This window comes from Xanthobacter autotrophicus ATCC 700552 (assembly GCF_043194565.1).
GTDB classification, from domain to species: domain Bacteria; phylum Pseudomonadota; class Alphaproteobacteria; order Rhizobiales; family Xanthobacteraceae; genus Xanthobacter; species Xanthobacter autotrophicus_F.
In genome coordinates this window covers 110640-167318 of the sequence record NZ_JBAFVS010000010.1, presented here as the reverse complement: position 1 = coordinate 167318, position 56679 = coordinate 110640, and the positions used below count along the sequence as shown (strand labels likewise).

Genomic DNA, 56679 nt, shown 5'->3' with positions numbered 1-56679 from the left:
ATCCCGGCCTATCGCAAGCTGGTGTCGAGCCGCGGCGACGAGCAGGAAGTGATGCTCGGCTATTCCGACAGCAACAAGGATGGCGGCTTCGTCACCTCCGGCTGGGAATTGTACAAGGCCGAGATCGGCCTCATCGAGGTGTTTCGCGCCCATAATGTGCGGCTGCGCCTGTTCCATGGCCGGGGCGGCTCGGTGGGCCGCGGCGGCGGGCCGAGCTATGACGCCATCCTGGCCCAGCCGGGCGGGGCGGTAAACGGGCAGATCCGCATCACCGAGCAGGGCGAGATCATCGCCTCCAAATATTCCAACCCGGACATGGGCCGGCGCAATTTGGAGATCCTGGTCTCGGCGACCCTGGAAGCCTCCCTGCTCCAGCCCCAATACAATGCGCCGCGCACCGAATTCCTCACCGCCATGGAGGAAATCTCGGAGACGGCCTTCGGCGCCTACCGCAACCTCGTCTACGAGACCGAGGGGTTCGAGGATTATTTCTGGTCCTCCACCGTCATCAGCGAGATCGCGACGCTGAACATCGGCTCGCGCCCGGCCTCGCGGGCGAAGACGCGCTCCATCGAGAAGCTGCGGGCCATTCCGTGGGTGTTCTCCTGGGCCCAGTGCCGGCTGATGCTGCCGGCCTGGTACGGCTTCGGCTCGGCGGTGGAAGCCTTCGCCGAGCGGCGGCCGGATTATGGCCTGTCGTTCCTGCAAGCCATGTATCGCGAATGGCCGTTCTTCCGCACCCAGCTCTCCAACATGGACATGGTGCTGTCGAAGTCGTCGCTGGCCATCGCCTCGCGCTATGCGGAACTGGTGCCGGACGTGGAGCTGCGCACCCAGATCTTCGGCCGCATCCGCGCCGAATACGAGCGGACCATCAAGTATGTGCTCGCCATCATGGGCCAGCAGAAGCTGCTGGAGGACAACCCGCTGCTCGACCGCTCCATCCGCAACCGCTTCCCCTATCTGGATCCGCTGAACCATCTGCAGATCGAGCTGCTGCGCCAGCACCGCGCCAATTCCGGCGACGACAAGGTGCTGCACGGCATCCAGCTGTCCATCAACGGCATCTCGGCGGGCCTGCGCAACTCGGGGTGAGGGGTCCTAAATTACGCCAGCGCCGCTCCCTCTCCCGCTTGCGGGGGAGGGCCGGGGAGGGGGCAGGCCGGTGCCGAGAAACACCGGCGGTGCCCGCTGAAAACCACCCCTGCCCCCACACTGCCCTCCCCCGCACGCGGGAGAGGGTTCCCATCGTGCCGGGTCGAAGCAGCAGACTTTCAGATCGAGAAGCCGCCTTTTTCTCGCTCGTCATGCCCGGGACAAGCCCGGCCATGACGTGGCGGGGGGATGGAGGAGCCTGTCCACGGGGGACTCTCCCCCGCGCCCCGTCAAGCCACCTTCCTGGCCGCGGCTTCGGCCAGGGCCTCCTCGGCCCATTCATTGAGGCTCTTGCCGGACAATTCGGCGGCGAGGGCGGCGTTGGCATGCACCTGCGGCGAGATGCGGAACATCACCTTGCCGGAATAGGGCTTTTGGGGCGACTTGCCGACCTTGGCGCAGGTGGCGACATAATCGTCCACCGCCTCGTGGAACGCCGCCTTCAGTCCCTCCACGGTGTCGCCATGGAAGCCGACCACATCGGTGATGCCGGCGATGCGGCCGACGAAGATCTCATCGTCGGGGTCAAACTCGACCCGCGCCTGATACCCCTTGTAGGACATGGTGCTCATGGGGCAATTCCTAGCGTTGAAAGGAACTTGCGCGCATCGCTCACCTGATACCGCTTGGCTTCCTTCTCCGGATGCGGGCGGTGGAAGGTGGCGATCTTCCCGTCCTTCTCGAACCGCACGCGTGAGCCCGCCCCTTCGACCAGCTTGCAGCCGACGGCGACCAGAAGGCCCTCGATGGCCGCCCACGGGATCGTCCCCGAGACCGGATCGGCGAACACGGCGGCAAGGGTCTTGCGATGCTTGCTGTTCATGCAAGCAGTATCGTGGGAGTACACCCGAATGCAAGCAAAAAACGCTAGCTATAGTCTTGCCCGCTGCATGAGGGGCATTTCGGAACGGCCACGCGGTTGAAGAGTCCGGCCCCGTTATGGCCGGCCTTGTGCCGGCCATCCATGCCGTGCCGCTTGCGCCACATGTCGAACATTCCTCCCTGCCGCCGGGCGAGGATGCCCGGCACGAGGCCGGGCATGACGTTGGGAGGGAAGCCGTCGTTGCGCGAACCGGCCTGCCGCTCCCTCACTCCCCCGGCTGAAGCGCCGGAGGAGTGGCGGTCGCGGTGCCGTGGCCCGCCCCTTGGCCCGCGTCGGGTGCCATCGTGCCGTGCCCGTGCTGGGTGAGGGGCCGGTTGCCGGCCAGTGCCCGCAGCATCACGTAGAACACCGGCGTCAGGAAGATGCCGAAGGCGGTCACGCCGATCATGCCGGCGAACACCGCCGTGCCCATGGCATTGCGCATTTCCGCCCCGGCGCCGATGGAAGTGACCAGCGGCACCACGCCCATGATGAAGGCGAGCGATGTCATCAGGATCGGCCGCAGCCGCAGCCGGCTCGCCTCCAGCGCCGCCGCGACCGGGGTGCGCCCGGCGAATTCCAGCTCGCGGGCGAACTCCACGATCAGGATGGCGTTCTTGGCCGAAAGCCCCACCAGCACCACGAGGCCGATCTGGGTGAAGACATTGTTGTCCCCTCCGGCAAGCCACACCCCGGTCATGGCCGCGAACAGGCCCGTGGGCACGATCATGATGATGGCGAGCGGCAGCATCAGGCTTTCATACTGGGCCGCCAGCACCAGGAAGACGAGGAAGATGGCCAGCGGGAACACCCACACCGCCGAATTGCCGGCGAGGATGTCCTGGTAGGTCAGCTCCGTCCATTCGAAGGAAAACCCCTTCGGCAACGTCTCGGCCGCGATGCGTTCCACGGCGGCCTGCGCCTCGCCGGAGGAGAAGCCGGGGGCGGCGCCGCCGTTCACGTCTGCCGAGAGGAAGCCGTTGTAGCGCATGGCCCGCTCCGGCCCCGCCGCGGAGCGCACCTTGAGCAGCGCCGAGAGCGGGATCATCTCGCCGGTGGCGGAGCGCACCTTCAGGGTGCCCACGTCCTCGGGCCTCGCGCGGAACGGGGCATCCGCCTGCACCCGCACCGTGTAGGTGCGCCCGAAGGTGTTGAAGTCGTTCACATAGGCCGAGCCGAGATAGATCTGCATGGTGTCGAACACATCGGTGACGGAGACATTCAGCTGACGCGCCTTCACCCGGTCGATGTCGGCGAACAGCTGCGGCACGTTCACCTGGTAGGAGGAGAACAGGCCGGCCAGCTCCGGCGCGGTGGCGGCTTTCGCGAGAAAGGCCTTGGTGGCCTGGTCGAGTGCCTCGTAGCCGCGGCCGGCGCGATCCTCGATCTGGAATTTGAACCCGCCGATGGTGCCGAGCCCCTGCACCGGGGGCGGCGGGAACATGGCGATCATCGCATCCGGGATGGCGGCAAATTTCTGGTTCAGCGCCAGGGCGATGGCGTTGCCGGACAGGGCCGGGGACCGGCGCGCCTCGAACTCGTGCAAGCCGACAAAAACAATGCCGGAGTTGGAGGAGTTGGTGAACCCGTTGATGGACAGGCCGGGGAAGGCGATGGCCGATTTCACGCCCTCTTCCTTCAGGGCGATGTCGCTCATATGGCGGATCACCTCTTCGGTCCGGTCGAGGGTGGCGCCGTCGGGAAGCTGGGCGAAACCAACGAGATACTGCTTGTCCTGCCCCGGCACGAAGCCGGGCGGCACGGCGCGGAACAGCACCACCGTCATGGCCACCAGCACGAGGTAGAGGCCGAGCATGATCGCCTTGTGGGCGATGGTGCGCTTCACCACGCTGCCATAGGCGCTGGAGCTGGTCACGAAGGCCTTGTTGAAGCCCTTGAAAAACCAGCCGAAGCAGAAGTCCATGAGGCGCGTGAGGCGATCCTTCGGCGCATCGTGCCCCTTCAGCAGCAGGGCCGAGAGGGCCGGGGACAGGGTGAGGGAATTGATGGCCGAAATCACCGTCGAGATGGCGATGGTGAGGGCGAATTGCTTGTAGAACTGGCCGGTGAGCCCGGAGATGAACGCCAGCGGCACGAACACCGCGATCAACACCAGGGCGATGGCGATGATGGGGCCGGACACTTCCTGCATGGCCTTGTAGGTGGCCTCCCGCGGGGAGAGCCCGCCCGCGATGTTGCGCTCCACATTCTCCACCACCACGATGGCGTCATCCACCACGATGCCGATGGCCAGCACCAGCCCGAACAGGGTCAAGGCATTGATGGAAAAGCCGAACAGGTGCATCACCGCGAACGTGCCGACGATGGAGACCGGCACCGCCAGAAGCGGGATGATGGAGGCCCGCCAGGTCTGCAGGAACACGATCACCACCAGCACCACCAGCAGCACCGCTTCCAGCAGCGTGTGCACCACCGCGTCGATGGAGGCGCGGACGAACTGGGTGGTGTCGTAGACGATGGAATAATCCACGCCCTCCGGCATGTTGGCCTTGATCTCCTCCATCACCCGGCGCACATCGTCGGCGATGCGGATGGCGTTGGAGCCGGGGGCCTGGAAGATGGGCACGGCCACCGCCTGGGTGTTGTTGAGCAAGGATCGCAGGGCATATTCGGAGGCGCCCAGCTCCACGCGCGCCACGTCCTTCAAGAGCACGATCTCGCCGTTGGTGCCGCTCTTCACCACGATGTTGCCGAACTCTTCCACGTTGGCGAGGCGGCCCTGGGCGTTGATGGAGAGCTGCAGGTCGAGCCCCGGCGCGCCGGGGGAGGCGCCCACCACGCCGGCGGCCGCCTGCACGTTCTGGGCGCGGATCTCGCGCACCACGTCGCTGGCGGACAGCCCGTGCTCGGCCACCTTCTGCGGATCGAGCCAGATGCGCATGGAATAATCGCCGGCACCGAACAGCTGAACCTGCCCGACGCCCTCGATGCGGGCGAGGCGGTCCTTCACGTTCAGCACCGCGTAATTGCGCAGATAGGTGGTGTCGTAGCGATTGTTGGGGGAAATCAGGTGTACCACCATGGTGAGGTCGGGCGAGGACTTCACGGTGGTGACGCCGAGGCGCCGCACTTCTTCCGGCAGGCGCGGTTCCGCCTGGGAGATGCGGTTCTGCACCAGCTGCTGCGCCTTGTCCGGATCGGTGCCGAGGCGGAAGGTGACGGTCAGCGTCATCAGGCCGTCGGTGGTGGCCTGGCTGGACATGTAGAGCATGTCCTGGACCCCGTTGATGGCCTCTTCCAGCGGCGTCGAGACGGTCTCGGCGATCACCTTGGGGTTGGCGCCGGCATAGGTGGCGCGCACCACCACCTGCGGCGGCACCACCTCGGGATATTCCGATATGGGCATGGCCCGCATGGCGATGAGGCCGGCGAGGAAGATGAGGACAGAGAGCACGCCCGCAAAAATGGGACGGTCGATGAAGAACTTGGACAGGTTCATGGGACCCTCCCGAAGATGCGGGTGGTTGAAGGGGTTTGGAACGCGGAACGCGACGGATCCTTCCCCAGTCCCGGCGTGGGAGGGGGCGGACGAAAAAAGTGGGTGAGGGGCGATGCCGCTTGCCAGGGGCGCGGCGCACGGCCCGCCCCTCACCCGCCCTCTCCCATGCGGGGGAGAGGGATCGAAACCGGTTCAGGTTGTGATCGTCGTCCCCGGGCCAGCCGGGGCGTGACAGCGTGAGGCGTCAGTTGGCGACGATGGCGGAGGCCGCTTCGCTCACCCGCATGGGCACGCTTTGAGGCGTCACGGGCGCGCCGGGGCGCACGCGGTGGAGGCCGTTGACGACGATGCGCTCGCCCGCCTTCAGCCCGCTGGTGACCACGCGCAGGCCGTCCACCGGGGCACCGAGCGTGATCTCGCGCCACACGGCCGTGTTGGCGGCATCCACCACGAAGACGAACTTCTTGTCCTGGTCGGTGCCCACCGCCCGCTCGCTGACGAGGAGGGCCGGCTCGCTGACGGGCTGGCCCATTTCGAGGCGGGCGAACTGGCCGGGCAAGAGCCGCCCGTCGGCGTTGGCGAAGCGGGCGCGCACCCGTACCGTGCCGGTGCGCACGTCCACCTGGTTGTCCACCAGCTGCATGCGCCCTTCCACCGGCGCGCCGCCGGCGGAGGTGGTCATGAGCACCGGGATGCGGTCGAGCCGGTCGGACACGTCGGCGCCGGCACCGAGCCCGGCGAGGGCGCGGGAAACCGTGGCCTCATCGGCATTGAAGCTCGCATAGATGGGGTCCACCGACACCAAGGTGGTGAGCACCGGCGCGCCGGGGCCGGCGGCGACGAGATTGCCCACCGTGATCTCCGACTTGCCCACCCGCCCGGACACCGGGGCGCGGACGCGGGTGTAGGAGAGACTGAGCTTGGCCGATGTCAGCTTGGCCTCGACGGCGCGCAACGCCGCCTCGGCGGCGCGCTGGCCGTTGACGCGCTCGTCCAGGTCGCGCTGGGAGACGGTGCGGGAAGTCCACAGGCGCTGGCCGCGCTCCAGCTCGTTGCGGGCGAGCTCCACGCGGGCCTGGGCGGCGGCCACCTGGGCCTCGGCCTCGGCCACTTCAGCCTCGAAGGGCTCGGGATCGATGGAGACGAGAAGCTCGCCCTCACGGACCAGGGCGCCCTCGCGGAAATGGATGGCCTTGATGGCGCCGGCGACGCGTGAGCGTACCTCCACCCGCTCCACCGCTTCGAGACGGCCGGAGAAGGTCTCGAACAGGCGCGCGTCGCGCGGCTCCACGGTGGCGACGGAAACCGGGACGGCGGCGGGCGCGGCCGCGGCCGCGGCCGGCTTTTCGGCATGGGCGCTGGTCTGGGGCAGGCCGTAGAGCGTGCCGAGGACCGCGGCGAGGGCGACGGTGCCGAGGAGGAGGCGGTTGCGCAGGCGGGCGGTGCGCGGAGCGGTGTTCGGGACGTTGGTCGGGATGTTCATGGGGGGCAGATCCCTGAGGCAGTTCTGGATGTCGGGTGGTCAGAGGACGGCCGGGGCCGGCTTGCGCCGACGCGGCCGTGACGATTCAAAGAAGCGGGCAAACAGGGTGCGCAGCGCGCCTGCCCAGAATTCGGGCTTTTCGGGCGGCGCCGAGATGCCCTCCGGCCAGTGGGTGGGGCCGGGCAGGATGTGAAGCTCGGTGGCGACGCCGGCCTTCTCCAGCGCGGCGGCGTAGCGCGCGCTCTCGTCGCGCATGGGACAGTCCTGGGCGCTCACCACCAACGCGGGGGGCAGGCCCTGAAGGCGGGAGGAGGCGAGGGGAGCCGCGTAGGGGTGGGCGGCCTTCTCGGGGGAGCCCAGATATTTCTGCCAGCCGTCCGCCCACTTGCTGCCGCAGGTGCCGGCCTCGGCGGCGCGCAGCGAGGCGGTGGCGAGGCTCGGATCGAGCATGGGCGAGACGAGGATCTGGCCGGCGAGGGGGGGCGCTTGCTGGTCACGGGCCATCATGGCGAGGCCGGCGGCCAGATTGCCACCCGATTCCTCCCCAGCCAAGTAAAGCGGGGCATTGCGGCCGGCGAACTCGGCCCGGCGGCTGTAGAGGGTGGCCAACGCGCCGGAGGCGGCGGTCAGGGCGAAGGGGAAGGGATGCGCGCAGGCCAGCGGATAGTCCACCGATACCACCACGGCGCCGGCTTCCGCGAGCAGGCCGGCAATATAGGCGCCGCATTCCAGCGTGCCGCCGGTGAAAGCGCCGCCGTGCAGGTGTAAAATGAGTGGGACCGCACCCTTGACGGGACGGACACCATACAGGCGGGCCGGCATGGGGCCGGCTTCCGTCTGAAGGTGGGTCTCTCGCCAGTCGGGGGCCATCGCGAACCGTCCTCGATGCCGGCGGCAGAGGCCGCCTTGTGCAGTGCGGGAACGATATTGATCCAGATATCGTCGATAAAGCCGCAAAAGATGGTATCATTATTCCCGTGCATGAATAATGACGTGGCATTTTTATCGCGAGAGGGCGGGACATGGACCAGCTTGCTGCGATGCGGGCGTTCGTGCGGGTGGTGGAGACCGGGAATTTCACCCGCGCCGCCGACCTCATGGACATGCCCAAGGCGACCTTGACCAAGCATGTGCAATCGCTGGAGCAGCATTTGCGCACGCGCCTGTTCAACCGCACCACGCGGCGGGTCACCGTAACCCCGGACGGGGCGGCCTATTACGAGCGGGCGCTGTTGATCCTCAACGACCTCGACGAGCTGGACGGGACGCTCTCCACGGCCCAGGCCCTGCCGCAGGGGCGGCTGCGCATCGACCTGTCGCCGTCGCTGGCCACCCGCCTGCTGATCCCGGCGCTGCCGGATTTCCTCGCCCGCTACCCCGATATCGCCCTCGATGTGGGCTGCACCGACCGGCCGGTGGACCTGCTGGGTGAAAATGTGGATTGCGTGATCCGCGTGGGCGAGATCCACGATCCCAATCTGGTCGCCCGCCGCATCGGCGAGCTGAGCTTCGAGGCGGTGGCGGCGCCAGCCTACATCGCCCGTTACGGGGTGCCCTCACATCCGAGGGATTTCGAGGCCGGCCACGTGGTGGTCCGCTATTTCAGCGCGCTGACGGGGCGCTATCACCCGTTCGAGTTCGTCCGCGGCTCTGAAATCGTGGAGGTGACGGGCGATTACCGCATGGCCTGCAACGACGGCAACGCCTATATCGCCGCCGGCCTTGCCGGGCTCGGCGTGATCCAGGCGCCGGTGTTCCAGGTGGACGAGCACCTGGCCTCCGGCGCGCTGGTGCGCGTGCTCACCGACTGGACCGCGGGCGCCATGCCCATCCATGTGGTCTATCCGCCCAGCCGCCACCTCTCCAACCGTTTGCGCGTGTTCGTGGATTGGGTGGCGGAGCTGTTTGCCCGCTCCGACCTCGCCCGGCGGGCGGCGGCGTGACCCGCGCCGGGCCGAAGGTGGAGCGGCGCGGCGCTCAATCGTCCGAATAGCGCTCCTCGGCCCAGGGATCGCCGCGCATGTGGTAGCCCCGCGCTTCCCAGAAGCCGGCGGTGTCGCGGGCGATGAACTCGATGCCCTTCAGCCACTTGGCGCTCTTCCAGAAATACAGGTGCGGCACCACCAGCCGCACCGGCCCGCCATGCTCGCGGGTCAGCGGCGCCCCCTCCCAGGAATGGGCGATCACCGCATCCTCGGCGGCGAAATCCTCCAGCAGCAGGTTGGTGGTGTAGCCATCGTAGGAATGCAGCATCACCGCCGCCGCGTGGGGGGCGGGCTTTACCCGCTCCAGCAGCTCGCGGGTGGAGACGCCCTCGAAGGCGTTGTCGTAGCGCGACCAGGTGGTGACGCAATGGATGTCGCTGATGTTGCGCGTCTGCGGCAGGGCGCGGAAGCCGTCCCAGTCCAGCGACAGGGCGGTCTCCACCGCGCCGGTGACGTCGAGGCGGAAGGCCTCCCGCGTCACCACCGGTGTCACGCCGAGGTCGAGCACCGGCCAGTCCTTCACCAGATGCTGGCCGGCGGGCAGGCGTTCGGTTTCCGGACGGGTGACGCGGCCGGTGAGGAAGCGCCCTTCCTGCGCCCAGCGCTGCTTGGTGGTGGTGAGCTTGGTGTCGGGCGGCAGTGCGTCTTCGCTCATGGGGGCAGCTCCAGGCGAAAGGGAAGGGCGAATGATCCGCCATGATGCCACGGCATGGCGGCCCGGCAAAAGCCGGTGATGCTTGCCCTCGCGGGCCCGTTATGGGAGAGCGACCCACAGGATGGACGGACGGGCAGGATGAGCGTGGCAGAGACACTTCCGGCAGGACAGGGTTTCGAGGATCTGGTCCCCGGCCTCATGGCGCGCCTTCCGGGCCTGCGCGGGACGCTCAAGGCCAACGCGCCGCTCGCCGAGTTCACCTGGTTCCGCGCCGGCGGCCCGGCGCAGGTGCTGTTTGTGCCGGCGGACGAGGACGACCTCGCCACCTTCCTTGCCGGCCTGCCGGCGGAGGTGCCGGTGACCGTCATCGGCCTCGGCTCCAACCTCATTGTGCGCGACGGCGGCGTGCCGGGGGTGGTGATCCGCCTTGCCCGCGGCTTCACCGATATCGCGGTGGAGGGCAACCGCATCACCGCCGGCGCCGGCGTGCCGGACGTGAAGGTGGCACGCGCGGCGGCCGATGCGGGCCTTGCCGGCTTCTCCTTCCTGCGCGGCATTCCCGGCGCCGTGGGCGGTGCCCTGCGCATGAATGGCGGCGCCTATGGCGGCGAGACCAAAGACGTGCTGGCGCGCGCGGACGCCGTCACCCGCGCCGGCGAGAAGGTGAGCTTCACCAATGCCGAGATGGGCTTCACCTATCGCCATTGCGGGGTGCCGGCGGATGTGGTCTTCACCCGCGCCGCGTTCGAGGGCCGCCCCGGCGATCCGGCGGTGATCGCCGCCGAGATGGCGAAGATCACCGAAAGCCGGGAGGCGACCCAGCCCATCAAGAGCCGCACCGGCGGCTCCACCTTCAAGAACCCGCCGGGCACCAGCGCCTGGAAGCTGGTGGACGCCGCCGGCTGCCGGGGCCTCACCATGGGGCGGGCGCAGGTCTCCGAGCTGCATACCAACTTCCTCATCAACCTGGGCGGCGCCACCGCCGCCGAGATCGAGGGGCTGGGCGAGGAGGTGCGCCGCCGGGTGAAGGCCCAGTGCGGCGTCGAGCTGGAATGGGAAATCAAGCGCATCGGCCTGCCTGCCGCGTCCTGAGCGGGCCATTAGCAAAGGCGCAAGGCAACCGCGCCATTTTGGGCGCCATCTTGGGGCGCCGGCCAAAGGCTGCCTCAAGGCACGTCGCATCGGGCGCGGGCGATCAGATCGGGAACAAGGTCATGGCGAAACACGTGGCGGTGCTCATGGGCGGCTGGTCGTCCGAGCGCGAAGTCTCCCTGCGCTCCGGCGCCGCCTGCGCCGGGGCGCTGGAGGCGGCGGGCTACCACGTCACCCGCGTCGACGTGGGCCGCGACGTGGCCGAGGTGCTGACCCACCTGAAGCCCGACGTGGCCTTCAACGTGCTGCACGGCCAGCCGGGGGAGGACGGCACCATCCAGGGCATCCTGGAAATCCTGCGCATTCCCTATTCCCATTCCGGCGTGCTGGCCTCGGCCCTCGCCATGGACAAGGCGCAGGCGCGAATCATGCTCGCCGCCGCCGGCGTCCCGGTGGCGAAGGGCGGCCTTGTTTCCCGCCTGGAGGCGGCAAAGGCGCACATCATGCCCACCCCCTACGTGCTGAAGCCCAACGCGGGAGGGTCCAGCGTCGGTGTTTTCATCGTGCGGGAGGACCAGGCCCATCCGCCGCAGGAATTGACCCGGGAGGACTGGTCGCACGGAGAAAATCTCCTGGCCGAAGAATTTATTCCGGGCCTTGAACTGACTTGCGCGGTGATGGGCGACAAGGTGCTCGACGTGATCGAGATCGAGTCCACACAGAAGTTTTACGATTACGAAAGCAAATATGCACCGGGCGGCTCGCAGCACATTCTTCCGGCCCGGATTTTACCCGAAATTTACCAACGGGTGCAGATGTTAAGCCTCACGGCGCACCGAGCTCTCGGATGCCGGGGGGTGTCGCGGAGCGACTTTCGATTCGACTCTTCGAGACAGGATGGCTCCGGCCTGATCTGCCTTGAGGTGAATACCCAGCCCGGGATGACGCAGACGTCTCTGGTGCCGGAACTGGCCGCCCACGCGGGCATCTCATTCGGTGAGCTTGTGACATGGATGGTGGAGGACGCTTCGCTGGAGCGCTAAGGCCCCGCCCCGAGGCGGGGAGACGACCGCCGCAGCGTCCCGCTCCCGTGCCGCCGCCGGGCCGGCACAAGCGTCTCGCCATCGATCCACGCCCCACGAGCCGCATGGCTCTTCTGCTGCGCCGCCTGACGGTGCGCCTCGCCGGTTCGCGGCTGGGCCGGCGCAGCGCCAGCCTGCTCACCATCGCGGTGGTGGGCGGCTTCACCGCCTACGGCGTCATGCTCGGCGGCCATGCGGAGACCGCCAGGGGCATCGTGGTCGATGTGGCGGACGCGGCCGGCAACGTGGCCGGCTTCAAGGTCAAGGAAGTCAACATTTCCGGCCATAACCACATGACCCCGGCGGAAATCCTGGAGACGGCGGGCATCAAGTCCTCCACCTCCATCCTGTTCCTCAACGCCGACGAGATGCGCGCCCGCCTTGAGGCGCTGCCGTGGATCGCGTCGGCCAGCGTGCGCAAATTCTATCCCGACCGCATCGACATCGCGGTGGCCGAGCGGCAGGCCTTCGCCCTGTGGCAGGTCAACGGCGAGCTGAAGGTCATCGCCCGCGACGGCATCCCCATCGCGCCCTATTCGGACGATCCACGCTACGTGCAGCTGCCCATCGTGGTGGGCGAGGGCGCGCAGAAGAAGGTGGGCGAGGTGGTGGACGCGCTGGCCCGGGTGCCGGCCCTGCGCGACCAGGTGCGCGCCGCCATCCGCGTCGCCGAGCGCCGGTGGACGCTGAAGATCCGCAACGGCATCGACGTGCGGCTGCCGGAAGAGGGCCTGGAGGAGGCACTGGTCGCGCTCATGGATCTCGACCGCGAGAAAAAACTGCTCAGCCGCGACATTTCCATCGTGGACCTGCGCCTGCCGGACCGCGTCGTGGTCCGGCTTTCGGATGCCGCTGCCGACGCCCGTGCGCAGATGCTCAAGGCGCGGGCCAAGGCTAAAAAGGGAGGCCCAGCATGAGGCACCGGCTCGCCCAGGGCTTCGCGCCGAAGATGCGCCCGATGCCGCCGAAGAAGAGCGGTATCGTCGGCGTGCTCGACATCGGAACCAGCAAGGTGGTGTGCGCCATCGCCCGCCTGAAGCCGCGCGGCGCATCGGATGTGCTCACGCGGCGCACCCACGCCATCGACGTGCTCGGCATCGGCCACACCCGCGCCCATGGCATCAAGGGCGGCGCGATCGTGGACATGGCGAAGGCGGAACTCGCCATCCGCCAGGCCGTGGACATGGCCGAGCGCGCCTCGGGGGTGCAGATCGCCTCCGTGGTGGTGGGCGTCTCCGGCGGGCGTCTTGCCTCCCAGCATTATGAGGCCGCCGTGCGCCTCACCGCCCCGGCGGTGGAGGAGTTCGACATCCGCCGCGTGCTGGAGGCCGCCTCCACCTACGGCGTGGGCGACGGGCAGGCGGTGATGCATGCGCTGCCGGTGGGCTATTCGCTGGACGGGCGGCGGGGCATCGGCGAGCCGTGCGGCATGCTGGGGCGCCAGCTCGGCGCCGACATGCACGTCATCACCGCCGATCTCACCGCCCTGAAGAACCTCGTGCTGTGCGTGGAGCGCTGCCATCTTTCCATCGAGGCCATGGTGGCGGCGCCCTATGCGGCGGCGCTCTCCTCGCTCACCGACGACGAGATGGAACTGGGCGTCACCCTCATCGACATGGGGGCGGGCACCACCACCTTCTCCATCGTGGCCGGCGGTCACTGCGTCTATGTGGATGGCGTGGCCCTGGGTGGCCAGCACATCACCAACGACGTGGCCCGCGGCCTGCCGGCGCGGCTTGCCGACGCCGAGCGCATGAAGGCCCTGCACGGGGCGGTGGTGGCGGTCTCGTCCGACGACCACGACATGCTCACCGTGCCGCCCTTGTCGGGTGATTCGCGCGACCAGCCGCACATGGTGCCGAAATCGCGCCTCGTCACCATCGTCCGGCCCCGGGCGGAAGAAATTGTTGAACTGGTGCGCGATCGCCTGAAGGCCTCCGGGCACGCCGGCGATGCCGGCCGGCGCATCGTGCTCACCGGCGGCGCGGCGCAGCTCCAGGGCCTGCCGGACCTCGTGGCGCGGCTCATCGGGCCGCAGGTGCGCATCGGCCGCCCGCTTGGGGTTTCCAGGCTTCCGGAAGCGGCGCGCGGGGCGGCATTCGCGGTGACTGCAGGGCTTCTTGTTTACCCTCAGGTGGCAGGATTGGAACACTTCGAGCCCCGCCGGAGGCAGGCGGTGGTGGGCGAAAGCCCGAATTATTTCGGCCGCGTGGGACGCTGGCTGAAGGACAGCTTTTAGACATGGTTAACGAAGCCTGGGCTAACAAAGTGGTCAGACAGGATTCGTGAGAGGCGGACAGGCCGATCGGGTTCGACGGAGCAAAAGCATGACGATCAATCTTCAGATGCCCGACATTCGTGAGCTTCGTCCCCGAATCACGGTGTTCGGTGTGGGCGGTGCTGGTGGCAACGCGGTGAACAACATGATCACCGCCGGCCTCCACGGGGTGGAATTCGTAGTGGCGAACACCGACGCCCAGGCGCTCTCGCTCACCAAGGCCGAGCGTGTGGTGCAGATGGGCGTGGCGGTGACCGAGGGTCTCGGCGCCGGCTCGCAGCCGGAAGTGGGCCGCGCCGCGGCCGAGGAAGTTATCGACGAGATCCGGGACCACCTGTCCGGCTCGCACATGGTGTTCATCACCGCCGGCATGGGCGGTGGCACCGGCACCGGGGCCGCTCCCGTGGTGGCGCGGGCCGCCCGTGAGCTCGGCATCCTCACCGTGGGCGTGGTGACCAAGCCCTTCCACTTCGAGGGCGCCCGGCGCATGCGCGTCGCCGAGCACGGCATCAGCGAACTGCAGAAGAGCGTCGACACCCTCATCGTCATCCCCAACCAGAACCTGTTCCGGGTGGCGAACGAGAAGACCACCTTCGCCGACGCCTTCGCCATGGCCGACCAGGTGCTCTATTCGGGCGTTGCCTGCATCACCGACCTGATGGTGAAGGAAGGCCTCATCAACCTCGACTTCGCCGACGTGCGCGCCGTGATGCGCGACATGGGCAAGGCCATGATGGGCACCGGCGAAGCCTCCGGCGACAAGCGCGCCATCCAGGCCGCCGAGGCCGCCATCGCCAATCCGCTGCTGGACGAGACCTCCATGCGCGGGGCCGGTGGCCTGCTCATCTCCATCACCGGCGGCAAGGACATGACGCTGTTCGAGGTGGACGAGGCGGCGACCCGCATCCGCGAGGAAGTGGACCCCGACGCCAACATCATCCTCGGCGCCACCTTCGACGAGGTGCTGGAAGGCATCATCCGCGTCTCCGTGGTGGCCACCGGTATCGACCCGGCAGTCATCCCCGACCAGATCAGCCCCGGCGCCGAGCGCTTCCCCGATCTCGCCGGCCGCAAGATCTCCAACGCCGGCCGCGCCGCCGTCGAGGCGACCCGCGAGGCGCAGATCCGCACCGCCGTCGCCTCCATCTCGGCCGAGGACCTCATCGGCATGGAGGATGCCCAGGCCCAGGGCGCGCCGGCTCATGCGGCTTATGCGCCGCAGGCCTACGCTCCCGCCGCTCCGGCGCCCCAGCAGGCTGATCGCGGCGTCGCCATCGACGACGTGACCATCCGCACCGCCGCGCCCAAGCCCTCCTACTTCGCCGAGCCGGAGCCGGCGGCCCCGCCCGCGCCCATGGTGGAAGACGATTTCGCGCCCTACATCCCGCCGCAGGGCCAGCGCCCGCGCAGCCAGCGCATGCCGCGCGTGGACGAACTGCCCCTGCCGGGCCAGAACCAGATCCGCGCCCAGCGTGGCGAGCCGCCGGTGGAGCAGCCGCAGCCCGACAAGAAGCGCATGACCCTGCTGCAGCGTCTCGCCCATGTGGGCCGCCGCGAGGAGGAGCCCGAGCCCCAGCGCCGCGACCAGCCGAGCATGCGTGCTCCCGAGCGCCGTCCGGTGGAGCCGCGTCAGGAAGCTCGCCCCGAGGCGCGTCAAGAGACTCGGCAAGAGACCCGCGACGTCCGTCCGACCCTGCCGGGCCGTGCCGGCGAGCCGCCGGTGTCAGAATTCGCCAAGCGTCCGCCGGCCCGTCCGGCCGCCGAAGTGCCGTCCCGTCCGGGTCCGCACCACGAGGACGACCAGCTGGAGATCCCCGCCTTCCTGCGCCGTCAGGCCAATTGAGGCGGCGGCGCGGAGCCTGATCAGACGCGATCCCGGATGCCCAGGCATCTACGGGATCGCGGGTGAGGCAACCGGCCGGGAGGTGTCCCCCGCCCTCCGTCCGGATGCAACCTGCGGCTTTGTTGTGATGTCGGCATCGGTCGCAAGACCGGTGCCGCTTTCGCATGGACGTGAGGTCGGGGCGGGCGCGATTCGGGCGCTACCGGTCTGCGACGGTATTGCGCAGCCTGTAACAGTCGCCGCGGCGCTTTTGGCGCCGGCACCGCTAACAATTTGATAGTTAATGGAAAATTTAAGCCGAAGCTTGGTAACAGTTGGTAGGCAAGCGTGATTTGGCGTCGCCTGTCCGGGCGACTAGGGTGCACCCATTCCAAAGGTTCCACACGTCTCGCGTTGACAGTTTGTTGGTACAACCGCGGCGAAAGTGGGAACGCAAGGTGAAGGTTTGAGGGACGGGTTGCGGCAGCCTTGAGGCACCGGACCCTCTCCTCCGATACGGGACGCATCCACATGCAGACGACACTGGCTCGCGAGATCACGCTCAAAGGTGCGGGTGTCCATGCGGCTGTCGACGCGACCCTCACTCTGAAGCCTGCTCTCGCGAATACCGGTATCGTCTTCATCCGCTCCTTCGCCGATCAGGCGCCGCGCAAGGCGGTCGTGAGCCGCACTTCGGTTCAGGCCACCGACCTTGCCACCGTCCTCGGTGATCGCTCCGGCGCCCTTGTCTCCACCGTCGAGCACCTTCTCGCGGCCTTCCATGGCCTGGCGATCGACAATGCGGTGGTGGAGATCGACGGTCCGGAAGTGCCGATCCTCGACGGCAGCGCCTCCCAGTTCGTGGCCGCCATCGATGCCGCCGGTGTCACCGAGGTGCGCGGCCGCCGCAAATATCTCAAGGTGCTGAAGCCGGTTCGCGTGGAGAACGGCGCCTCCTTCGGCGAGCTCCTGCCCTATGACGCCGGCTTCCGCCTGGAAGTGGAAATCGAGTTCGCCCACGCCGCCATCGGCCGCCAGCGCTTCGCCGCCACCATGTCGCCCGCCGTGTTCCGCCGCGAACTGGCCGGCGCCCGCACCTTCGGCTTCCTGAAGGATGTGGAGCGCCTGCGCGCCGCCGGCTATGCCCGCGGAGCGGCGCTGGAAAACACCGTGTGCCTCGACGAGGGCGGCGTGATGAACGAGGGCGGCCTGCGCTTCACCGATGAATTCGTGCGGCACAAGGCCCTCGACGCGGTGGGCGACCTTGCCCTCTCCGGCCTGCCCCTGTTCGCCCGCTACCGCTCCTTCCGCGGCGGCCACAAGCTGAACTACCAGGTGGTGGACGCCCTCTTCTCCGACCGTTCCGCCTATGCGGTGGTGGAAGCCCCGGCCCGTCCCGTGCGCGACACGGTGGGCGCCGACATGGGTGTTTCGGCTCCGGTGCCGGTGTTCGCGCCGGAAGTCTGATCGGCGCATTCCCTGCTTTTTCGACGGCGCCCCCTCCCGGGCGCCGTTTGCGTTTGGGGTGGCCCGCGCCGGCGGTTGCGGTTTTTTAACCTGAATTCCCGTTCATAACAGCGGGAGTGATCCGGCGGAGCAGGCGCCGAGCGGTCAATCCGCCGACAGGCAGGCGCCCGGTGGCATGGTCTGGTGGCATGGTCTGGCGGCATCGTCGGGCTGCATCGCCGCGCGGGACCGCGCGGGTGGTGAGCCGGCGTTGCGGGGGCGCCACAGTGGGGCGCCGGCCGACCATGAGGCACGGCCGCGCCGCGCCGCCGCCACATTGCCGACGGAAAGCCCCGATAGCGCGGAGGCTGAAATCTTTTCCTCCGGACCGGCGGGCGGGGCCGGGTGGGAAAGACGCGGCGGGATGAGGCTGTCGCAGGTGCGTGTTCCCGATCCGGCGCCTCAGGCCGGGCACTGGAACCGGCGCCGGCGATGGGGGCGAGGACCAAGATCGGGCGACGCCCCAGTGGCGCTGTTTCCCGAGCGGCAATCCTCCTTTACAAGCGGCGCCCAGGGGCGCGGGACGGAAGCTGAACCGTGATGCGATTCTTTTACGAGGTCCTGAAGGTGCGCGCCGTCGTCCGCGGCGGAGCGCTGGCCTTGGCCCTGGTCATGGGCCTGCTTGTCACCGGCTGCGCCAGCGACAAGGACGACGTGCTGCCCCCCGACGAGCCCGCGGAAAAGATCTACAACGAGGGCCTGACCCTGCTGCGCCGGCAGGAGCCGGAGAAGGCCGCCAAGCGCTTCGAGGATGTGGACAAGACCCACCCCTATTCGGAATGGGCGCGCAAATCGCTGCTCATGACCACCTATTCCTATTTCGAGGCGGGCAAATACGACGAGGCCATTGCAACCGGGCGGCGCTACACCGCGCTTTATCCCGGATCGCAGGACGCGGCCTATGCGCAATATCTTGTCGCTTCCGCGCTCTACGAAAATATTCCGGATATCACCCGCGACCAGCGCAAGACGCGACAGGCGCTCGATGCACTCGACGATGTGGTTCGCAAATATCCGAACACCGAATATGCCGCCACGGCCAAGAAGAAGATCGAGGTTGCGCGCGACCAGCTTGCCGGCAAGGAAATGCTGGTCGGCCGCTACTATCTGGAGCAGCGCAACTACACGGGCGCCATCAACCGCTTCAAGGTGGTGGTGACGCAATATCAGACGACGCGCCAGGTGGAGGAGGCCCTTTACCGCCTCACCGAGGCCTATATGGCCCTCGGCGTGGTGAGCGAGGCGCAGACCGCCGCCGCCGTCCTCGGCTATAACTTCCCCGACAGTTCGTGGTACAAGGACGCCTACAAGCTGGTTCAGGCCGGAGGGGTCGAGCCGCAAGAGAACAAGGCGTCCTGGATCAGCCAGGCGTTCAAGAAGATGGGGCTTGGCTGATCATCCATGCTGGCAGCGCTCTCGATCCGGGACATCGTCCTCATCGAGAAGCTCGATCTCACCCTCTCGGAAGGCCTTACGGTCCTCACGGGTGAGACGGGTGCGGGCAAGTCGATCCTGCTCGATGCCGTGTCGCTGGCCCTTGGCGGGCGGGGCGATGGCGCCCTGGTACGGCACGGCCTGCCCAAGGGGCAGGTGACGCTCACCTTCGACCTGTCCCCGGACCATCCCGCCCACGCCATCCTCGCCGCCGCCGAACTGCCGGACGAAGGGCCCCTCGTGGTCCGCCGCATCCAGATGGCGGACGGGCGCACCCGAGCGAGCGTGAACGAGGAATCGGTGAGCGTGCAGACGCTCCGCCTCATCGGCGCCAGCCTCATCGAACTGCACGGCCAGCATGACGACCGCGCCCTGGTGGACCCCGCCAGCCATCGCGCCGTGATCGACGCCTTCGGTGGCATCGGCGCCAGGGCGCAGGCCCTCGGTGTCCTGTGGCGGGAGTGGCGCGCGGCCCTGTCGGATGCCCGCGCCGAGCGGGAGCGGCTGGAGATCGCCGCCCGCGAGGCCGATTTCACCCGCCATGCGGTGGAAGAGCTCACCGCCCTTGCGCCCGAGGTGGGGGAAGAGGCGGCGCTGTCGGAGCGGCGCACGGGCATGATGCGCTCGGAAAAGATCGCCGCCGACCTCGACGAGGCGCTGGACGCGGTGGCCGGCGGCAGCTCGCCGGTGCCCTCGCTCGCCGCCGCCGTCCGCCGGCTGGAGCGCCGGGCCGGGGAGGCACAGGATCTGGTGCGGCCCGCGGTGGAGGCCATCGACCAGGCTCTGGATGCGTTGGAGACCGCCCGTGCCCATCTGGAGGCGGCGCTGGCGGACGCCGCTTTCGAGCCGGCGGAACTGGAGCGTATCGAGGAGCGTCTGTTCGCGCTCCGCGCAGCGGCCCGCAAATACGCGGCGAGCGTGGACGACCTGCCCGCGGTCGCCGCGCGGTTTTCCGCGGAGCTGGATCGCCTCGACCAGAGCGCGGCCACCCTCGCCCGGCTGGAAGCGACCGTCGCCGCGGCGGAAGCGGCCTATCGCGCCGCAGCCGCCGCCCTGTCGCTGGAGCGTCACGCGGCGGCCGGCGTGCTCGACGCGGCGGTGGTGGCGGAACTGCCGCCCTTGAAGCTGGAGCGCGCCGCCTTCATCACCAAGGTCACCAGTGATCCGGCCTCGGCCGGGCCGGACGGCTATGATCAGGTGGAGTTCTGGGTGCGGACCAATCCCGGCACGCGGCCGGGGCCGCTCATGAAGGTGGCCTCCGGCGGCGAACTGTCCCGGTTCCTGCTGGCGCTGAAGGTGGTGCTGGCGGATCGCGGCTCCGCCCCCACCCTCATCTTCGACGAGATCGACACCGGCGTCGGTGGCGCGGTGGCGGACGCCATCGGCCAGCGCCTGGGGCGGCTTGCCCAGAAGGTGCAGGTGCTGTGCGTGACCCATGCGCCGCAGGTGGCGGCGCGGGCGCGGCACCATCTGCTCATCGCCAAGGCTACCGCCGACGGTGTGCCGGGACAGGACGGCGTGGCGGAAGACGCGCCGGTCACCACGCGTGTGGCGCCGCTCAATGCCGCCACCCGGCGGGAGGAAATTGCGCGCATGCTGGCCGGCGCCACCGTGACTGCCGAGGCCCGCGCTGCCGCCGACCGCCTGCTGAAGGCCGCGCGATAGGGCATCGCCCAGGCGTTGCGCGTTGCCTAGAGCATTTCCCCGTTTCACTGAATCGGGGGAATGCTCTAGGTTATTGAGTTTACGCGTTTTCTTTACGCGAACTGGTATCCACTTCGCTCGAAAACGCTCTAGGCGCTGCGCGTTTCATGCCCATTTCCGCAACTGATACCAATGGCCCGTGAGCTTGACTCATGGGCCATTGGTCAAGCCCGCGCGGCGCTTGAGCGGACCCACTTGGCATCGGTCGAAGACCGAGGCCGATGGTATGAAGCGTCCAAAATCGATCTGGCCGGGCGGACGGCGGTGCGGTGCCGCCGCCGGTCGATCGGATTCCTGCGGTCAAGTGTGGGATGGTGGGCGGCCTTGCCGCCGCACCGGCGCATCAATCGGCCAGCGGCTTGTCGCGGCGCAGGGATTTGACCTCGCCACGCCGCTCCTTGGCAGCAAGGCGGCGTTCCTTCGAGCCAAGGGTCGGCCGGGTGGGGCGGCGGATGGGGGCCACGATGGTCGCGCTCCGAATGAGCTCGATCAGCCGCCCGAGGGCGTCTTCGCGGTTGCGTTCCTGGGTGCGGAAGCGCTGCGCCTGGATGATGATCACCCCGCCCTGCGTCATCCGTTTTCCTGCCAGCCGGACCAGCCGGTTCTTAACGCCCTCGGGCAGGTTGGGCGAGCCGGCGGCATCGAAGCGCAGCTGAACCGCGCTCGATACCTTGTTCACGTTCTGCCCGCCCGGCCCGGAGGCGCGCACGAAGGCGAGTTCGATCTCGTCCTCCGAGATGGCGATGCGGGGCGTGATCTCGATCATGACAGAGCCTTCGGCGTCAGGTGCGCGCGGGCGGCCCCCGGCCCGCGCCGTCTGCCGACTTGCGGACCGTAAGAAGGGGCGCCGTCAATCTTGGAGCCGGATCCGATCAGATGTCGCTTTAGAGCGTTTTCGAGCGAAGTGGATACCGGTTCGCGTAAAGAAAACGCGTAAACTTAATGCTCTAGACCAAACACCACCGCCGACCAACAGCCTCGTTCATTTGCCCTGCTGCGGGAAACCGATCGACGCGCCATGGCGGTTCGGCACAGGGCCGCGGCGCTGGGGGCCGTTGCCGGACGTGTGTGGTCAGATGGCGTGGCGATTGGCGGTGGGACCGAAGTGCTCCACGTAGCGGGGGCTGATCACCGAGACCGGCAGGATGATGAGCACGTCGGTGGTGCCGAACTGGTGGTCCACCACGGCGCCGTCGCCGACGAAGCCGCCAAGGCGCAAATAGCCCTTGATGAGCGGGGGCAGGGCCTGAAGCGCGGCCTTGGGGTTGATCTCCGCCTTCGGCATGCGATCCATGCTCACCTGGCGGCCATCGACGGCGCACGCGCGCCATTCTTCGGGCGCCAGCGCATTGTGATGGAGGAAGGAGAGCGGCAGGGCCAGCGCCGCCGGGTCGGTGCCCTCAAGGCTCGCGCAGCCGAACATGGCGTCGATCTTGTTGCGCAGGATGTAGGTCCACACGCCATGCCAGAGCAGTTCCACGGTGCGCTTGTTGCGGTATGGCTTCAACACGCAGGAGCGGCCGAGTTCGAGGAACCGGAGGTTCGGATGGGCGGCGATGATGCCGTTCACGTCGAATTCGCCCTGGGTGTAGAAGCCGCCGTGGCGCTGGGCCACTTCCTGCCGGAGCAGGCGGTAGGTGCCGACCACCTTGGGCTTGCGCCGGCCGAGCACCATCTTGCCGGCGTCGTGGTCGAGCACGAGCAGGTGCTCGCAGATGGCGTCGAAGCTGTCCATGTCACGGCGGGCCAGGCGGGCGGCGCCATCGGGAACCGCCGACATCTCTTCATAGAATACCTTGTAGCGCAGGCGCTGGGCGCGGCGCACGTCGCGCGCGGTGCGGGCAAGCCGCACCTCCAGCGCGCCGAGGCGCCCGAGGACAAGCCCTTCCGGAGCCGGCGGCAGCGCATCCTTGTAGCGGATGCCCGAATAGGCGCGAAAATCGGTGACCAGCTTCTGCGGCACGGCCATGGGGGGCTTGCCGGGCACCGCCGGCCCAATGGACTTTTCGAACCCGGATTGGAACGCGCTCGCGCCCCTTATGGGGCCGATGGTGCCAAGGCCGGCGCCGGCCTGTCCGAAGCCGGACCGTGCGTCGTCTCGCGCCGCGTCCCAGGACAGGTCCCGGGAGAGATCACGCGCAAAATCGCGCGCGAGATCACGGGCCACGTCAATGCCGCGCCCGAACAGGGCGGGCAGGCTGAAGCTTGGATCGGTCTGTCCTGTGCGTTTCATTGCAACGACCCCCTCCCCGGGCCGCCGCCTGCGGCGCGCGCGCCATTCCCGAACATCCGCGCCCGCCCCCGAGCCACCGGCCCGGACGGGCATGTACCGTCACGCGGAGCGTCTCCTCCCCATATCCCGGAACCGCTATCCCCGGTTGCCAGGATATGAACCTCACCAACACCATAGTTTTCCGACGCCCATGTGACAATGGAGCAGCACCTCCCGTCCGGGGACTCAAGCGGCGACGGCGCTGCGAACAAGATGTCCTCTCCGAAGACTCGGGTGCGGGCTCCATCCCGAATTTCGAGGGTGGCTGACCGGCCATGCGGCCTCGATGTGCTCAAATCGCGCGACAAGAGAGCCAGTTTGGACGGCCCGCCAGCGGTTGCGAACCAGCAAACCAGCGGCCCATGTGCCGGCGCGTTGAGGCAAGCCAGGGCGCCCGCAGCCTTGTGGCGCGACATGCGCGGTGCTAGCGCCAGACAGAGGCGCAGGTGCGCAGGCGCGCCTGTCAGTCCAAGGGGGGCATGATGTTTTCTGTTCGTCGAAACGTCGCGGCTGCGGTTGTGGCCGCAGGGCTGGCGCAGATCGCGCCCGGCACAGCCATGGCGCAGCTCCGGCCGGCCCCGGCCGAGGTCGAAACGGTGTTCGTCGAGGGCGCCGGCCAGGTCACCGTTCTCACCTATCAGGCGCGGTTCGTCTCCGCCGACCCGGTGACGCGGCGCGTGGTGCTGGAAGATCCCTCCGGCCGCCGCTGGGCGGTGCTCGCGCCGCCGCTGCTGGGCGACCTGACCTTCTTTCGCAACGGCGAAAAGCTGATCATCCGCGCGGCGCCCGGCGTGGTCACCGCCCTCGGCAAGGCACGGCAGGGCAAGCCCGGTGAGGTGATGAAAGAGGTGGTTCTGGACGCGGGGCTGCCCGGCTGGCCCGAAGGCTTCGGCGTGCGCGAGGTGACGCTCACGACCATCTTCGTGGCTCTGAATCCGGGGGCCGGAACGGTCACCTTCGAAGGGCCGGATGGCGGCGTGCGCACGGTCCGCGCAGCCAACGACAAGGTGCTTGCCGACCTGCAGCAGGTCCAGCCCGGAGACCTCGCACAGATCACCTATCTGGAAGGCCTCGCCATCAACGCTATCCGCTGACGCGGCACGCGCCCTGAAGCGGCGGCGCACCACGCCGCCGCGCGGCCGGATGCCGGTCGTGCGGCGGTTCATGCGGCGGCCCTCGGACGTTCAGCGGCGGCGCGATAGGCGAGCGCCTCCGCGAGGTGCCGACGGCCGATGCCGTCGGCGCCTTCGAGATCGGCGAGGGTGCGCGCCACTTTCAGAACCCGGTGATAGCCGCGGGCGCTGAGGCGCATGGCGTCCGCAGCGTCACGCAGAAGGGCTGCCCCGCCCGCGTCCGGCCTCGCCACCTGATCCAGCAGGGGGCCTGTGGCTTCCGCATTGGTGCGCACGTCCCGCCGCCCGAGGGCGGCGTAGCGTTCCATCTGGATGTCCCGCGCCATGGCGACCCGCGCCGCCACTTCCCGCGACCCCTCCGCGGGGGCGGGCAGAACGAGGTCGGATGCGGAGACTGATGGCACTTCCAGATGAATGTCGATGCGGTCGAGGAAGGGGCCGGACAGCCGGGCCTGATACTCGTCCGCGCAGCGGGCGCCGCGCTTGCAGGTGAAGCCCGGTTCGCCGGCGCGCCCGCACCGGCACGGATTCATGGCCGCGATCAGCTGGAAGCGGGAGGGATAGGTGACGCGGTGATTCGCCCGCGCGATCAGCACTTCCCCCGTTTCCAGGGGCTGACGCAGGGAATCGAGGACCTGTGGCGAGAATTCCGGCAACTCGTCCAGGAACAGCACGCCATTGTGCGCGAGGGAGACTTCACCAGGCTTCGCCTTCGCGCCGCCGCCCACCATGGCGGCCATGCTGGCGGAATGGTGTGGTGCGCGGAACGGACGGCGGTCCATCAGCGCGCCGTCTTCGATGGAGCCGGCCACCGACGCGATCATGGACACATCAAGCATCTCGGCCGGCGACAGCGACGGCAGGATGGAGGGAAGCCTTTGGGCGAGCATGGATTTTCCAGAGCCCGGAGGGCCGATGAAGATGAGGTTGTGCCCACCTGCTGCGGCAACCTCGAGGGCGCGCTTGGCCGTCTCCTGCCCTTTCACGTCCTTCAGGTCGAGCATGGCTTCCCCCGGCGCCTTCATCCTGGGTTCGGGCCGGCCCATCACCTGCCGGCCGGTCATGTGGTTGGCGAGCTGGATGAGGGATTGCGGCGCCAGGATCTCCATGTCGGGGCTGGCCCACGCGGCTTCCGCGCCGCACGCGGCAGGGCAGATAAGCCCGTGGCCGCGCGCGTTGGCGCCGATGGCCGCCGGCAACACGCCGGCCACCGCGGCGATGGCTCCGTCGAGCGCGAGTTCGCCCACCACGGTGAAGCCGCCGAGGGCATCGGAGGGAATGGCGCCGATCGCCGCCATGAGCCCGAGCGCGATGGGCAGGTCGTAATGGGAGCCTTCTTTGGGCAGGTCCGCGGGCGCGAGATTGACGGTGATGCGCCGCGCCGGCAGCGCAAGGCCCGAGGCGATGAGCGCAGCACGCACGCGCTCGCGCGCCTCCGACACGGCCTTGTCCGGCAGACCGACGATGGTGAAGGCCGGTAGGCCCGCCGCGACGTGCACCTGGACGTCCACGGGGCGCGCGTCCACCCCCTCGAATGCGACTGTCGCAACCCGCTGGATCACCGGCCCCACCCCGCTCGACTACCTGCATCTCACGGTAGCGGAGGATCGCCGCACCGACAAGAACGAAAGCGGAACAATTTCGCTTGCTACGGTCGCACCCGACGCTATCCTGGCGTGGCTTCGATGAATGGGGGCGGGGGATGGCGGACGCTTCAGCGGGCGGGATGCGCAGTCATGAGGCCCATGTGGCCGACATGTTCGGGCCTCAGGCGGCCGCCTATGTGGCGAGCGCCGTCCATGCCCGCGGGGCGGACCTGGAAGCCCTGTCGGCGCTGGCGGCGGAATTGCGGCCCGAGCGGTTGCTGGATCTGGGATGCGGCGGTGGGCATGTGAGTTTCGCCGCGGCTCCGTTCGTGCGTGAAGTGGTGGCCTACGATCTGTCAGACGACATGCTGGGCGCCGTCGCCGCGGAGGCGGGGCAGCGCGGCTTCGCCAACATCGCCACGCGGCAGGGCGTGGCCGAGCGCCTGCCCTTTGCCGACGCCAGCTTCGATTTCGTCGCCACCCGCTTCAGTGCCCACCACTGGCGGGATGTGCCGGCGGCGATGGGCGAGGCGCGGCGCGTTTTGAGAACGGGCGGGCGTGCCATGGTGATGGATGTGATCGCCCCCGACTGGCCGGTGGCGGACAGCTTCCTGCAAACCATCGAGGTGCTGCGCGACCCCTCCCACGGACGCGACTACCGGGAGGCGGAATGGGTTGAGCATGCGGAGGGGGCGGGCTTTCGGGTCATGCGGTCCGCGCGGCGACGCCTGCGGCTCGCGTTCAACGCCTGGGTGGAACGGATCCGCACGCCCGAACTGCATGTGGCGGCCATAAGGTCATTGATCGCCGGTGCGAGCCGGGATGTGGTCGAGCATTTCGAGATCGAGGCGGACGGCTCCTTCACCCTCGACACGCTGACGCTGGAATTGGAGCCGGCCTGAGAGCGGTGCCGGCGCTCTCGTCCGGCAGGGTCCTGGGTGCTTGCCCGGTTTCTTTGCGGGGAGGGGCGCGGGGTGATGGGTCGGCCGTTCGGGCGCCGGCCTATTTTTTCTCCAGCATCAGCCGGCCCTGCTTCTTGATGAGGTCCTGTGCCTTGCGGGCCAGGAGGTCGAGGAGGAAGGGCAGTTCGACGGACAATTGGACGGCGTCCTCCGTCACGTCGAGGGTGCCGCTCGCAGTCTGGCCGAGGGCGGCGATCTGGAAGTCCAGGTGCTCGCCGGTCCAGACCTCCTGGAGGATGGTGATGTGGCGGCCGAAGCGCGAGCGCACGGTGGTGAGTCCCACCTGAAGGCGCCGTGTGGCCTCCGCCTTGCCGAGGCGGTGCGGAATGGAAGCGGTGAACGGCTGGCCCATGCGCCTGTCTCCCCCGGTGGCGGCGGCCGGAGCGACAGTCCCCGGCCGGGTGCTTTGTGGTTTCGTCGACGATGCCGTCGGTCCTTGGCCGGTACCGGGAGGGTGCTGCTCCTGAGCGGGGGTGTTCCCGAGTCCCGGATCTTAAGGCCGGTTCCGGCTTTACCTGGAATCGGCCGCTGTGCCAGCGGCCGATCGGTCGCCCTCATCGGCTGTCAGCCTACCCCGACGCCGGGAGAGTCCCGGTGACGGGGCATGCCAGGCCCCGGGCGCCGACTGAGCCTTCTGCCGGACGAATTCCGACGTAAAGGCCTTTCAGACAGGAGCGCGCTTTTTCTCGATCTTGTCCCAGATCTGGGCGGCGATGTCCGGTCCGCCCAGACGCTTGATGGCGCGCAGGCCCGTGGGGGAGGTGACGTTGATCTCGGTGAGATTGCCGTCGATCACGTCGATGCCCACGAAGATGAGCCCCATCGCTTTCAGTGAAGGACCAATGCGGGCGCAGATTTCCAGTTCCCGGTCCGTGAGGTCGGTGGGCCGGGCCGCGCCCCCGCGCACCATGTTGGAGCGAAGGTCGCCCTCGCTCGGCACCCGGTTGACCGCCCCCGCGGCCTCGCCGTCCACCAGGATGATGCGCTTGTCGCCATGCTTCACGGCGGGCAGAAACTGCTGGATGACCCACGGTTCGCGGAAGGTGGTGGCGAACAGATCGTAGAGCGAGCCGAAATTGAGGTCGTCGGCGGTCAGGCGGAACACGGCCGCCCCGCCGTTGCCGTAGAGCGGCTTCATCACCACGTCGCCGAACTCGGCCCGGAACGCCTTGATCTCGTCGAGGTCGCGGGAAATCAGCGTCGGCGGCATCAGTTCGGGAAATTCGGTGACGAAGATCTTCTCCGGTGCGTTGCGCACATGGGCCGGGTCGTTCACCACCAGCGTCTTGGGATGGATGCGCTCGAGAAGGTGCGTGGCGGTCACATAGGCCATGTCGAAGGGCGGGTCCTGGCGCATCAGCACCACGTCCATCGCGTCGAGCGGCACGCGCCGCTTCTCGCCGAGGGCGAAGTGGGCGCCGGCCTCGTCCTTCACCTCAAGCGGCTCGATGGTGGCAAAGACGGCGCCGTCGCGCATGGCCATGCGGTCGGGGGTGTAGTGGAACAGGGCGTGGCCGCGCGCCTGGGCCTCGAGCAGCAGGGCGAAGGTGGAGTCGCCCGCAATGTTGATGTTGGCAATATGGTCCATCTGGACCGCGACCTTGAGGGCCATGGCAATCTCCCGGCGCCCGGCTGGGGCTTCGCTTTATCTATAGCTGTGAGGCGTCCCTCGCCACCTCTCCTCAGAACTCCGCCTCGAATGCCCCGGGCAGGTGCTCGGATGCCCCCGAGCGGGCCAGCAGCACGGCGTCGAAACGCATGTTGAGGCTGGATAGCTCCGGATGGTCGGCGAGAAAGGCCTCGGCCGCCGCGGCGATGCGCCGCCGCTGGCGCGGCAGCAGCGAGAAGGCCGCGTCGGAGAGGGCGGCCCGCAGCTTCACCTCGCAGAAGACGAGGAGGTCGCCCTGGCGCGCGACCAGGTCGATCTCGCCGGCCTTGGTGCGGACCCGCCGGGCCACGATCTCGAAGCCATGGGCGCCGAGCAGTGTGGCGGCACGCTCTTCCGCCGCGAGGCCCCGCGCGTGGGCGTCGCGGCGGCGGCGCGTCGCGGCGGGGACGGCGGCGTCAGTCATCGGCTGCGGTGTCCCCGGCCCGGCCTTCGGACAGGGCAAGGGCGCGGGCATAGACCTCACGCTTGGGCCGCCCGGTCATGGCGGCCACGGCGGCCACCGCATCCTTCAGGGACGCCTCCTTGAGGGCGCGGGCGAGGGCCTCGTCCACGGCGGCGTCACCGGCGGCCTCTTCCAAAGGCGGCCCCACCACCAGCACGATCTCGCCCCGGGGCGCTTCCGCCTGCCCGTAATGGGCGGCGAGGGTGGAAAGGTCGCCGCGCCGCACCTCCTCATAGGTCTTGGTGAGTTCGCGGCAGACCGCCGCCTTGCGCGGGCCGAGGCGGTCGGCGAGGTCGGCGAGGCTCTCGGCCAGGCGCGGGCCGGTCTCGTAGAACACCAGCGTGGCCGGCACGCTGGCGAGCGTCGCGAGGCGGTTGCGGCGCTGGCCCGATTTGGGGGGCAGGAAGCCGTCGAACAGGAAGCAGTCCGTGGGCAGGCCGGCGGCCACCAGGGCGGCGAGCAGGGCCGAGGCGCCGGGCACGGGATGCACCGTGTGGCCGGCCTCCGCTGCCTCCACCACCAGCTTGAAGCCGGGATCCGAGACCAGCGGCGTGCCCGCGTCCGAGATGAGGGCGATGCGGTGGCCGGCGGCGAGCCGCGCCAGCAGCTTGGGCCGGGCGCTGGCGCCGTTGTGGTCGTGATAGGGCACGAGGGGGGTGGTGATGCCGTAGCGTTCCGTGAGCCGGCGGGACATGCGGGTGTCCTCGCAGGCGATCACGTCCGCACCCGCCAGCGTCTCCAGGGCGCGCACGGTCACGTCGCCGAGGTTGCCGATGGGCGTCGCCACCACGTGCAGGCCGGGCGCAAGCGTGGGGGCCACGACGCGCGTGCCGGCGATGAGGAAGGTGTTCGCGTCCGCCCCGGCGGCGGAGGGCTCCGGGCGGGCGGGGGCGGGCGATCGGTGCGGGCTGGTCATGGCGCCACCATAGCCGTCCGCGCGCGGGACGAAAACGGGGCTCGGGCCTGCGCCGTATCCGACTGAAGACGCCGCGCGCGGCTGCGGTGAAACACGCCCGGCGTCACCCCATCCGGCGGGCGGCGGCCACCACCGCTTGCCCCAAGGCGAGGCCGCCGTCATTGGCCGGCACTTCGGCGGGCACCAGCGGGGTGAGGCCGCGGGCTTCGAGCCGCCGCACGGTCTCTTCCAGCAGCCGGGCATTCTGGAACACCCCTCCGGACAGGGCGACGGCCGTGAGGCCTTCCGCCGCCGCCACCTGCGCCGCTGCGCCGACGAAGGCTTCGGCAAGTCCGGCATGGAAGGCGGCGGCCATGGCGGCGCGGGGCCGCGCGGCGTGGAGATCGGCCATCAGCGCCGTGAACAGATGGGCTGGGTCGATCTCGATCGGGATGGCGTCGGCATGCAGGGCGAAGGGGTAGGGCGGCGCCTCGTTTTCCATGGCAGCCTCCAGTGCCAGCGCCTCCAGTGCCATGGCGGCCTCGCCCTCGTGGCTGAGGCGGTCGGGCGCGAGGCCCAGCAGGGCCGCCACCGCATCGAACAGCCGGCCGGCGGAAGAGGCCTGAGGCGCGTTCAGCCCCTTGTCCATCATGGCGCGCAGGGTCAGGAGCGGCTTGCCGGCGAACAACGCCGCGAGACGCGGGTCGCCATCCACCGCCGCGCGTCCCAGCGCACGGTCGAGATGGGCCAGCAGCACCCGCCACGGCTCCCGGCTCGCCGCATCCCCGCCGGCCAGCGGGATGGGCGAGAGCCGGGCCACGCGGCGGCTGGTGCAGTAATCGCAGACGAGGATTTCGGCGCCCCAGACCGTGCCGTCGTCGCCCAGCCCGAGGCCGTCCAACGCGATGCCGACCACCGGCCCGTCCGCCCGCCGCCAGCCGGCTTCCGCCATGGCGGCGGCCATGTGGGCGTGGTGGTGCTGCACCCGCTCCAGCGGCAGGCCGCCAGCTGCGGCCAGGTCCTCGCCAAGGCGGGTGGCGCGGTAGTCCGGGTGCAGGTCCACCGCAATCACCGCCGGCCGGTGGGCGAAGAGCGCGGTGTAGTCGGCGAGCGCGCTCTCGAAGGCGTCGCCGGTGGCCGGCTCGTCGAGGTCCCCGATGTGGTGGGAGAGCAGTGCTTTCCCGCCGTGGGTGAGGCAAAGCGCGCTCTTCAACTCGCCCCCAAGGGCGAGCACGGGCGGGGCGTCGGCGAAATCGGCCGGCAGGGTCAGCGGCATGGGGGCGAACCCGCGCCCGCGCCGCATCACCCGCAGCCGGCCCGCCACATGGCGCGCCACGCTGTCGTCGAGGCGGCGGGCGATGGGCCGGTCGTGCATCAGGAACGCGTCGACGATGCCGGCGAGGCGGTCGCACGCCTCCTCGTCGCGGAAGATCTGCGGTTCGCTGGAGCGGTTGCCGGAGGTCATCACCAGCGGCCGGCCGATGGTGGCCACCAGCAGGTGGTGCAGCGGCGTATAGGGCGCCATCACGCCGAGATGGCGCTGGCCGGGGGCGATGCCGGGCGCCAGCGCCGCGCCGGGCTTCAGCGGCAGCAGCAGGATGGGCGCGGAGGGGTGGGCGAGGGCGGCCTCCTCCTCCGGTGTGATGACGCAGAGGGCGTGGGCAGTGGCGAGGTCCGCCATCACGGCCAGCGGCTTGGTGGGGCGCTGCTTGCGGGCGCGCAGCAGGGCGACGGCATCCGCGTTCGTGGCGTCGCAGGCGATGTGGAAGCCGCCGATGCCCTTCACCGCAAGGATATGCCCGGTCTTCAGCAGGGCGGCGGCGCGGTCGATGGGGTCGGCGCTCGCGGCGTCATCGCCCTCCAGCCACAGGCGGGGGCCGCAATCCGGGCAGGCGATGGGCTGGGCGTGGAAGCGGCGGTTGGCGGGGTCCTCGTATTCCGCGCGGCAGGCGGGACACAGGGCAAAGCCAACCATGGTGGTGGCCGGGCGGTCATAGGGCAGGCCGGTGACGATGGAAAAGCGCGGGCCGCAATCGGTGCAATTGGTGAAGGCGTAGCGGAAGCGTCGCGCTTTGGGGTCGGCAATCTCGGCGCGGCAGGCGGGGCAGGTGGCCACATCGGGCACCACGCCCACCGAGACGGTACCCGCCCCGCTCTCCATGATGCGGAAGGCGCCCTCGGGCACCGGCGCCGGGCGCCGTGTCACCTGTTCCACCCGCGCCAATACCGGCGCCTCATCCACCAGCGCCGCCGCGAAGGCGTCGCGGGCGGCGGCGGGACCGGCGATGCGGATGACCACGCGGTCGCCGGCGTTGCGCACGTCTCCGCTCAGGTCCAGCCGGCGGGCAAGGCGATAGACGAAGGGGCGGAAGCCGACCCCCTGGACGATGCCGGAAACCTCGATCTCCTCGCCCGCGACATCGGTGCTCATGGGGCTCAATGCACCGTGCAGACCATGCAGGGGTCGAAGGAGCGCACGATGTGCTGCACGCTCACCGGCGTGGTCTCGCCCTGCCGGATGGGGGCGCCCACCAGCGCCGTCTCCAGCGGTCCCGGCTGGCCGCCGGCGTCGCGGGGGGAGAAGTTCCAGGTGGTGGGGGCGATGATCTGGTAGCGGGCGATGCGCCCCTTTTCCACCACCATCCAGTGGCCGAGCGCCCCGCGCGCCGCCTCCGTGAGGCCGAAGGCGCGCCCGGCCTGCGGCATCGCCCCCTGCGCGCACCACGGCGCGCCGGGATGAAGCGCCCGCACCCAGCCTTCCATGGCGATGAGGGTGCGCGCCGTCTCCACCAGCCGGCCGACCACGCGGGCGCGCACGTTCGCCCCCTCCCGGGCCGCAAGGTCGCGGGCGAGGGGATGGCCGGCCACCACCTGCCGGGCGAAGGCCCCGGTCTCGAACGGCAGGCCGGACAGGCGCGGGGCCTTGCACCACGTATAGCCGGTCTCGTCCGCCCCGTCGGGGAAGGTCGACCCCTCGAACGGGGCGTGCGGCGCCTCGCGGCCTTCCATGCGGGCGAAGCTGTGGTCCTCGGTGATGGCTGCCGGGTCGAGGCCAGCGGCCCGCCCGCCGGCAAAGGTGCCGCCGGCGTAGAGCCGGCCCTCCTCCAGCGCATAGGCGCCGTAGGACAGGAAGCGGTCGTGGGCGCGGCCGAGGCGGGCGAGGTCGAGATCGGCGGCGATTTCGAGGAAGAGGCGGAAGTCGCCGTCCGGCCCCGCCTTTCGCCACGCCTCCAGCTCCGCCCCGTCGGCGATTTCGGCCACCCGCTCCAGCGGGGCACCGTAGAGCCGGTCCTCCAGGTCCGCGCGCACGGCGCCGAGAGTGGCGATGAGGCGCATCTGGTCCCGCGCGTCGGCCCCCTTGGCGACCCCGCCCGGCTGGATCGCCAGCGTGTGCGGCCAGCGGCCGGCCAAAAGACCCATCACGTGCAGCAGCGTCGCCCGCGTGGCCAGCGCCCTGCGCACGCTCTCCCCCTGCGCCGCCTTGAAGCGACGGGCGGCGGTGGCGAACCACGGGCGGTCCTCGTAGATGGCCCGGGCGAAGTCCGGCATGAAGAAGACGTGGAAATGGGTGAGGTGGTCCGCCACATTCTCGGTGGCGAGGATGAGGTTGGTGGCGACGCGGCCATTGTCCGTGGGCGCGATGCCCTGCAGGCCCGCCAGCGCCAGCGCCGCCGCATGGGATTGCGACACCGAGCAGATGCCGCAGATGCGCGGCGCGATGACGAGGGCGTCGCGCGGATCGCGCCCCTCCAGGATGCGCTCGAAACCGCGGAACAGGGGCGAATTGACGAAGGCCTGCCGCACTTCCCCGTCGGCCACGTCGAGCCGCACTTCGAGGTCGCCTTCCACCCGGTTGAACGGCCCGACCACGAGCCGTTTCGTCTGCGCGCTCATCGCTTGCGGATGTCCCGCACCGCGGGCGGGGTGAGCACGTGGTCGGCGGTGGCGTTGCGCCTCAGCCGTTCGGGGGTGGCGGCCTTGGCGAGGGACGACAGGGCGATGAACCAGGCTTTCGGCATGTCCGTGGGCAGGCCCACCGGTATGCCGCCGATCTTGGGCGTGTCGAGGAAGGCGTGGCCCGGCTCCTCGAACTCGGGGGCCGTGCAATTGATGCAGGCATGGCCGCCCCGGGTGCAGGAGCCCTCGCCGTTCCACAGCCGCGTGTTGCAGTCGGCATGGGCCTGGGTGCCGAGGCAGCCCAGGTGCTCCATCATGCAGCCGAGGTCGCTCATCTTCTCGGCGCTGGCCTTGTATTCGTAATATTCGTTGCGCGGGCAGCCGTGGTGCACGAGGTGGTCGGCGTAGAAGCGCGGACGGCCGTAGCTGTCGAGGTCCTCGGCGCGCATGAGGCCGGAGGCGAGCAGCATCAGCGTCTCGGTCACCCAGTTGGGATGGGTGGGGCAGCCGGCGACATTGATCACCGGCAGGCCGGAGCGGGAGCGGAAGGCGGCGCCTAGCGCCCCGCCGGGGCGGCGCCCGTCATATTGCAGGCCGCAGGCGTCGGCCGGATTGACGCCGGCCGCCGTGACACCGCCATAAGCGGCGCAGGTGCCCACCGCCACCACATGTTCGGCGACGGCAGCGAGCCGCCGCGCCCATTCGATGGTGGCGGTGTCGGTGCCGGCGAGGGTGTGGAAGCGCCCGGTGCCGTTCGGCCCGCGCAGCAGCGCGCCTTCGATGCACAGGGCATCAAGGGGGATCTCACCCGCGAGCACCGCCTCGAACAGGGCGATGGCCTCGTCCCCGGTCTCTTCCGACAGGGTCGGGTGCCACAGGAAGCGGATATTCGCGCTGGCGAGCGTCGCGGCAAGGTCCGGCGCCTCGGCGCACAGCAGCGACATGGTGCAGCCGCCGCAGCCGCCCGATTGCAGCCACAGCACGGTGAAGGGCGCGCGACGGTCGGTGCTCATGCCCGCCCTCCTGCCGGCAGGATGAGGGAGATGACGGCGCCGCCCTCGGGATGGTTGGCGGCTTCCAGCCGTCCGTCATGCTCCTCGGCGATGCGGTAGCAGATGGAAAGGCCGAGCCCCGTGCCCTTGCCCACGGCCTTGGTGGTGAAGAAAGGATCGAAGACGCGGCCAAGGATGTCCTCGGGGATTCCGGGCCCGCTGTCGCGCACCCGCACCGCCACCCGCTCGCCGTCCGGGCCGCGCAGGCGCTCGCCGGTGATATCGAGGCGCGGGTCGGGCCGGCCTTCCAGCGCGTCCACCGCGTTCTGGACGAGGTTCATCAGCACCTGGTGGATGTGGCCGGGATGGCCCACCGCCTCCAGCCCCGCCGGGATCGCCACCCGGATGGCGAGGTCCGGCATCTGCGATTTCGCCACCCAGTCCACCGCCGAGCGGACCACGCTGCCGAGGTCGAACACCTCGCGCGCCTCGCGCTTGTCGGAGGAAAAGCGGCGCAGGTCCGCCACGATGTCGCGCACCCGCTCGGCGCCTTCCAGCATGCCGGCGAGGGTGGCGGGAATGTCGGCGAGCGCCCGATCGATGCGCAGTTCCCCGCGGGTGCGGGCGAGGGCGGCGGCATCCGCGCCTCCATGCACCGCGTCGAGATAGGCGATGAGCCGTTCGGCGTAGCGCTTCAGTGCGTGGGCGTTGCCATAGACGAAGGAGATGGGATTGTTCAGCTCGTGGGCGACGCCGGCCACGAGGCGGCCGAGGGAGGCCATCTTCTCGGCGTGCACCAGCTGCTGCTGGGTGCGCTTCAAGTGCTCATGGGCATTGGCGAGGGCGTGATAGGCGGCGCGCAGCTCGCCGATGGGCCGGCCCACCAGCACCACGCCCACCGGGCGGCCGCGCGGGTCGAAGCGCAGGGCGCCATTCACCGAGACCGCCTGCGGTCCTTCCGGCGTGGCGAGGGTGAATTCCCGGTCGGCGATGCGCTGGCGCCGCGCCGCGGTGGCGAGCACATCGCTCGCGGAGGTGGGGGAGGCGGGGTCGAGCAGCGCGGCGAGGGGGCGGCCGGTGAGGGCGTCGGCCAACTGGCCGAAGACGCGCTCGGCGGCGAGGTTCACCTGTTCCACCCGCCCGGCGAGATCGCAGGCGATGAGCACGTCGGTCATGGAGCCGAGCAGGCCGGCGATGAAGCCCTGGGCTTCCTCCAGCGCGGTGTTCTTCTCCTCCAGCTCCACCTGCTGGCGGACCAGCTCCGCATAGGTCTCGTCCATCTTGCGGATGACGGCGATCCACGCCTCCTCCGCGTCGACGGCGCCGAAATCGGGCGCGCCGCTGGCGAGGGCGAGCGGGCTGTCGGCGAGAAAGTCCTTGCCCTCGGGCATGGGCATCGGCGGTCCTGACGCGGGAGTTGAGACCGGAGTTAATCCCGCGCCGGGGAAAAGCGCAACGCCGCCCTCAGCGGGGCTCGATGCCGTCGCGCAGGGCCCGCAGGCGGTCGTAGGTGTCGGGGAAGGCGTCGAGCCGGGTCACGCCCACCATGCGGATATAGGCGGAGGGTCCGAAGCGGATCCATTGCACCAGCTTCACCGGGGTGCCGGTCTTCACGTCGACGCCGGTGGCCATCACCTCGAAGCCGGTCTGGCCGGAAATGCGCTGCGGCTCGGCGCGCTCTAGCTTCAGCTCCTTCACGCCGGGCAGGCTCGACAGGAGGCGAAGCGCGAACTGGCGGCGTTCATCCTCGCGCGGCGCGCCGCCGCCCACCGTCACCACGAACAGGGGCTGGTCCACGCCCTCCTGCACGTCCTTCGGTCCATCGGTGAGCATGAGCGTGGTGCCGGCCAGCGCCCGCACCGGGCGGAAGCCGGCGAGGTTGGTCGCGACGAAGGGCAGGGCGGCCACCTGGTCCTGCACCGAGCGGATCGCGAGGGTGGCGAAGGCGGCACGCACGACGGCATCGGGATAGGTGGCGGCCTCGCTCTCGGGCACCTGCAGGGTGATCAGGGCGGTGAGCTGGTTCGTGCCCACCAGCAGCACCCATTTGCGCAGGGCGACGGGACCCGCCGTCTGGGTGCCGGTGAACAGCACGGCCTTCGCGTCCTTGAGGGGGAAGGCCTCGCGCTTGTCCAGGGTGATGCCCTTGGCGCCCAGCGCCACGTCGGTGAAGCCGGCGTCGATCTGCTCGAAGGCGTCCGGCGGCATGTCCACGATGAGCAGCGAGGCGCTGTGGGCGCGGTCCTCGAAGCCGGAGAAGGCCTGTCCCTCCACCATGCCGGGCGGCGGGACGAGGCCGATGGCCGAGCCGCGGGGGAAGGTCGGATCGGCGGCGAAGGCCGCGGACAGGGACGCCGCGAGGATCGAGACTGCGAGGAAGGCGGCGGACAAGAGCAGGCGCATGGAGGGCTCCGGCGGGGAAGGAGGGACCCGGCGGCAGGGCCTCCGCTCCCCCCGGTCACGGATCGAAAGGCCTGTTTCGGGCGAAAATCCGGCTTTTCTGTGGGGCCAGGAGACCGGGGAACGCCTGTTCGAGGAACAGGAGAGCATAGGTGCGATGCTTCAGGTGGCCGCAGTAACCCGTCGCAGCGTGAGGTTGAAGCGTCCGCCTTCGGGCAGCAGCGTGGAGGTGCCGGGCAGAATCCGGTCGATGCCGTGGAACGCCAGCCGGCTCGGCCCCGACAACAGGAAGAGGTCGCCCGAGGCCAGGCGGATGGACGAGGTGGCGCCGCCCCGCGTTTCGCCGCCGATGCGGAACACGGCAGTGTCACCCAGGGAGAGGGAGAGCACCGGAGCGGTGAAATCGGCTTCGTCGCGGTCCTGGTGGAGGCTCATGCGCGCATCCGGCCCGTAATAATTGATCAGGCAGGCCTCGGGCGGTGCCGGGAAGGCCGCATAGGTGGTCCACAGGGCGGTCAATGCCGGCGGCATGGCGGGCCAGGGCGCGCGCGTTTCGGGATGGAACGGCTGATAGCGGTAGCCGGCAGCATCCGAGACCCAGCCGAGCGGCCCGCAATTGCTCATGCGGACGGAGAACGGCTTGCCCGTCCGCGGCATGGCGGGCGTGAACAGCGGCGCCGCATCCAGCACCGCGCGGATGTCCGCGAGCAGGGCGGCCTGGGCCGCCCGGTCGAGGGCATCGCGAAACCACAGGGCGCCGGGGGCAACCGCCAAATGGGCTGGCAGATGGGCGGGCATTTGGGTTGGCGTGGAAGCGGGCGTTGCCGTCATGTTTTCAGGCGCTCCGATTCCGGCGTTTCAAAGAAAACAGAGGTACTGGACGGCGGTTTTTCCTTGGCGTGACCACGGCTTTAATGGGGAAGTAACCATATGTTACATATCACATTTAAGCTAAGTCGGAACAAAAAGGCGCTGCAGGATGTCTTCGGGTCGCTGGGATCGAGAGGAGAAGAGTCATGAATCCCCGCCTTAAGAGTCTCCACGCAAGCATCCGTCTTTCGGTTGGCCTCGGTATCGCGGTGCTGATCGCCGGGGTCTCCGCCGCGTCGGCACAGGCCGTGGTGGTGGGACCCGGAGGGTATATCTCGCCGGCCCAACGCGGGTACATCCAGGGTTATGTGCTGCGTCACCCGGTTCCGCCGGCCTTGATTCCCGGGGGCTTCATCCCCTCCGTGGGGGCGGTGCTGCCGGCGGGCATCCCACTCCAGAGCTTCGCCGTGGCACCTCAGCGCTACTCCACCTACCAGCAGGGCTATTACGGGCCGGGCTATTATGGCCAGGTCTATTATGGCCAGGCCGATCCGGGGGTCGCCTATCCCGACCGCGGAAACTATGACGTCGCCGACTACAACACGCCGGTCTATCCGGGCGAACTCTACGGCGGCAGCTATGGGGGTGGCTATGAGGGGGGTGGCTACGGCAATGGCTACGGCGGTGGCTACGGAGGCGGCGCAGACCTCGCCGGCTACCGCTACGTGGTGCTGCCGGGCGCCGAGGCGGCGGTGGTGGAGCCCCGCACCCGTCGCATCATCCTGATCATCGAATGAGGGCGATGGTCGAATGACCGTGGCCCCCTTTTCCCGCGGCGGGGGGAGAAGGGGCCCAAAGGTCAGGGCGTTTTAGGTCCGGGCGCCCGAGGTGCGGCTTCACCGCGGCTTTTGATCCGGGTCACTGGCCGTGGCAGGTTGGTTCGGGCATGGTGCCGGCGCTCGCCCATCAGGCAGGAGAGGCCATGGCACCGCACGCGAAGTTCTACTGGAACGAGCTGATGACCGACGATGTGGAAAAGGCCAAGGCCTTCTACAGCGCCGTGCTCGGCTGGACCTTCAGCGAGATGCCCATGGAGGGTGGTCGTGTCTATTACGTCGCCATGCTCGGCGAGGAGCCGGTGGCCGGCCTCATGGACAAGACCGATATCGTGCCACCCCATGTGCCGCCCCACTGGTTCGGCTACATCAGCGTGGACGACGTGGACGCCCGTGTGGCGCTGCTTGAGGCCAAGGGCGGGCAGGTGGTCCGGCCGCCGTTCGACATCGAGGGCGTGGGCCGCATCGCCATCGTCGCCGACGCGACCGGCGCGCCGCTCGGCCTCATGACCGCCTTCGACGGGTGAGCCGGCGCGGCGCCGGCGTCCAGCTATGGCCCGAACCGGAGTTCAAATCCACACCTCGGGAACGCCCGAGGTGTGGAGCGATACCGGCTCGGCATCGGTCAAGGATAAAAGGCTTACGGTATTAAATTACCATATTCAGGCGGTCACTTCCGCCAGCCGCACGCGCCGCACCCCGGCAGCGGCCATGTCGGCATGGGCCTTGGCCAGGGAGCCGTCCACGTCCAGCGCCCGGCAGGCGTCCTCGATGACGTGGGTGGCGAAGCCGTGCCGGGCGGCATCCACCGCCGACCAGGACACGCAGAAGTCCGTCGCCAGCCCCAAAAGATAGACTGTATCGATGCCACGGTCCCGCAGGTATCCCGAGAGGCCGGTGGGGGTGGTGCGGTCGGCTTCGTAGAAGGCGGAATAGCTGTCGATGGTGCGGTGGTGCCCCTTGCGGATGACCAGCTGGGCATGGGGAATGTCCAGGGCGGCGGACAGGCGGGCGCCATCGGTCTCCTGCACGCAATGGTCGGGCCACAGGATCTGTCGCCCGTAGGCGAGGTCGATCTCGTCGAAGGGGCCCCGGTCCGCGTGGCTTGAGGCGAACGAGACGTGGCCCGGCGGGTGCCAGTCCTGGGTCAGCACCACATTGGCGAAATGCCGCGCCACGGCATTGGCGAGCGGCACCACCTCGTGCCCGCCGGGCACGGCCAGGCGGCCGCCGGGCAGGAAGTCCACCTGCAGGTCGACGACCACGAGCGCGGCGCGCGCCCCGGCGCTTGCGGCGGGAGACGGGACCGGCGCAGGGAGCTGGGCATCGACCGGGACAGGCGCAGGCATCGGCATCGTCCTTTGCGACAGCGCTCTGGGCTGGCCCGCGCCGCGGGCTCGCGCGAAGTTGAAAAAGGACCGGGTCGCGAGCCGGCACGCCTTGCGGCGCCAAAACACCCCCCCTATATCCGCCTCGATCGTCGTTGTCGCGACGAACCCCAATTTGAAAGTTCAGGGGGCCGGCGGATCGGTTGCGGGAGGGGCCTGCGGCCATCCCCCGCGGGTGCCGAAAGGGCCCGGTCGGCCTGCCGACAAGGAGAAAACCATATGGCCAAGATCATCGGTATCGACCTCGGCACCACCAATTCCTGCGTTGCGGTGATGGAGGGGTCCACCCCGAAAGTCATCGAGAACGCCGAAGGCGCGCGCACCACGCCGTCCATCGTCGCCTTCACGGAGGACGGCGAGCGTCTCGTCGGCCAGCCTGCCAAGCGGCAGAGCGTCACCAATCCCGAGCGCACCTTCTTCGCGGTGAAGCGCCTCATGGGCCGCCGCTATGACGATCCCACCGTCGAGAAGGACAAGCATCTCGTCCCCTACTCCATCGTGCGCGCCGACAATGGCGATGCCTGGGTGGAAGCGGACGGCAAGAAATATTCCCCCTCGCAGATTTCCGCCTTCGTCCTGCAGAAGATGAAGGAGACGGCCGAGTCGTTCCTGGGCGAGAAGGTCGAGAAGGCGGTCATCACCGTCCCGGCCTATTTCAACGACGCCCAGCGCCAGGCCACCAAGGACGCCGGCCGTATCGCCGGCCTCGAGGTGCTGCGCATCATCAACGAGCCCACGGCGGCAGCGCTCGCCTATGGCCTCGACAAGAAGTCGGCCGGCACCATCGCGGTCTACGACCTGGGCGGCGGCACCTTCGACGTGTCGGTGCTGGAGATCGGCGACGGCGTGTTCGAGGTGAAGTCCACCAACGGCGACACCTTCCTCGGCGGTGAAGACTTCGACATGCGGCTCGTCACCTATCTGGCGGACGAGTTCAAGAAGGAGCAGGGCATCGACCTGCGCAACGACAAGCTCGCCCTCCAGCGCCTCAAGGAGGCCGCCGAGAAGGCGAAGATCGAACTGTCGAGCGCGACCCAGACCGAGATCAACCTGCCCTTCATCACCGCCGATGCCACCGGCCCGAAGCACCTCACCCTGAAGCTCACCCGCGCCAAGTTCGAGGCGCTGGTGGATGACCTCATCCAGCGCACGGTGGAGCCCTGCCGGCTCGCGCTCAAGGATGCCGGCCTCACCGCCGGGCAGATCGACGAGGTGGTCCTCGTCGGCGGCATGACCCGCATGCCCAAGGTGCAGGAAGTGGTGAAGCAGTTCTTCGGCAAGGAGCCCCACAAGGGCGTCAACCCGGACGAGGTGGTCGCCATCGGCGCCGCGGTCCAGGCCGGCGTGCTCCAGGGCGACGTGAAGGACGTGCTGCTGCTCGACGTGACCCCGCTGTCGCTGGGCATCGAGACCCTGGGCGGTGTGTTCACCCGCCTCATCGACCGCAACACCACCATCCCGACGAAGAAGGGCCAGACCTTCTCCACCGCCGAGGATGGCCAGACCGCGGTGACCATCCGCGTGTTCCAGGGCGAGCGCGAGATGGCGGCGGACAACAAGATGCTCGGCCAGTTCGACCTCATGGGCATCCCGCCCGCGCCCCGCGGCGTGCCGCAGGTGGAGGTGACCTTCGACATCGACGCCAACGGCATCGTGCAGGTCTCCGCCAAGGACAAGGGCACCGGCAAGGAGCAGCAGATCCGCATCCAGGCGTCCGGCGGCCTCAACGAGGTCGACATCGAGAAGATGGTGAAGGACGCCGAGGCCCACGCGGCCGAGGACAAGAAGCGCCGGGCCCTGGTGGAAGCCAAGAACCACGCGGAAGCCCTCGTCCATTCCACCGAGAAGGCCGTCGCCGAGCATGGCGACAAGGTCGGCGCGGTGGAGAAGGGCGCCATCGAGGCGGCCCTGGCCGACCTCAAGTCCGCGCTGGAAGGCGATGACGTGGAGGCGATCACCGCCAAGACCAATACCCTGGCCCAGGCGTCCCTCAAGCTCGGCGAGGCCATGTATGCGGCCCAGCAGCCGGGCGCCGAGCCCAGCGCCAAGCCGGCGGACGACGTGGTGGACGCCGAGTTCACCGAGGTCGACGACGACAAGAAGAAGTCGGCGTGATTGACTGCCGGCGGGCGCTGGCGCCCGTCGGCAACCCTCCCTTCGTGGGAGGATATGCGTCCGGTTTCGAACGTCATGCCCGGGCTTGTCCCGGGCATCCACGCCGGTCCGCCGGAGCGACGCGTAATGCATGTTCCGGCCGGGGAGCGAGGATTGCCAGCTCCAGGCCGGCAGTGACGATCAGTTGAGACTGTCAAGACTGTTCGCCAAGCCTCAGGGCGGGACAGCAGGGCAGGCCGATTGCGGCAGGTGAAGATTGAGCATGGCCAAGCGCGACTATTACGAAACCCTCGGCTGCGACCGCGGCGCCGATGAGACGGTGCTGAAGGCCACCTACCGCAAGCTCGCCATGAAGTGGCATCCGGACCGCAACCACGGCAATCCGGAAGCCGAGGTGATGTTCAAGGAGGTCAACGAGGCCTACGAGGTCCTCAAAGACCCCCAGAAGCGCGCCGCCTATGACCGCTTCGGCCATGCCGCCTTCGAGAATGGCGGTGGCGGTCCCGGCTTCGGCAACGATTTCGCCTCCTCCTTCGCCGACATCTTCGACGATTTGTTCGGCGGCTCCATGAATCGTGGCCGCGGCGGGGGCGGCCAGCAGCGCGGGCGCGGGGCGGACCTGCGCTACAACATGGAAATCACGCTGGAGGAGGCCTTCTCCGGCAAAACCGCGCAGATCAAGATCCCCACCTCGATTTCGTGCGAGACCTGCTCGGGCACCGGCGCCAAGCCCGGTACCCAGCCCAAGGCGTGCCGCATGTGCGGCGGTGCGGGCAAGATCCGCCATGCCCAGGGCTTCTTCACCCTGGAGCGCACCTGCCCGAACTGCCAGGGCCGCGGCAGCGTCATCGAGGACCCCTGCGCCGATTGCGGCGGCGCCGGCCGGGTGACGCGCGAGCGCACCCTCTCGGTGCAGATCCCCGCCGGCGTCGAGGACGGCACCCGCATCCGCCTCGGCGGCGAGGGCGAGGCCGGCGTGCGCGGCGGGGCGGCGGGCGACCTCTACATCTTCCTCTCCATCGAGCCCCACCCCTTCTTCCAGCGCGAGGGCGCGGACCTCTATTGCCGGGTCCCCATCGCCATGGTGACGGCGGCGCTGGGCGGCGCGGTGGAGGTGCCCACCATCGACGGCGACAAGAGCAAGGTGAAGATCCCCGAGGGCACCCAGTCGCAGAAGCGCTTCCGCCTCTCCGGCAAGGGCATGCCCATCATGCGTGCGCGCAACCACGGCGATATGTATGTGCAGGTGGTGGTGGAGACGCCGCAGAAGCTCACCAAGCGGCAGAAGGAATTGCTCGCCGAGTTCGACAAGGAATGCTCCGGCGAGACCCATCCCGAATCCACCGGCTTCTTCGCCAAGGTGAAGGAATTCTTCCAGGGCGCCGCCGGCGAGGGGGCCTGACGTTATTTAGAGACTTGCCATGCTGCTCGGGCGGGCGAGACCAGCACGCTGGTTTCGGGTCTGCCACCTCCGGGATTGGGAAAGAGGTAGAGATTTCCGCTCTTCAGGGCGACTTCCTGCCCATAGCGGACAAAGGTGCTTGCCTCTTTCGATATTTGAAGCAGGGCGGGCGCAGCTTGTGAAAGCTCTCGCCACTTCTGCCATTCGCCACCCAGGAAAAATACGATTGTTACGAGAAACGAGAATCCAGCCCACGATGTCACGGCAAATTTGATGATGTCCCGAGCCATGCCAGCCTCTCCGAATATACATATTTTTAGATGTATATTTTACTTATACAATCATAAGTAGCATACGGCAAGCCGTCCCTTCGGCGGCGCCGTTTTTCGGCTGCCGCCATTCTTTTGCCATGTGAAAGCCTCTTGTGTCGCTCCAGGCCGTCTCGTCGGCATCCGACGCAGTCTTGCGGCACCAACCTTGACCCCGCCTGTTTTCCCGTCTAAGCGCCTGATATCCGAGTTCTCTCGGGCGCCCGAGGTGCCGTTGATGCTTCATTCCCACGACCAGCGCAGGCCGCTTCAAAAGCCCTTGCTTCCGAAGCCGAATCTCAAGGACGAGGTTCGCTTTCTGCAGTCGTGGTTCCAGAATCCGCTCAAGACCGGCGCGGTGGCTCCGTCCAGCCCGGCTCTGGCCAAGATGATGGCGAGCTACCTCGACCCGAAGCAGGACGGCCCGGTCATCGAACTCGGACCGGGCACGGGGCCGGTCACCAAGGCCTTGATCCAGCGCGGGTTCGCGCCGGAACGCCTGTTCCTCATCGAATACAATCCGGAATTCTGCGCCCTGCTGCGCCTGCGCTATCCCGGTGCCACGGTGATCAACGGCGATGCCTACACCCTCGCCAAGACCTTGACCGACCGGCTGCCGGGCAAGGCGGTGGGCACCATCTCGTCGCTGCCGCTCTTCACCATGCCGGAGACCGAGCGGCACCGCATGGTGAACGAGGCATTCGACATGTCCCATGCCGGCGCGCCGTTCGTGCAGTTCACTTATGCGGTGGTCTCGCCGGTGCCGCTGGTGCCCGGCGCCATCGACGGCGAGCGTTCGCCGCGGGTGTGGAGAAATATTCCCCCCGCCCGTGTCTGGGCCTATCGCCGGCCCTGAGGCTTCCGTGCCGCCGGCGCTACCCGGCGCCCGGATGGCCACACCGCCGGGGTCATAAGTGACGGATTTCCTTTACTTAACCCACCCTCAAGTCGCGGTGGACCCGGCCGTTCCGGTACCCCGCTGGGGGCTGTCTGAGGTGGGTCGGGCGCGCACGCGTGCCTTTGCCGCACGCGCGGATCTCTCCCCCTACCGGGGCATCGTCTCGTCCACCGAGGAGAAGGCGAAGGAGACCGCCGCGCTCCTCGCCGCGGCCCTCGGCCTCCCCGTCGAGGTGCGCGAGCGGATGGAGGAGAACGACCGCTCTGCAACAGGTTACCTGCCGGAAGTGCAATTCCAGCAGATGGCCGATGCCTTCTTTGCCCGGCCGCATGAGAGCGTCGCGGGCTGGGAGCGGGCCCAGGTCGCGCAGGCGCGAATCGTCGACGCCGTCACCCGAACCCTCGCCGAAGGGCGCGACCATCAGCGGCTTCCAGTCCTGTTTGTGGGCCATGGCGGGGTTGGCACCTTGCTTCTGTGCCATCTGGCGGGCTACCCCATCTCCCGCATTCACGACCAGCCGCCGGTGGGCGGCGGCTGCTGGTTCCGCGCCGGCGCGGGACAGCGCCCGGACCGCTGGCGCACGATGGAGGAGGGCGCATGAGCCTTGTCGATGCGAAAGTCCGCGACCGCATGATCGTGGCGCTCGACTATCCCAGCGTGAGCACGGCCGAGGCTTTGGTCTGGCAGCTCGGCGACATCGTGACCTTCTACAAGATCGGCCTTGAACTCTCCATCGCGGGAGGGCTGGACCTTGCCGCCGACCTCATCGGCGCCGGCAAGAAGGTGTTTCTCGACCTCAAGCTGCACGACATCGGCACCACGGTGGAGCGAGCCACCGCCGCGGCGGCGGAGCGGGGGGTGCACATTCTCACCGTCCATGCCTATCCCCAGACCATGGCGGCGGCGGCGCGGGGGGCCAAGGGCAGCCCGCTCGAAGTTCTGGGGGTGACGGTGCTCACCTCCTATGACGACGCGGACCTTGCCGCGGCGGGCTACCGCATGGGCGTGACCGACACCGTGCGCCTCAGGGCGGCGCAGGCGCGGGAGGCCGGCATCGCCGGGGTGATCTGCGCGCCCACCGACGCGGCCATGGTCCGCGCCATCCTCGGGCCGGATGGCCGGGTGGTGACGCCGGGCGTGCGGCCGAAGGGGGCGGACGTGGGCGACCAGAAGCGCATCGCCACTCCGGGCGAGGCCATCGCGGCGGGCGCCGACCGCATCGTGGTGGGTCGCCCGGTGACGGCGGCCGCCGATCCGGTGGCGGCGGCCGAGGCCATCCTCGCGGAACTGGCGGGCGCCTGAGGCAGAACGGGCCTGGGGCAGAACGGGCCCGAGGCAAGGGCGCCTGGGGCAAGGCGCCTGAGGCAGAATGGGCACGGGTCAGGCCGAGCCGGGGCAACTGGAGGCGGGGCGATGGCGAAGGGCTACTGGTTCCTCAATCTCGACGTGGTCAACCCGGTGGACTACATCACCTACCGGGAGGCCAACGCCCGTTTCGCGGCGGAGCACAATCTGCTCTTCGTCGTGCGCGGCGGCGATTTCGAGCACCTGGAAGGCATCAAGCGCCACCGCAACGTGCTGGTGGAACTGCCCTCCTTCGACGTGGCGGTTTCCACCTACGAGGCGCCGGACTACCAGCCGGTGAGGGCCCTGCGCCGGGCCACCGCCATCGCCGACCTTGCGGCGGTGGAGGGCTATGAGGGGCCCCAGCCGTCGGCGGCGCCCCCGCCCGAGGGCACGCCGGACAAGCCCCGCGGCTACTGGATGGCGAAGGTCGATGTCACCGACCCGGAGCGCTACAAGGATTATGTGGCGGCCAACGCCGAGCCCTTCGCCGAATACGGCGCATGGTTCCTGGTGCGCGGCGGCCGGCACCAGCTGCTGGATGGCCGCGGGCGCGCGCGCTATGTGGTGATCGCCTTCCGCGACATGGAGACGGCGCGGGCCTGCTATTTCTCGCCGGGCTACCAGCGGGCGCTGGCCATCCGCCAGTCGGCGTCGGTGGCGGACCTGTTCCTGATCTCCGGCTATACCGGGCGCGAGCCGCCGCCGGCCTGACGGCCCGCCGACCGCTCGATCCGCCCATCGCCCGCGAAACGCCCGGAATGCTCCGTCCGGCCAAGCCAAGGACCAAGACTGTGTCTGAACTGCGCATCGTCATCTCCGGCGCCGGCGGCCGCATGGGCCGCGCCCTGATCCGGGCCATCTCGGAGACGGAGGGCCTCACGCTGGTGGGTGCCCTGGAATATTCGGGCTCGTCCCATCTGGGCGAGGATGCCGGGATCATGAGCGGCCTGAATGCCAACGGCGTGACCGTGGAGAGCGACGCGGCGCCCACCCTCAACGGTGCCGACGTGGTGGTGGATTTCTCCAGCCCCTCCGCCTCGGTACGGCTGGCCGAGACCCTCGCGGGGGCGGGCATCGCCCATGTCATCGGCACCACCGGCTTCTCCAACGAGGACAACGCGGCCATTGCCGCCGCCGCCCGGCGCACGCCCATCATGAAGTCCGGCAACATGAGCCTCGGGGTGAACCTGCTGGCCGCCCTCACCCGCCGCGTGGCGGCGACGCTGGACGACAGCTTCGACATCGAGATCGTGGAGATGCACCACAACAAGAAGGTGGATGCGCCCTCCGGCACGGCGCTGCTTTTGGGCGAGGCCGCCGCGCAGGGCCGCGGGCGCCACCTCGACGACTGCTCCGAGCGCGGCCGCGACGGGGTCACCGGCGCGCGCAAGCCGGGCGCCATCGGCTTCGCCAGCCTGCGCGGCGGCTCGGTGGTGGGCGAGCACATGGTGATCTTCGCCGGCCAGGCCGAGCGCATCGAGCTGGTGCACAAGGCCGAGGACCGCATGATCTTCGCCCGCGGCGCGCTGACGGCGGCGCGCTGGCTGAAGGGCCGCGAGCCGGGCCTGTATTCCATGGCCGATGTGCTCGGCCTCGGCGATTTCTGAGCGCCGACGCCCGAGCGCCGATTTCTTGCCCGCAGACTTTTGCGCCGGGAGCCACGCCCGGAGACAAGCCCGCGCGGCGATTGAGCGAAACCCGTTGTGGGCGAAACCCTCTTGGCGCCGGTCGCAGACCGGGGCTGTTCGTCTAAGGAGCTTTCCATGTCCGACCGCATCCTCGTCCTCGTCCGTCACGGGCAGAGCGAGTGGAACCTGAAGAACCTGTTCACCGGGTGGCGCGACCCGGACCTCACCGCGCAGGGCGTTTCCGAGGCCAAGCGCGCCGGCGCGCTGCTCAAGGCCGAGGGGCTGACCTTCGACGTGGCCTTCACCTCCGACCTCACCCGCGCCCAGAAGACGCTCGGCCTCATCCTCAGCGAGATGGGCCAGGAGGGCGTGCCCACCACCCGCAACGTGGCGCTGAACGAGCGCGACTACGGCGACCTCGCCGGCCTCAACAAGGATGACGCCCGCGCCAAGTGGGGCGACGAGCAGGTGCACATCTGGCGCCGCTCCTACGACATTGCCCCGCCCGGCGGCGAGAGCCTGCGCGACACGGTGGCCCGCACGCTGCCCTATTACGTGCAGGAGATCCTGCCCTGCGTGCTGCGCGGCCAGACCACGCTGGTGGCCGCCCACGGCAATTCGCTGCGCGCGCTCATCATGACGCTGGAGAAGCTGTCCCCGGAAGGCATTGTGAAGCGTGAGCTGAGCACCGGAGCACCCATCGTCTACCGGCTGGCGGCGGATTCCACCGTGGCGGAGAAGCGCGACCTGGTGGTGTGAGTTGGGGGCCGGGGGCTGGTTCGCTTTAAGATTGAGGACCGCCGGTGAACCCTCTCCCGCCCGAGGCCGGATGTTTCCGGCCTCGGCTTTTGGGAACGGAACTCGGCAGCCGCCGAGTTCCGGCGGGGGAGGGCAGGGAGGGGGCTGGAGCCTCTCCGCATACCCGTCCGCCCGCCGGTGTCCTGCCCCGGCGCCTTGCCCCCACCCCAGCCCTCCCCCGCACGCGGGAGAGGGGGTAAGGCCGGTGCCGGGTGGCATGCAGGGTTTAGGATTGAGTGCCGTTAGGGAACCCTACCCCTGCTCGTGGAGCAGTCGGGCCACCGCCGCGCGCAGCTCGGGGAAGCCGGCGCCGGTCTGGCTGGAGGTGGGGAAGACGATGGGGTAGGCCGCCGGCCGCCGCTTGATCTTGTCCTCAACGCCCGCGATCACCGCCGGCAAGGCGGTGGGCTTCACCTGGTCGGACTTGGTGAGGATGATGGCGTAGGACACCGCCGCCTTGTCCAGCAGGTCGAGGATTTCCTCGTCCACCGGCTTGATGCCGTGGCGGCTGTCGATGAGCACGAACACGCGGGCCAGGTTCACCCGGCCGCGCAGATAGGCCTTGATGGTGTGGGTCCAGGCCTCCACCTTCTCCTTCGGCGCCTTGGCGAAGCCGTAGCCGGGCATGTCCACGAGGCAAAGCTCTGGCCCCACCCGGAAGAAGATCAGCTCCTGCGTCCGCCCCGGCGTCACCGAGGTGCGCGCCAGCGCCTTGCGGCCGGTCAGCGCGTTGACGAGGGAGGACTTCCCCACGTTGGAGCGCCCGGCGAGGGCGATCTCCATGCCGACCATGGGCGGCAGCACCTCCACGGTGGGGGCGGCCGTGACGAACTGCCAGTCGCCGGCAAACAGCAGGCGGCCGGTTTCCAGGAAGGGGTCGGGCGCGTCGGAAGCGGTATCGGTCATGGGTGCGTTATCGGGGAGCCGGGCGCGCGGCGCAAGCCGTTGGTGTGAAGCCCGCGCGGCACGTGAGCGATGCCCTCTCGGCACCGGTCGAAGACCGGGGCCGTCGGCATCATTGCCGCTTGGCGCCCAGGAAGGTCTCGGCGAACCAGCGATCGAGGGTCATGGGCTGTTCCGGCTGGGGCGGCGGCGGCATCTGGCCCACCACGGCGGGCGGGCGGTCGTCCGGCAGGCTCTCCGGCGGCAGCAGGCTGCCCCCCGGCGCGCCATAGCCGGCGCCGCCGAAGCCGTAGGAGCGCAGGCCCCCCGGCAATTCTGCCACCGGCACGCCCTGGTGCGCGGTCTTCATCACCCGGCTCCAGATCTCCACCGGCAGATTGGCGCCGGACGCCTTTTTGGTGGGGGATGAGTCGTCGTTGCCGAGCCACACGGCGGTGACGTAGCGCGCGGTGTAGCCCACGAACCAGGCGTCGCGATAATCCTGCGAGGTGCCGGTCTTGCCCGCCGCCTCCCAGCCGGGAAGGTCGGCGCGGCGGGCGGTGCCGCTCGCCAGGGTCTCCATCATCATGTGGTTCATCATGGCCGCATAGGCCGGATCCATGACCCGGCCGGGACCGGAGATGTTGCGCTGGTACAGCACCTTGCCGTCGGCGCCCTTCACCACGTCGATGACGTGGGGGATGACGCCGATGCCGCCGGTGGCGAACGGCACATAGGCGCCGGCCAGCTCCAGCACCGAGACTTCCGAGGTGCCCAGCGCGATGGACGGGTTGGGGTCCAGCGGCGAGGCGATGCCCAGCCGCTTGGCCGTGGCCACCACCGCCTTGGGGCCGAACTCCAGCGCGAGGCGCACCGAAACCGTGTTCAGCGACAGGGCGAGGGCCTGGGTCAGTGTCACCGGTCCGCGATACTCGTGGGTGGAGTTCTCCGGCCGCCAGCCCTTGAGCTGGATCGGCCCGTCCTCCCGCACGCTCTCGGGGGTGAGGCCGTGCTCGATGGCGGTGAGGTAGATGAAGGGCTTGAAGGCGGAGCCGGGCTGGCGGCGCGCGGTCACCGCGCGGTTGTACTGGCTGTCGGCATAATTGCGCCCGCCGATAAGGGCTTTCACTCCCCCGTCGGTGTCGAGCACCACGAGGGCGCCCTGGCCGACGCCGAACTTGGCGCCGGATTTCGCCAGCGTGTCGTCCAGCGCCTTTTCCGCCGCCTGCTGGAGGCCGGAATCCACCGTGGTGCGGACGGTCACGTCGCCGGGCAGCTCCTCGCCCACGAAGGAGTCCAGCTGGTCCATGACCCAGTCGGCCACATAGCCCGAACTGTCGGGCATGCCGGCGCGGGAGAGCTGGGCCGGGCGGGCCAGCGCCGTGCTCGCCATCTCGGGGGTGATGAGGCCCTGCTGGCGCATGGCGGCCAGCACCAGTCCGGCGCGGGCCTGCGCGCCCTTGAGGTTGCGGGTGGGGGCAAGGCGGGAGGGGGAATTGACCAGGCCGGCCAGCATGGCCGCTTCCGCCAGCGTCACCTGCCGGGCGGACTTGCCGAAATAGCGCTGGGCGGCGGCCTCCACCCCATAGGCGCCGGCGCCGAAATAGACCCGGTTGAGATAGAGGTCGAGAATTTCGGCCTTGGTGAACTTGTGCTCCAGCCACAGGGCCAGCACCAGTTCCTGGATCTTGCGGGAGGCGGTGCGCTCCTGGGTCAAAAACAGGTTCTTGGCGAGCTGCTGGGTGAGCGTCGAGCCGCCCTGCTTGAGCCGCCGCGAGGTGAGGTTGGTGACCAGCGCGCGGGCAAGGCCCTCGGGATCGAGGCCGAAATGGCTGAAGAAGCGCTGGTCCTCGATGGCGACGAACGCCTTCGGCAGATAAGGCGGCAGCTCGCGGATGGGCACGGCGACGCCGCCCATGTCGCCGCGGGTCGCGAGCGTCTTGCCGTCGGCGCCCTGCACGGTGACGGTGGGCGGGCGCTTGGGGATCATCAGCGTCTGCATGGGCGGCAGCTTGGAGGCCTCCCACGCGATGACGCCGGCCAGCCCCAGCACCGCCCACACGCCGAGGATGAGGCCCCACTTGATCAGCCCGAACACCAGCGACCCGCGCCGCCGGCGCGCGGGCTTGTTGCGGTCCCTCGCCTTCGGCGGCGGATCGGCCCGGCCGCGGCGCGGCTCGGCGGGCGCGGGTTGCGGCTCGGGGGAGGGCTTGGTGGCGGCCTTGGCGCGCGCGGCGCGGCGCGGCGGGTCCACGGGGGGCGGGGCGGAACGGTCACGGGCGTCGAGACGGATGTCGAACAGGCTCTCGGGGCGCTCCAGCACCGGTTCCCGCCGCATTCCCTCGCCTCGTCCGCGTGCCGTCATGAAGGATCCCGTTGCTCGCGCCCCCGTCCGCTGCACTGCGGGAGGCACCCCCTTGCAGCATCAAAATGGGGCGGAAGCGCAGCGCGGCGGAAGCCACCCTAGCGGCAGCGGCATAAGGACCCGTTAAGGACCGCCGAGCGGGCCGGGCACGCGAGTACACGCTAGAGCATTTCCCCGTTTCACTGAATCGGGGAAATGCTCCAGGTTATTGAGTTCACGCGTTTTCTTTACGCGAACCGGTATCCACTTCGCTCGAAAACGCTCTAGCGGCAGCGATCCCAGAAGCCGGTGCGCCGGTCCGGCGTGCGGTAGTACCAGCACATGCCGTTGGCGGGAGGCGCTCCGACCAGCCCCGCGGCCATGCCCGGCTGGAGCATGCCCAGCGCCCCGCCGTTGGCCACCGGGCCGCCGGGACCCCAGCTCTGCGTGGGGGCACGGAGGATCACCGGCGGCACTGTATTGAGCAAAGGCACCGGGGTCGGGGCCGGCCGGAACGGCGTGGTTGCAGGGGGGCTCAAGGGGGTGGTGGAGGAGAGCGGCGGCAGCTGTGGCGGTTGCGTCAGCGGGCCGGGGGCGGCAGGTGGCGGGGGCGGCGGCAGGCGTCCGGTCCCGACGGGCGCGCCCACCGGTTTCAGTGGCGCCATCGTGGGCGGTGCCGTGGGTGGTGCCAGGGGGCGGACCGTTGGGCGCGTCATCGGCATCGGCTTCGGCGCCGGCCGTACCACGGGCGCCGCCGGGGTGAGCGGGGCCGGGCGGGCGGGAATCCCGAGGGGAACACCGACCTGGGCGCCGGCAGCGGCACCGGCGCCCATGGCCAGGCTCGCCAGCAGACTGGCCAGCATTGTCCCTCGCCTTGCGCCGTACATCATCGTCTCCTTGCGTCAGCCGCCAGGATCGGCGGCAAGATTGGCCCTTTGATGGGCAGCGCGGCGGTTTGGGAGGGGCGGAAAGGCGGGGTGGGGGCCGACGGCAACGGCCGTCCCGCCGCCGGTGTCCCGCCGCCGGTGTCCTGCCGCCGGTGTCCTGCCGCCGGTGTCCCTGCCGCCGGTGTCCTGCCCCGGCGCCTTGCCCCCTCCCCAGCCCTCCCCCGCAAGCGGGAGAGGGAGCTTCTGAGCCAATCTGCACCAATCGGCATTTCCACACCAACCCCCGCAAGGGGGAGAGGGAGCGGCGGCGCTTGGAAGGGGAGCGGGTCTCGCCCCCCACACGCTGTGCCCCTCTCCCTCAGCTTTTGGCGCGTTCGCTCTATGCCCCGGCCACGGCCCCCTCGCGGCCGGGATGGGTTTGCGCTAAAGGTATAAGCTGCCTTCCTCTTGCTGCCTTCAGATCGCCGAGCATGCCCATCGTCCGCACTCCCAAAGCCCACCGCGTCATCGGCGAACCGTTCGAAGGCACCAAGCTCCGGGTCGAGGCCCGCGAGATTGCCGCCGCCCACAAGGGCCGCGACCTGGATTTGCGCAATGCCGTCGTCGCCCGCCTCAAGAAGGCGCTTCAGGACGGCCGCGCCGAGGCCGAGCGCCAGCTGAAGGAGGACGGCTGCGGGCGCTGCTGCTCCATGCGGCTGTCCGCCCTCCAGGATGCGGTGATCGCCTGCGCCCACGAGGTGGCGACCAGCTTTCTCTATCCGGCCGACAATCCCTCCCGCTCCGAGCGCATGGCGGTGGCGGCGGTGGGCGGCTACGGCCGGGGCATGATGGCGCCGGGCTCCGACACCGATATCCTGTTCCTGTTGCCCTACAAGCAGACCGCCTGGGGCGAGAGCGTGGCCGAGGCCATGCTCTACATGCTGTGGGACCTGGGGCTGAAGGTGGGCCACGCCACCCGCTCGGTGGACGAATGCCTGCGGCAGGCGCGGGCCGACTTCACCATCCGCACCTCCATCCTGGAGGCGCGCTACATCGTCGGCGACAAGGGCCTGTTCGAGGATCTGGAGAAGCGCTTCGACAAGGAAGTGGTGGAAGGCACCGGCGCCGAGTTCGTCGCCGCCAAGATGGCCGAGCGGGAAGAGCGGCTGCGCCGCTCCGGCCAGTCGCGCTATCTGGTCGAGCCGAACGTGAAGGAGAGCAAGGGCGGCCTGCGCGACCTGCACACCCTGTTCTGGATCGCCAAGTACGTCTACCGGGTGCAGACCACCGACGAGCTGGTGCAGAAGGGCGTGTTCACCCGCGAGGAGGCGCGCCTTTTCACCAAGTGCGAGGACTTCCTGTGGTCGGTGCGCTGCCATCTCCACTTCCTCACCGGCCGCGTCGAGGACCGCCTCTCCTTCGACGTGCAGCGGGAGATGGCCCAGCGCCTGGGCTACACCGAGCACCCCGGCCAGCGCGACGTGGAACGCTTCATGAAGCACTATTTCCTCGTGGCGAAGGATGTGGGCGACCTCACCGCCATCCTCTCCGCCGCGCTGGAGGCGCGCCACGACAAGCCGGTGCCGGGCCTGAAGGGCATGGTGGAGCGGTTCCGCGCCGGCTCGCGCCGCATCACCCTGAAGGAAACCCCGGACTTCATCCTCGACCATGACCGCCTGAACGTCATCGACGATCAGGCCTTCAAGCGCGACCCGGTCAACCTCATCCGCATCTTCCAGGTGGCGGACAAGCGCAACCTCGCGCTCCATCCCGACGCCACCCAGCTCGCCGCGCGCTCCCTCGCCCTCATCGACGCCGGCGTGCGCGAGAATCCGGAGGCCAACCGGCTGTTCCTGGAGATCGTCACCTCCAAGAACGCGCCGGAGACCGTGCTGCGGCGCATGAACGAGGTGGGCGTGCTCGGCCGCTTCCTGCCGGAGTTCGGCAAGATCGTGGCCATGATGCAGTTCAACATGTACCACCACTATACAGTGGACGAGCACCTGCTGCGCTGCATCGGCGTGTTGTCGGAGATCGAGCGCAAGGTGAATCCGGAGAACGGGCTCGCCAACGACCTCATGGGCACGGTGAAGAACCGCAACCTGCTCTATGTGGCGCTGCTGCTGCACGACATCGCCAAGGGCCGGCCCGAGGACCATTCGGTGGCGGGGGCGCGCATTGCCCGCCGCATCTGTCCGCGCCTCGGCCTGTCGCCGGTGGAGACCGAGACCGTGGTGTGGCTGGTGGAACAGCACCTCGTCATGTCGCAGGTGGCCCAGTCCCGCGACCTGTCCGACCGCAAGACCATCGAGAATTTCGCCTCCGTGGTGCAGAACCTTGAGCGCATGAAGCTGCTCACCATCCTCACCACCGCCGACATCAAGGCGGTGGGGCCGGGCACCTGGAACGGCTGGAAGGCCCAGCTGCTGAAGACGCTGTATTACGAGACCGAGCCGGTGCTTACCGGCGGCTTCTCGGAAGTGGACCGGGGCAAGCGCGTCACCGCCGCCCAGTCCCAATTCCGCAACTCCCTCGCCGACTGGTCGGACGAGAAGGTGGCCGCCTACGTCGCCCGCCATTATCCGCCCTACTGGCTGCGGGTGGACCTCGACACCAAGCTGCGCCACGCCCGCTTCATCGACGAGGCGGAGACCGCCGGCCGCTCCATCGCCACCCACGCGACGCTGGAGGCCGGGCGCGGCATCACCACCCTCACCGTGGTGGCGCCGGACCATCCCAAGCTGTTGTCCATCATCGCCGGGGCGTGCGCGGCGGCGGGGGCGAACATCGTGGACGCCCACATCTCCACCACCACCGACGGGCTGGCGCTGGACACCATCGCCATGCGCCGCGCCTTCGATCGCGACGAGGACGAATTGCGCCGCGCCGGCCGCATCCAGGAGGCGGTGGAGCAGGCCCTCACCGGCGAGGTGCGCCTGCCGGAGGTGATGGCCCGCAAGATCCCCAAGGGCCGCCGCACCTTCACGGTGGAGCCCGAGGTGACGGTGAACAACGCCTGGTCCAACCGCCACACGGTGGTGGAGGTGTCCGGCCTCGACCGGCCGGGCCTCTTGTTCGCCCTCACCAACACCTTGTCGCGGCTCAACCTCAACATCGCCTCGGCCCATGTGGCGACTTTCGGCGAGCGGGCGGTGGACGTGTTCTACGTCACCGACCTCATGGGCGCGAAGATCACCGGGGCGGCGCGCCAGTCCACCATCCGCCGGGCGCTGGTGGCCGTGTTCGAAGGCCCCGCCGAGGATGAGGAAGCCCCGCGCCGCGCCGCGCGGGGGTGATGCGGCCGACCGTGTAAAACGCGCGCGGGCGTTGCGCCCGCGCGGCGCCTGAGCGCGAGCTTCAAGCCCGCGCGGCGCCTGAGCGTCCCCACTCGGCCCCGGTCGAAGACCGGAGCCGAAGACCGGGAGAAGTGGCCGATCAGGTCTCGTCGGCGCGGGTGCGGATCCACTCCACGATGCCGGAGAAATCCTTGCCCTCGTTCCCCTCCGCCGCGAAGGCGGTGTAGAGGGCGGTGGCCGCCGCGCCCAGCGCCGTGGCGGCGCCCGAGGTCTCGGCGGCGTCCTGCGACAGCTTCAGGTCCTTCAGCATCAGCGCCGCCGCGAAGCCCGGCACATAGTCGCGATTGGCGGGGCTGGTGGGCACCGGGCCGGGCACCGGGCAATAGGTGGTGAGCGACCAGCACTGCCCCGATGAGGTGGAGGCCACGTCATAGAGCGCCTGGTGGGACAGGCCCAGCTTCTCGCCCAGCACGAAGGCTTCCGACACCGCGATCATGGAGATGCCGAGGATCATGTTGTTGCAGATCTTCGCCGCCTGACCGGCGCCGACGCCGCCGCAATGCACGATCTTCTTGCCCATCAGCTCCAGCAGGGATTTCGCCGCGCCGAAGGCGGCGTCGGTGCCGCCCACCATGAAGGTGAGGGTGCCCGCTTCCGCCCCGCCCACGCCGCCGGAGACGGGGGCGTCCACGCTGGCATGGCCCGCCGCTTTCGCCGCCTCGTGGAAGGCGCGGGCGGAGGCAACGTCGATGGTGGAGCTGTCGATGAACAGGGTGCCGGGCCGCGCCGCCGCGAACAGGCCGTCGGCGCCGGTGGTGGCGGCGACCACATGCTTGCCCGAGGGCAGCATGGTGACCACCACGTCCGCCGCCGCCACGGCCGCCGCCGCGCTGTCCGCCAGCGCCACGCCCCGCGCCTTCGCCCCCTCCAGCGCCGCCGGGGCGAGGTCGAAGCCGAGCACGCTGTGGCCGGCCTTGATCAAATTGCCGGCCATG

48 protein-coding genes (2 of these 48 running past the window's edge) are annotated in these 56679 nt (G+C 69.2%); 23 read left to right on the top strand and 25 right to left on the bottom strand.

Annotated elements, in window-relative coordinates:
• Nucleotides 1–1095 carry the 3' portion of a phosphoenolpyruvate carboxylase gene (gene ppc / locus V5F48_RS13060; protein ID WP_394259074.1) on the top strand. It extends 1701 nt beyond the left edge of the window, so only the last 1095 of its 2796 coding nucleotides appear in the window; its start codon lies beyond the left edge, outside the window; it ends in the stop codon at nt 1093–1095.
• Nucleotides 1096–1385: 290 nt separating this feature from the next.
• On the opposite strand, the gene V5F48_RS13055 is transcribed toward ppc, so the two are convergent.
• The 5 genes from V5F48_RS13055 to V5F48_RS13035 all read right to left on the bottom strand — a co-directional run bounded on the left by V5F48_RS13055 (nt 1386) and on the right by V5F48_RS13035 (nt 7782).
• Entirely contained in the window at nt 1386–1727 is a 342-nt protein-coding gene (locus V5F48_RS13055) for a type II toxin-antitoxin system HicB family antitoxin (RefSeq protein WP_394108890.1), read from the bottom strand.
• A complete protein-coding gene (locus V5F48_RS13050; protein WP_394108891.1) occupies nt 1724–1978 on the bottom strand; it encodes a type II toxin-antitoxin system HicA family toxin in 255 nt (84 codons plus the stop codon). The genes V5F48_RS13055 and V5F48_RS13050 overlap by 4 nt, the downstream gene beginning before the upstream one ends.
• A 265-nt stretch (nt 1979–2243) precedes the next feature.
• Nucleotides 2244–5477, bottom strand: a complete 3234-nt coding sequence (locus V5F48_RS13045) for an efflux RND transporter permease subunit (protein ID WP_394259073.1) — start codon at nt 5475–5477, stop codon at nt 2244–2246.
• A 244-nt stretch (nt 5478–5721) separates the two neighbouring features.
• A complete protein-coding gene (locus V5F48_RS13040; protein ID WP_394259072.1) occupies nt 5722–6960 on the bottom strand; it encodes an efflux RND transporter periplasmic adaptor subunit in 1239 nt (412 codons plus the stop codon).
• Nucleotides 6961–6999: 39 nt separating this feature from the next.
• Complete coding sequence (locus V5F48_RS13035; protein WP_394259071.1) at nt 7000–7782, bottom strand: alpha/beta hydrolase; 783 nt, start codon at nt 7780–7782, stop codon at nt 7000–7002.
• 200 nt (nt 7783–7982) lie between these two features.
• Here V5F48_RS13035 and V5F48_RS13030 point away from each other — a divergent pair, with 200 nt between their 5' ends.
• Nucleotides 7983–8903 (top strand): LysR family transcriptional regulator, encoded by a 921-nt coding sequence (locus tag V5F48_RS13030; protein WP_394108895.1) that lies wholly within the window; start codon nt 7983–7985, stop codon nt 8901–8903.
• A gap of 34 nt (nt 8904–8937) precedes the next feature.
• Here V5F48_RS13030 and V5F48_RS13025 read toward each other — a convergent pair whose 3' ends face one another.
• On the bottom strand, nt 8938–9600 hold the full coding sequence (locus tag V5F48_RS13025; RefSeq protein WP_394259070.1) for a sulfite oxidase-like oxidoreductase: 663 nt from the start codon (nt 9598–9600) through the stop codon (nt 8938–8940).
• A 138-nt stretch (nt 9601–9738) separates the two neighbouring features.
• On the opposite strand from V5F48_RS13025, the gene murB reads away from it, so the two are divergent.
• From murB to recN, 8 genes are all read left to right on the top strand, one after another.
• Nucleotides 9739–10692, top strand: a complete 954-nt coding sequence (gene murB / locus V5F48_RS13020; protein WP_394259069.1) for a UDP-N-acetylmuramate dehydrogenase — start codon at nt 9739–9741, stop codon at nt 10690–10692.
• Nucleotides 10693–10814: 122 nt separating this feature from the next.
• Nucleotides 10815–11735, top strand: a complete 921-nt coding sequence (locus tag V5F48_RS13015; protein WP_394259068.1) for a D-alanine--D-alanine ligase — start codon at nt 10815–10817, stop codon at nt 11733–11735.
• 104 nt (nt 11736–11839) lie between these two features.
• Nucleotides 11840–12691: a cell division protein FtsQ/DivIB gene (locus tag V5F48_RS13010; RefSeq protein WP_394108899.1), complete on the top strand. Its 852-nt coding sequence runs from the start codon at nt 11840–11842 to the stop codon at nt 12689–12691.
• Entirely contained in the window at nt 12688–14013 is a 1326-nt protein-coding gene (gene ftsA / locus V5F48_RS13005) for a cell division protein FtsA (RefSeq protein WP_394108900.1), read from the top strand. Before V5F48_RS13010 ends, ftsA begins: the two co-directional genes overlap by 4 nt.
• Before the next feature lie 88 nt (nt 14014–14101).
• Nucleotides 14102–15895, top strand: a complete 1794-nt coding sequence (gene ftsZ, locus V5F48_RS13000; protein WP_394259067.1) for a cell division protein FtsZ — start codon at nt 14102–14104, stop codon at nt 15893–15895.
• A 510-nt stretch (nt 15896–16405) separates the two neighbouring features.
• The gene (gene lpxC, locus V5F48_RS12995; protein WP_394108902.1) at nt 16406–17341 is read left to right on the top strand and encodes a UDP-3-O-acyl-N-acetylglucosamine deacetylase; all 936 of its coding nucleotides are present in this window, start codon (nt 16406–16408) and stop codon (nt 17339–17341) included.
• A 579-nt stretch (nt 17342–17920) separates the two neighbouring features.
• The gene (locus V5F48_RS12990) at nt 17921–18775 is read left to right on the top strand and encodes an outer membrane protein assembly factor BamD (protein WP_394259086.1); all 855 of its coding nucleotides are present in this window, start codon (nt 17921–17923) and stop codon (nt 18773–18775) included.
• 6 nt (nt 18776–18781) lie between these two features.
• The gene (gene recN, locus V5F48_RS12985) at nt 18782–20479 is read left to right on the top strand and encodes a DNA repair protein RecN (RefSeq protein WP_394259066.1); all 1698 of its coding nucleotides are present in this window, start codon (nt 18782–18784) and stop codon (nt 20477–20479) included.
• Nucleotides 20480–20861: 382 nt separating this feature from the next.
• Here recN and arfB read toward each other — a convergent pair whose 3' ends face one another.
• Both arfB and olsB read right to left on the bottom strand, forming a co-directional pair.
• Complete coding sequence (gene arfB, locus V5F48_RS12980) at nt 20862–21284, bottom strand: alternative ribosome rescue aminoacyl-tRNA hydrolase ArfB (RefSeq protein ID WP_394259065.1); 423 nt, start codon at nt 21282–21284, stop codon at nt 20862–20864.
• A gap of 306 nt (nt 21285–21590) precedes the next feature.
• Nucleotides 21591–22751 (bottom strand): l-ornithine N(alpha)-acyltransferase, encoded by a 1161-nt coding sequence (gene olsB, locus V5F48_RS12975; RefSeq protein WP_394259064.1) that lies wholly within the window; start codon nt 22749–22751, stop codon nt 21591–21593.
• Nucleotides 22752–23269: 518 nt separating this feature from the next.
• Here olsB and V5F48_RS12970 point away from each other — a divergent pair.
• Nucleotides 23270–23884 carry a hypothetical protein gene (locus V5F48_RS12970; RefSeq protein WP_394259063.1) on the top strand — a complete coding sequence of 205 codons (615 nt, stop codon included), beginning with the start codon at nt 23270–23272 and terminating at the stop codon, nt 23882–23884.
• Between the two features lie 68 nt (nt 23885–23952).
• Here V5F48_RS12970 and V5F48_RS12965 read toward each other — a convergent pair whose 3' ends face one another.
• The gene (locus V5F48_RS12965; protein ID WP_394259062.1) at nt 23953–25485 is read right to left on the bottom strand and encodes a YifB family Mg chelatase-like AAA ATPase; all 1533 of its coding nucleotides are present in this window, start codon (nt 25483–25485) and stop codon (nt 23953–23955) included.
• Between the two features lie 164 nt (nt 25486–25649).
• Between V5F48_RS12965 and V5F48_RS12960 the strand changes: the two genes are divergently transcribed.
• A complete protein-coding gene (locus tag V5F48_RS12960; protein WP_394259061.1) occupies nt 25650–26411 on the top strand; it encodes a class I SAM-dependent methyltransferase in 762 nt (253 codons plus the stop codon).
• Nucleotides 26412–26511: 100 nt separating this feature from the next.
• On the opposite strand, the gene V5F48_RS12955 is transcribed toward V5F48_RS12960, so the two are convergent.
• From V5F48_RS12955 to V5F48_RS12910, 10 genes are all read right to left on the bottom strand, one after another.
• Entirely contained in the window at nt 26512–26823 is a 312-nt protein-coding gene (locus tag V5F48_RS12955; RefSeq protein WP_394259060.1) for a polyhydroxyalkanoic acid system family protein, read from the bottom strand.
• 312 nt (nt 26824–27135) lie between these two features.
• A complete protein-coding gene (gene gshB / locus V5F48_RS12950) occupies nt 27136–28083 on the bottom strand; it encodes a glutathione synthase (protein WP_394259059.1) in 948 nt (315 codons plus the stop codon).
• 70 nt (nt 28084–28153) lie between these two features.
• Entirely contained in the window at nt 28154–28543 is a 390-nt protein-coding gene (locus tag V5F48_RS12945) for a YraN family protein (protein ID WP_394259058.1), read from the bottom strand.
• A complete protein-coding gene (gene rsmI, locus V5F48_RS12940; RefSeq protein WP_394259057.1) occupies nt 28536–29498 on the bottom strand; it encodes a 16S rRNA (cytidine(1402)-2'-O)-methyltransferase in 963 nt (320 codons plus the stop codon). The genes V5F48_RS12945 and rsmI overlap by 8 nt, the downstream gene beginning before the upstream one ends.
• A gap of 103 nt (nt 29499–29601) precedes the next feature.
• Nucleotides 29602–31908, bottom strand: a complete 2307-nt coding sequence (gene hypF / locus V5F48_RS12935; RefSeq protein WP_394259056.1) for a carbamoyltransferase HypF — start codon at nt 31906–31908, stop codon at nt 29602–29604.
• A 5-nt stretch (nt 31909–31913) separates the two neighbouring features.
• Complete coding sequence (locus V5F48_RS12930) at nt 31914–33371, bottom strand: nickel-dependent hydrogenase large subunit (protein ID WP_394259055.1); 1458 nt, start codon at nt 33369–33371, stop codon at nt 31914–31916.
• Complete coding sequence (locus V5F48_RS12925; RefSeq protein ID WP_394259054.1) at nt 33368–34387, bottom strand: NADH-quinone oxidoreductase subunit B family protein; 1020 nt, start codon at nt 34385–34387, stop codon at nt 33368–33370. The genes V5F48_RS12930 and V5F48_RS12925 overlap by 4 nt, the downstream gene beginning before the upstream one ends.
• Nucleotides 34384–35763, bottom strand: a complete 1380-nt coding sequence (locus V5F48_RS12920) for a sensor histidine kinase (protein ID WP_394259053.1) — start codon at nt 35761–35763, stop codon at nt 34384–34386. Before V5F48_RS12920 ends, V5F48_RS12925 begins: the two co-directional genes overlap by 4 nt.
• A gap of 67 nt (nt 35764–35830) precedes the next feature.
• Complete coding sequence (locus V5F48_RS12915; protein WP_394259052.1) at nt 35831–36769, bottom strand: hypothetical protein; 939 nt, start codon at nt 36767–36769, stop codon at nt 35831–35833.
• Nucleotides 36770–36928: 159 nt separating this feature from the next.
• Nucleotides 36929–37564: an alpha-ketoglutarate-dependent dioxygenase AlkB family protein gene (locus tag V5F48_RS12910; RefSeq protein ID WP_394259051.1), complete on the bottom strand. Its 636-nt coding sequence runs from the start codon at nt 37562–37564 to the stop codon at nt 36929–36931.
• Nucleotides 37565–37782: 218 nt separating this feature from the next.
• Between V5F48_RS12910 and V5F48_RS12905 the strand changes: the two genes are divergently transcribed.
• Together V5F48_RS12905 and V5F48_RS12900 are read left to right on the top strand one after the other, a co-directional pair.
• Complete coding sequence (locus V5F48_RS12905) at nt 37783–38373, top strand: hypothetical protein (RefSeq protein ID WP_394259050.1); 591 nt, start codon at nt 37783–37785, stop codon at nt 38371–38373.
• Between the two features lie 185 nt (nt 38374–38558).
• Nucleotides 38559–38939, top strand: a complete 381-nt coding sequence (locus tag V5F48_RS12900; RefSeq protein WP_394108920.1) for a VOC family protein — start codon at nt 38559–38561, stop codon at nt 38937–38939.
• A 135-nt stretch (nt 38940–39074) separates the two neighbouring features.
• Here the strand turns inward: V5F48_RS12900 and pncA are convergent, their stop codons facing one another.
• Nucleotides 39075–39761 carry a bifunctional nicotinamidase/pyrazinamidase gene (gene pncA / locus V5F48_RS12895; protein ID WP_394259049.1) on the bottom strand — a complete coding sequence of 229 codons (687 nt, stop codon included), beginning with the start codon at nt 39759–39761 and terminating at the stop codon, nt 39075–39077.
• A 258-nt stretch (nt 39762–40019) separates the two neighbouring features.
• Here pncA and dnaK point away from each other — a divergent pair, with 258 nt between their 5' ends.
• Entirely contained in the window at nt 40020–41915 is a 1896-nt protein-coding gene (dnaK, locus tag V5F48_RS12890; RefSeq protein WP_394108922.1) for a molecular chaperone DnaK, read from the top strand.
• Nucleotides 41916–42177: 262 nt separating this feature from the next.
• Nucleotides 42178–43317 carry a molecular chaperone DnaJ gene (gene dnaJ / locus V5F48_RS12885; RefSeq protein ID WP_394259048.1) on the top strand — a complete coding sequence of 380 codons (1140 nt, stop codon included), beginning with the start codon at nt 42178–42180 and terminating at the stop codon, nt 43315–43317.
• 2 nt (nt 43318–43319) lie between these two features.
• On the opposite strand, the gene V5F48_RS12880 is transcribed toward dnaJ, so the two are convergent.
• On the bottom strand, nt 43320–43607 hold the full coding sequence (locus tag V5F48_RS12880; protein ID WP_394259047.1) for a hypothetical protein: 288 nt from the start codon (nt 43605–43607) through the stop codon (nt 43320–43322).
• Between the two features lie 256 nt (nt 43608–43863).
• Here V5F48_RS12880 and V5F48_RS12875 point away from each other — a divergent pair, with 256 nt between their 5' ends.
• The 6 genes from V5F48_RS12875 (at nt 43864) to V5F48_RS12850 (ending at nt 48257) form a co-directional block, all read left to right on the top strand.
• Complete coding sequence (locus tag V5F48_RS12875) at nt 43864–44481, top strand: class I SAM-dependent methyltransferase (RefSeq protein ID WP_394108924.1); 618 nt, start codon at nt 43864–43866, stop codon at nt 44479–44481.
• A 58-nt stretch (nt 44482–44539) separates the two neighbouring features.
• Nucleotides 44540–45124 carry a histidine phosphatase family protein gene (locus V5F48_RS12870; RefSeq protein ID WP_394259046.1) on the top strand — a complete coding sequence of 195 codons (585 nt, stop codon included), beginning with the start codon at nt 44540–44542 and terminating at the stop codon, nt 45122–45124.
• A complete protein-coding gene (pyrF, locus tag V5F48_RS12865; protein ID WP_394259045.1) occupies nt 45121–45825 on the top strand; it encodes an orotidine-5'-phosphate decarboxylase in 705 nt (234 codons plus the stop codon). The genes V5F48_RS12870 and pyrF overlap by 4 nt, the downstream gene beginning before the upstream one ends.
• Before the next feature lie 111 nt (nt 45826–45936).
• Nucleotides 45937–46581 (top strand): DUF1330 domain-containing protein, encoded by a 645-nt coding sequence (locus V5F48_RS12860; RefSeq protein ID WP_394108927.1) that lies wholly within the window; start codon nt 45937–45939, stop codon nt 46579–46581.
• Nucleotides 46582–46661: 80 nt separating this feature from the next.
• Nucleotides 46662–47477, top strand: coding sequence for a 4-hydroxy-tetrahydrodipicolinate reductase (gene dapB, locus V5F48_RS12855; protein WP_394108928.1), 816 nt, complete (start codon nt 46662–46664; stop codon nt 47475–47477).
• A 156-nt stretch (nt 47478–47633) separates the two neighbouring features.
• Nucleotides 47634–48257: a 2,3-bisphosphoglycerate-dependent phosphoglycerate mutase gene (locus V5F48_RS12850; RefSeq protein ID WP_394259044.1), complete on the top strand. Its 624-nt coding sequence runs from the start codon at nt 47634–47636 to the stop codon at nt 48255–48257.
• Nucleotides 48258–48548: 291 nt separating this feature from the next.
• Here the strand turns inward: V5F48_RS12850 and yihA are convergent, their stop codons facing one another.
• The 3 genes from yihA to V5F48_RS12835 form a co-directional block, all read right to left on the bottom strand.
• A complete protein-coding gene (yihA, locus tag V5F48_RS12845) occupies nt 48549–49202 on the bottom strand; it encodes a ribosome biogenesis GTP-binding protein YihA/YsxC (protein WP_394108930.1) in 654 nt (217 codons plus the stop codon).
• A gap of 109 nt (nt 49203–49311) precedes the next feature.
• Entirely contained in the window at nt 49312–51543 is a 2232-nt protein-coding gene (locus tag V5F48_RS12840; protein ID WP_394259043.1) for a transglycosylase domain-containing protein, read from the bottom strand.
• Between the two features lie 263 nt (nt 51544–51806).
• Nucleotides 51807–52385 carry a hypothetical protein gene (locus V5F48_RS12835; RefSeq protein WP_394259042.1) on the bottom strand — a complete coding sequence of 193 codons (579 nt, stop codon included), beginning with the start codon at nt 52383–52385 and terminating at the stop codon, nt 51807–51809.
• Between the two features lie 494 nt (nt 52386–52879).
• Here V5F48_RS12835 and V5F48_RS12830 point away from each other — a divergent pair, with 494 nt between their 5' ends.
• Nucleotides 52880–55684 carry a [protein-PII] uridylyltransferase gene (locus V5F48_RS12830; RefSeq protein ID WP_394259041.1) on the top strand — a complete coding sequence of 935 codons (2805 nt, stop codon included), beginning with the start codon at nt 52880–52882 and terminating at the stop codon, nt 55682–55684.
• Between the two features lie 139 nt (nt 55685–55823).
• Here the strand turns inward: V5F48_RS12830 and mmsB are convergent, their stop codons facing one another.
• Nucleotides 55824–56679 carry the 3' portion of a 3-hydroxyisobutyrate dehydrogenase gene (gene mmsB, locus V5F48_RS12825; protein ID WP_394259040.1) on the bottom strand. The gene runs 44 nt beyond the window's last position, so the window shows 856 of its 900 coding nt (coding positions 45–900); the start codon falls outside the window, past its right edge; it ends in the stop codon at nt 55824–55826.

Excerpts from the sequence above, each read along its gene's own strand:
- V5F48_RS13055 (WP_394108890.1), bottom strand. The coding sequence starts at position 1,727 with ATGAGCACCATGTCCTACAAGGGGTATCAGGCGCGGGTCGAGTTTGAC.
- V5F48_RS13050 (WP_394108891.1), bottom strand. The coding sequence starts at position 1,978 with ATGAACAGCAAGCATCGCAAGACCCTTGCCGCCGTGTTCGCCGATCCG.
- V5F48_RS13045 (WP_394259073.1), bottom strand. The coding sequence starts at position 5,477 with ATGAACCTGTCCAAGTTCTTCATCGACCGTCCCATTTTTGCGGGCGTG.
- V5F48_RS13040 (WP_394259072.1), bottom strand. The coding sequence starts at position 6,960 with ATGAACATCCCGACCAACGTCCCGAACACCGCTCCGCGCACCGCCCGC.
- V5F48_RS13035 (WP_394259071.1), bottom strand. The coding sequence starts at position 7,782 with ATGCCGGCCCGCCTGTATGGTGTCCGTCCCGTCAAGGGTGCGGTCCCA.
- V5F48_RS13030 (WP_394108895.1), top strand. The coding sequence starts at position 7,983 with ATGGACCAGCTTGCTGCGATGCGGGCGTTCGTGCGGGTGGTGGAGACC.
- V5F48_RS13025 (WP_394259070.1), bottom strand. The coding sequence starts at position 9,600 with ATGAGCGAAGACGCACTGCCGCCCGACACCAAGCTCACCACCACCAAG.
- murB (WP_394259069.1), top strand. The coding sequence starts at position 9,739 with ATGAGCGTGGCAGAGACACTTCCGGCAGGACAGGGTTTCGAGGATCTG.
- V5F48_RS13015 (WP_394259068.1), top strand. The coding sequence starts at position 10,815 with ATGGCGAAACACGTGGCGGTGCTCATGGGCGGCTGGTCGTCCGAGCGC.
- V5F48_RS13010 (WP_394108899.1), top strand. The coding sequence starts at position 11,840 with ATGGCTCTTCTGCTGCGCCGCCTGACGGTGCGCCTCGCCGGTTCGCGG.
- ftsA (WP_394108900.1), top strand. The coding sequence starts at position 12,688 with ATGAGGCACCGGCTCGCCCAGGGCTTCGCGCCGAAGATGCGCCCGATG.
- ftsZ (WP_394259067.1), top strand. The coding sequence starts at position 14,102 with ATGACGATCAATCTTCAGATGCCCGACATTCGTGAGCTTCGTCCCCGA.
- lpxC (WP_394108902.1), top strand. The coding sequence starts at position 16,406 with ATGCAGACGACACTGGCTCGCGAGATCACGCTCAAAGGTGCGGGTGTC.
- V5F48_RS12990 (WP_394259086.1), top strand. The coding sequence starts at position 17,921 with ATGCGATTCTTTTACGAGGTCCTGAAGGTGCGCGCCGTCGTCCGCGGC.
- recN (WP_394259066.1), top strand. The coding sequence starts at position 18,782 with ATGCTGGCAGCGCTCTCGATCCGGGACATCGTCCTCATCGAGAAGCTC.
- arfB (WP_394259065.1), bottom strand. The coding sequence starts at position 21,284 with ATGATCGAGATCACGCCCCGCATCGCCATCTCGGAGGACGAGATCGAA.
- olsB (WP_394259064.1), bottom strand. The coding sequence starts at position 22,751 with ATGAAACGCACAGGACAGACCGATCCAAGCTTCAGCCTGCCCGCCCTG.
- V5F48_RS12970 (WP_394259063.1), top strand. The coding sequence starts at position 23,270 with ATGATGTTTTCTGTTCGTCGAAACGTCGCGGCTGCGGTTGTGGCCGCA.
- V5F48_RS12960 (WP_394259061.1), top strand. The coding sequence starts at position 25,650 with ATGCGCAGTCATGAGGCCCATGTGGCCGACATGTTCGGGCCTCAGGCG.
- V5F48_RS12955 (WP_394259060.1), bottom strand. The coding sequence starts at position 26,823 with ATGGGCCAGCCGTTCACCGCTTCCATTCCGCACCGCCTCGGCAAGGCG.
- gshB (WP_394259059.1), bottom strand. The coding sequence starts at position 28,083 with ATGGCCCTCAAGGTCGCGGTCCAGATGGACCATATTGCCAACATCAAC.
- V5F48_RS12945 (WP_394259058.1), bottom strand. The coding sequence starts at position 28,543 with ATGACTGACGCCGCCGTCCCCGCCGCGACGCGCCGCCGCCGCGACGCC.
- rsmI (WP_394259057.1), bottom strand. The coding sequence starts at position 29,498 with ATGACCAGCCCGCACCGATCGCCCGCCCCCGCCCGCCCGGAGCCCTCC.
- hypF (WP_394259056.1), bottom strand. The coding sequence starts at position 31,908 with ATGAGCACCGATGTCGCGGGCGAGGAGATCGAGGTTTCCGGCATCGTC.
- V5F48_RS12930 (WP_394259055.1), bottom strand. The coding sequence starts at position 33,371 with ATGAGCGCGCAGACGAAACGGCTCGTGGTCGGGCCGTTCAACCGGGTG.
- V5F48_RS12925 (WP_394259054.1), bottom strand. The coding sequence starts at position 34,387 with ATGAGCACCGACCGTCGCGCGCCCTTCACCGTGCTGTGGCTGCAATCG.
- V5F48_RS12920 (WP_394259053.1), bottom strand. The coding sequence starts at position 35,763 with ATGCCCATGCCCGAGGGCAAGGACTTTCTCGCCGACAGCCCGCTCGCC.
- V5F48_RS12915 (WP_394259052.1), bottom strand. The coding sequence starts at position 36,769 with ATGCGCCTGCTCTTGTCCGCCGCCTTCCTCGCAGTCTCGATCCTCGCG.
- V5F48_RS12910 (WP_394259051.1), bottom strand. The coding sequence starts at position 37,564 with ATGCCCGCCCATCTGCCAGCCCATTTGGCGGTTGCCCCCGGCGCCCTG.
- V5F48_RS12905 (WP_394259050.1), top strand. The coding sequence starts at position 37,783 with ATGAATCCCCGCCTTAAGAGTCTCCACGCAAGCATCCGTCTTTCGGTT.
- V5F48_RS12900 (WP_394108920.1), top strand. The coding sequence starts at position 38,559 with ATGGCACCGCACGCGAAGTTCTACTGGAACGAGCTGATGACCGACGAT.
- pncA (WP_394259049.1), bottom strand. The coding sequence starts at position 39,761 with ATGCCTGCGCCTGTCCCGGTCGATGCCCAGCTCCCTGCGCCGGTCCCG.
- dnaK (WP_394108922.1), top strand. The coding sequence starts at position 40,020 with ATGGCCAAGATCATCGGTATCGACCTCGGCACCACCAATTCCTGCGTT.
- dnaJ (WP_394259048.1), top strand. The coding sequence starts at position 42,178 with ATGGCCAAGCGCGACTATTACGAAACCCTCGGCTGCGACCGCGGCGCC.
- V5F48_RS12880 (WP_394259047.1), bottom strand. The coding sequence starts at position 43,607 with ATGGCTCGGGACATCATCAAATTTGCCGTGACATCGTGGGCTGGATTC.
- V5F48_RS12875 (WP_394108924.1), top strand. The coding sequence starts at position 43,864 with ATGCTTCATTCCCACGACCAGCGCAGGCCGCTTCAAAAGCCCTTGCTT.
- pyrF (WP_394259045.1), top strand. The coding sequence starts at position 45,121 with ATGAGCCTTGTCGATGCGAAAGTCCGCGACCGCATGATCGTGGCGCTC.
- V5F48_RS12860 (WP_394108927.1), top strand. The coding sequence starts at position 45,937 with ATGGCGAAGGGCTACTGGTTCCTCAATCTCGACGTGGTCAACCCGGTG.
- V5F48_RS12850 (WP_394259044.1), top strand. The coding sequence starts at position 47,634 with ATGTCCGACCGCATCCTCGTCCTCGTCCGTCACGGGCAGAGCGAGTGG.
- yihA (WP_394108930.1), bottom strand. The coding sequence starts at position 49,202 with ATGACCGATACCGCTTCCGACGCGCCCGACCCCTTCCTGGAAACCGGC.
- V5F48_RS12840 (WP_394259043.1), bottom strand. The coding sequence starts at position 51,543 with ATGACGGCACGCGGACGAGGCGAGGGAATGCGGCGGGAACCGGTGCTG.
- V5F48_RS12835 (WP_394259042.1), bottom strand. The coding sequence starts at position 52,385 with ATGCTGGCCAGTCTGCTGGCGAGCCTGGCCATGGGCGCCGGTGCCGCT.
- V5F48_RS12830 (WP_394259041.1), top strand. The coding sequence starts at position 52,880 with ATGCCCATCGTCCGCACTCCCAAAGCCCACCGCGTCATCGGCGAACCG.